The organism is Chromobacterium sp. HL1 (assembly GCF_057418835.1).
Window position 1 is genome coordinate 503203 of record NZ_CP162399.1, and the last position, 57671, is coordinate 560873.

At 66.8% G+C, this 57671-nt stretch carries 24 protein-coding genes and 4 tRNA genes (1 of these 28 running past the window's edge); 10 read left to right on the forward strand and 18 right to left on the reverse strand.

The genetic code is table 11. The annotated features are described in order from the left end of the window. Positions 1-330 precede the first annotated feature (330 nt). The 5 genes from AB1Z25_RS02415 to AB1Z25_RS02435 all read left to right on the forward strand — a co-directional run bounded on the left by AB1Z25_RS02415 (position 331) and on the right by AB1Z25_RS02435 (position 7212). On the forward strand, positions 331-1509 hold the full coding sequence (locus tag AB1Z25_RS02415) for a cell division protein ZipA C-terminal FtsZ-binding domain-containing protein (RefSeq protein ID WP_227106779.1): 1179 nt from the start codon (positions 331-333) through the stop codon (positions 1507-1509). A 127-nt stretch (positions 1510-1636) separates the two neighbouring features. Beyond that, a complete protein-coding gene (gene ligA / locus AB1Z25_RS02420; RefSeq protein WP_486636502.1) occupies positions 1637-4048 on the forward strand; it encodes an NAD-dependent DNA ligase LigA in 2412 nt (803 codons plus the stop codon). 184 nt (positions 4049-4232) lie between these two features. After that, positions 4233-5660 carry a tetratricopeptide repeat protein gene (locus AB1Z25_RS02425; protein ID WP_486636503.1) on the forward strand — a complete coding sequence of 476 codons (1428 nt, stop codon included), beginning with the start codon at positions 4233-4235 and terminating at the stop codon, positions 5658-5660. 72 nt (positions 5661-5732) lie between these two features. Then, positions 5733-6605, forward strand: coding sequence for a UTP--glucose-1-phosphate uridylyltransferase GalU (galU, locus tag AB1Z25_RS02430; protein WP_107801619.1), 873 nt, complete (start codon positions 5733-5735; stop codon positions 6603-6605). A 64-nt stretch (positions 6606-6669) separates the two neighbouring features. Continuing rightward, positions 6670-7212 (forward strand): hypoxanthine-guanine phosphoribosyltransferase, encoded by a 543-nt coding sequence (locus tag AB1Z25_RS02435; RefSeq protein WP_019103182.1) that lies wholly within the window; start codon positions 6670-6672, stop codon positions 7210-7212. Positions 7213-7437: 225 nt separating this feature from the next. Here the strand turns inward: AB1Z25_RS02435 and AB1Z25_RS02440 are convergent, their stop codons facing one another. The 6 genes from AB1Z25_RS02440 to hemP form a co-directional block, all read right to left on the reverse strand. After that, positions 7438-8253, reverse strand: coding sequence for an ABC transporter ATP-binding protein (locus AB1Z25_RS02440; protein ID WP_227106785.1), 816 nt, complete (start codon positions 8251-8253; stop codon positions 7438-7440). Then, positions 8246-9232 (reverse strand): FecCD family ABC transporter permease, encoded by a 987-nt coding sequence (locus AB1Z25_RS02445; protein ID WP_233246639.1) that lies wholly within the window; start codon positions 9230-9232, stop codon positions 8246-8248. Before AB1Z25_RS02445 ends, AB1Z25_RS02440 begins: the two co-directional genes overlap by 8 nt. Further along, positions 9229-10020 carry a heme/hemin ABC transporter substrate-binding protein gene (locus AB1Z25_RS02450; RefSeq protein ID WP_107798070.1) on the reverse strand — a complete coding sequence of 264 codons (792 nt, stop codon included), beginning with the start codon at positions 10018-10020 and terminating at the stop codon, positions 9229-9231. Before AB1Z25_RS02450 ends, AB1Z25_RS02445 begins: the two co-directional genes overlap by 4 nt. Then, positions 10010-11053 (reverse strand): hemin-degrading factor, encoded by a 1044-nt coding sequence (locus AB1Z25_RS02455; RefSeq protein WP_107798071.1) that lies wholly within the window; start codon positions 11051-11053, stop codon positions 10010-10012. The genes AB1Z25_RS02450 and AB1Z25_RS02455 overlap by 11 nt, the downstream gene beginning before the upstream one ends. 60 nt (positions 11054-11113) lie before the next feature. After that, on the reverse strand, positions 11114-13303 hold the full coding sequence (locus AB1Z25_RS02460) for a TonB-dependent hemoglobin/transferrin/lactoferrin family receptor (RefSeq protein WP_486636504.1): 2190 nt from the start codon (positions 13301-13303) through the stop codon (positions 11114-11116). An 81-nt stretch (positions 13304-13384) separates the two neighbouring features. Continuing rightward, positions 13385-13558: a hemin uptake protein HemP gene (gene hemP / locus AB1Z25_RS02465; protein WP_107801622.1), complete on the reverse strand. Its 174-nt coding sequence runs from the start codon at positions 13556-13558 to the stop codon at positions 13385-13387. Positions 13559-13721: 163 nt separating this feature from the next. Here hemP and AB1Z25_RS02470 point away from each other — a divergent pair, with 163 nt between their 5' ends. Further along, complete coding sequence (locus AB1Z25_RS02470) at positions 13722-14408, forward strand: 4'-phosphopantetheinyl transferase family protein (RefSeq protein ID WP_227106792.1); 687 nt, start codon at positions 13722-13724, stop codon at positions 14406-14408. 402 nt (positions 14409-14810) lie between these two features. Here AB1Z25_RS02470 and AB1Z25_RS02475 read toward each other — a convergent pair. From AB1Z25_RS02475 to AB1Z25_RS02490, 4 genes are all read right to left on the reverse strand, one after another. Continuing rightward, positions 14811-14885, reverse strand: a tRNA-Glu gene (locus tag AB1Z25_RS02475). An 8-nt stretch (positions 14886-14893) separates the two neighbouring features. Next, positions 14894-14970 (reverse strand) — tRNA-Arg (locus tag AB1Z25_RS02480). Between the two features lie 3 nt (positions 14971-14973). Then, positions 14974-15048 (reverse strand) — tRNA-Glu (locus tag AB1Z25_RS02485). 11 nt (positions 15049-15059) lie between these two features. Beyond that, positions 15060-15136 (reverse strand) — tRNA-Arg (locus AB1Z25_RS02490). A 355-nt stretch (positions 15137-15491) separates the two neighbouring features. Between AB1Z25_RS02490 and AB1Z25_RS02495 the strand changes: the two genes are divergently transcribed. From AB1Z25_RS02495 to AB1Z25_RS02505, 3 genes are all read left to right on the forward strand, one after another. Further along, the gene (locus AB1Z25_RS02495) at positions 15492-29450 is read left to right on the forward strand and encodes a DUF4214 domain-containing protein (RefSeq protein WP_486636505.1); all 13959 of its coding nucleotides are present in this window, start codon (positions 15492-15494) and stop codon (positions 29448-29450) included. A 585-nt stretch (positions 29451-30035) separates the two neighbouring features. Continuing rightward, a complete protein-coding gene (locus AB1Z25_RS02500) occupies positions 30036-30488 on the forward strand; it encodes a hypothetical protein (protein WP_486636506.1) in 453 nt (150 codons plus the stop codon). Positions 30489-31948: 1460 nt separating this feature from the next. Next, complete coding sequence (locus AB1Z25_RS02505) at positions 31949-32143, forward strand: DUF7660 family protein (protein ID WP_486637340.1); 195 nt, start codon at positions 31949-31951, stop codon at positions 32141-32143. Between the two features lie 145 nt (positions 32144-32288). Here AB1Z25_RS02505 and AB1Z25_RS02510 read toward each other — a convergent pair whose 3' ends face one another. The 4 genes from AB1Z25_RS02510 to hmlG all read right to left on the reverse strand — a co-directional run bounded on the left by AB1Z25_RS02510 (position 32289) and on the right by hmlG (position 43934). Beyond that, positions 32289-32612 (reverse strand): hypothetical protein, encoded by a 324-nt coding sequence (locus AB1Z25_RS02510; RefSeq protein WP_486636507.1) that lies wholly within the window; start codon positions 32610-32612, stop codon positions 32289-32291. Between the two features lie 766 nt (positions 32613-33378). Beyond that, on the reverse strand, positions 33379-34158 hold the full coding sequence (locus tag AB1Z25_RS02515) for a thioesterase II family protein (protein ID WP_107798075.1): 780 nt from the start codon (positions 34156-34158) through the stop codon (positions 33379-33381). Positions 34159-34162: 4 nt separating this feature from the next. Continuing rightward, complete coding sequence (gene hmlH, locus AB1Z25_RS02520; protein ID WP_486636508.1) at positions 34163-35491, reverse strand: jagaricin export MFS transporter HmlH; 1329 nt, start codon at positions 35489-35491, stop codon at positions 34163-34165. Further along, complete coding sequence (gene hmlG, locus AB1Z25_RS02525; protein ID WP_486636509.1) at positions 35484-43934, reverse strand: jagaricin-like haemolysin non-ribosomal peptide synthetase HmlG; 8451 nt, start codon at positions 43932-43934, stop codon at positions 35484-35486. The genes hmlH and hmlG overlap by 8 nt, the downstream gene beginning before the upstream one ends. Before the next feature lie 243 nt (positions 43935-44177). On the opposite strand from hmlG, the gene AB1Z25_RS02530 reads away from it, so the two are divergent. Beyond that, positions 44178-44411, forward strand: coding sequence for an MbtH family protein (locus AB1Z25_RS02530; protein ID WP_107798078.1), 234 nt, complete (start codon positions 44178-44180; stop codon positions 44409-44411). A gap of 47 nt (positions 44412-44458) precedes the next feature. On the opposite strand, the gene AB1Z25_RS02535 is transcribed toward AB1Z25_RS02530, so the two are convergent. The 4 genes in view from AB1Z25_RS02535 to hmlB are tightly spaced (each overlapping or abutting the next) and all read right to left on the reverse strand, a layout consistent with a single transcriptional unit that may run on beyond the window. Continuing rightward, positions 44459-45232 (reverse strand): glycosyltransferase family 32 protein, encoded by a 774-nt coding sequence (locus AB1Z25_RS02535; RefSeq protein ID WP_486636510.1) that lies wholly within the window; start codon positions 45230-45232, stop codon positions 44459-44461. Beyond that, positions 45229-45999 carry an SDR family oxidoreductase HmlD gene (hmlD, locus tag AB1Z25_RS02540; RefSeq protein WP_486636511.1) on the reverse strand — a complete coding sequence of 257 codons (771 nt, stop codon included), beginning with the start codon at positions 45997-45999 and terminating at the stop codon, positions 45229-45231. Before hmlD ends, AB1Z25_RS02535 begins: the two co-directional genes overlap by 4 nt. Continuing rightward, positions 45996-56942, reverse strand: coding sequence for a jagaricin-like haemolysin non-ribosomal peptide synthetase HmlC (hmlC, locus tag AB1Z25_RS02545; RefSeq protein ID WP_486636512.1), 10947 nt, complete (start codon positions 56940-56942; stop codon positions 45996-45998). Before hmlC ends, hmlD begins: the two co-directional genes overlap by 4 nt. Beyond that, positions 56939-57671: the final stretch of a jagaricin-like haemolysin non-ribosomal peptide synthetase HmlB gene (gene hmlB / locus AB1Z25_RS02550; RefSeq protein WP_486636513.1), read on the reverse strand. The gene runs 8276 nt beyond the window's last position; the window shows 733 of its 9009 coding nt (coding positions 8277-9009); its start codon lies off the right edge, out of view; the stop codon is at positions 56939-56941. Before hmlB ends, hmlC begins: the two co-directional genes overlap by 4 nt.

The following is a 57671-nucleotide window of genomic DNA, read 5'->3' on the forward strand; positions in this document are numbered from 1 at the left end:
CCAATTCAGGTTGCGAACCCGGTTTGAAGCACCAAATTGCCCGCATCAGCTATCGCCTCGGCTTGATTTAGGCTGGCGGCAAGGCATTTACGGCTAAATTGCCGCCAAATGGTGCGCAAGCTGAGGCTTTCGTTATAATAACCGTGGTCTATCGCCGTTCTCGACTGGCCGAAACGCCAGATTCGAACGGTTTTGTTGCCGAATACTTAAAGGGAGGCTGTCGGCCTGGCTATTGCCGAAAGACGCCGCATCGCGCATTGAAAGATGCGCCGGCGCGCGGCGAGGGAGCTGCCGACGGCTTCGATTATTCGCCTTAATGCGGACTGGCTGATGAGCGAATTACAGATTGGTGTGTTGATACTGGGCGGCGCGGTGATCGCCCTGGTTTACGGATTCAATGCTTTCCAGGAATGGCGTTTTCGCAAGAAGACTCGCCAGGCCTTCACGCGCGGCCACGACGACGTGTTGCTGGATGTGCCCAAGAACAATGTGCGCGACGGCGTGAAGCAGGACAGGATGGAACCGGTGCTGGTGGACGCCGCGCCGGAGCCGGACGATTACGCCGCCGCTTATTTCGAGCCGCACATCCCCGCGGAGCCGGCGCGAGCCGAGACCGAACGCCCGCGCGAAGCGGTTTTCGACGCGGTGCCGGTGGTGGAGGAAGAGGAGGACATCCCGCAGATGGACTCCGCCGATCACCAGGCGCTGGTGGTGGCGATGCTGGATCCGTCGCTGGACTTCATCGCCGAAGTGGTGTTCCACGCGCCGCACGAGCTGGCGGCGATTCCGCGCTTCAACGTGGGCAAGCGCACACAGTTGATCGGCCGCACCGAAAAAGGCCTGTGGAAGCCGGCCGAGGCCTTGCCCGGCACCCGTTACAAGCAGATCAACGTCAGCATGCAGATGGTGGACCGCAGCGGCGCGGTGACCGAACAGGAACTGGCCGGCTTCTGCCAGCAGGTGTCGCGCTTCGCCGAGGAGCACGACGCCGCGGTCAGTTTCCCGCAGCGCCAGCAGAAGCTGGTGGCGGCGCGCGAACTGGACCGCTTCTGCGCCGATGTGGACGTGCTGATCGGCATCAACATCGTGCCGCAGGGGCCGATAGAAGGCACGCGTCTGCGCAGCTTCGCCGAGGCCGCCGGCCTGCAGCTGGAGCCGGACGGCGCCTTCCACTATCTGGCGGACTCCGGCAATACCCTGTATTCGCTGATGGCGGCGGACCAGATGCCGTTCACCTTCCACACCTTGCTGGACAAGTCCTTCCCGGCGCTGACGCTGTTGTTCGACGTGCCGCGCGTGGCCGGCGGCGTCGAGGTGTTCGACCGCGCCGTTTACTTCGCGCGCCAGCTGGCGCAGGAGTTCGACGCCCAATTGGTGGACGACAACCGCCGTCCGCTGTCCGACGCCGGCCTGACCCGCATCCGCGACCAGCTGCTGCACATCTACGGCAGCATGGACGACCGCGGCATCGCTCCCGGCAGCGTGGCCGCTTTGAGACTGTTTGCCTGAAACCGGCGGGAAGCCCTGGTGTCGCCTTGCTGTCCAGCCGCTACACTGGGGTGATAAGCCCGCTCGATAATCCTCCGTTTCCAAGGCCGGCGCCACGCCGGCTTTTTCTGTTTGAGTCCGACTGAACATGACCGCCCAAACTCCGCAACAGCGCGTAGCCGAACTGCATCAACTGCTGAACCGCTACGGCCACGAATACTATGTGCTGGACACCCCCACCGTGCCGGACGCCGAATACGACCGCCTGTTCCGCGAGCTGCAACAACTGGAACAGGAGCATCCGGAACTGGCGAGCTCGGATTCGCCCACCCGCCGCGTCGGCGGCGTGCCGTTGGACGAATTCCAGCAAGTGACCCACAGCGTGCCCATGCTGTCGCTGTCCAACGCGTTTTCCGATATGCAGCTGAGCGAGCGGGAGCAGCGCCATGAAGAGCTGCTGCAGTTCGACGAGCGGGTGCGCAAAGGGCTGGATGTTGCCGAGGTGGAGTACGCGACCGAGCCCAAGTTCGACGGCCTGGCGATCTCCCTGCTTTATCGCGACGGCGTGCTGGTTCAGGCGGCCACCCGCGGCGACGGCGTGACCGGCGAGAACGTCACCGAGAACATCCGCACGGTGCGCGCGATTCCGCTGCGGCTGCCGGCCGGCGCGGCCACGCCCGGCCTGCTGGAAGTGCGCGGCGAAGTGCTGATGCTGAAGCAGGATTTCGACAAGCTCAACCGCGAGCAGGCGGCGCGCGGCGACAAGACCTTCGCCAATCCGCGCAACGCCGCCGCCGGCAGCTTGCGTCAATTGGATTCGCGCATTACCGCTCAGCGCCGGCTGTCCTTCTTCGCCTACGCCATCGCCCAGGTGGAGGGCGCGGACTGGCCGGCCAGCCACAGCGGGGAAATGGCCTGGTTGCGGGCGCTGGGTTTCCCTGTGGTGGCCGAGGACCTGCGGCCGGTGGTGCGCGGCGTGGATGGCTTGATCGCCTATTACGAACAAGTACAGCAGCGCCGCCCCGGCCTGCCTTTCGATATCGACGGCGTGGTGTACAAAGTCAATCAGCGCGCCTTGCAGGACGAGCTGGGCTTTGTGTCGCGCGCGCCGCGCTGGGCCATTGCCCACAAATTCCCGGCCGAGGAGGCCTTGACCCAGGTCGAGGCGATCGAGGAGCAGGTGGGCCGCACCGGCGCCATCACCCCGGTGGCGCGGCTGAAGCCGGTGTTCGTCGGCGGCGTCACCGTCACCAACGCCACCTTGCACAATGAGGACGAGGCGAGGCGCAAAGACGTGCGCGTGGGCGACACCGTGATCGTGCGCCGCGCCGGCGACGTGATTCCGGAAGTGGTGTCGGTGGTGATGGAGCGCCGGCCGATGCAGCCGGCCGCGGATGGCGGCTTGTTCGACGAACCGCAATACCCGGCCTACCGGCTGCCCGGCGCCTGTCCGGTATGCGGCAGCCACGTGGTGCGCGAAGAGGGCGAGGCGGTGGCGCGCTGCTCCGGCGGCCTGTCCTGCCGCGCGCAGCGCAGCCAGGCGATCCAGCATTTCGCCGGCCGCCGGATGATGGACATCGACGGTCTGGGCGAACGCTATATCGACAAGCTGGTGGAGTACGACTATGTGCGCGGCGTGGCCGATCTGTACCGGCTGACGCTGGAAGACTTGCTGGAAATGAAGCGCCGCGCCGACGAGGACGAGGACGCGACCCCGGAAACCGTCAAGGCCGGCAAGGTGGCGAGCAAATGGGCGGAAAACCTGATCGAGGCGATTGCCGCCAGCCGGCGGCCGCCGCTGGCGCGGCTGCTGTTCGCGCTGGGCATCCGCCATGTCGGCGAATCCACCGCCAAGACCCTGGCCGATTGGCTGGGGACGATGGCCTTGATCCGTCGTTCCCCGGCGGCCTTGTTCGCCGCGCTGCCGGACATCGGCGGCGTGGTGGCGGAATCGCTGGCGGACTTCTTCGCCGAAGCCAATAACGAAGCCGCGCTGGACGCCTTGTTGAGCCATGTGGCGCCAGCCGACGAGCACGCGCCGTCGCCGCGCCTGGCCGAGCGTCTTCAGCCGGCCGTGTTGCTGGCGCGGCTGGACATTCCGCGTCTGACCGAGGTGCGCAGCCAACAGTTGGCGGCGCAGATAGACGGCCTGGCCGCGCTGGCCGGGCGCGAACGGCGCGCGCTGCTGGATCTGGAATTGCCGGCCGAGGTGATCAACGCGCTGGCCGACTGGCTGGACCTGCCGGGCAAGCGAGACAGCCTGCGCGCGCTCGCCGCCCTGGTCGACGAGATGCTGGCGGCGCTGCCGGCGCAAGCGGCGGCGGCCGGCGTGCTGGAAGGCAAGACCCTGGTGTTGACCGGCACCTTGCCGACGCTGAGCCGCGACCAGGCCAAGGAATTGATAGAAGCCGCCGGCGGCAAGGTGTCCGGCAGCGTGTCCAAGAAAACCCATTACGTGGTGGCGGGGGCGGAGGCCGGCAGCAAGCTGGCCAAGGCGGAAGAGCTGGGCGTGGCGATTCTGGACGAGGCCGGCTTGCAAGCCTTGCTGGCCGGAGAGTGACTTAAGAGCCTGTAGCCTCGGCGGCAAATGTTTTTTGCCACGGAAGCACACGGAAAAACACGGACCAAACCAGAGGCTGCTGTTATTTTCGTGGATTTCGTGGCTAAAGGGTTTGCCTTCCATGCCCTTCCGTGCGCTTCCGTGGCTAAATCGGTTGGCAGGAATTTAAGAAGGAACGGAACAGATGACGGCGGACCAAGCTTTCGAACAAGGCAATAGATTGGCGGCGGAGGGCCGCTGGCGCGAGGCGGAGCAGGCGTTTGATCAATGTCTGAGGCGGAACGCCAAGGATTGGCAGGCGCTGGCCAACCGCGCCAACGCCCGTCTGCGCCAGGGCGACAGCGCGCGCGCGCTGGACGACTACCTGGCCGCCGCCGCGCTCAATCCGCAGTCGGTCAACATCAAGTGCAATCTGGCGGTGCTGCTCAAGGAACTGGGCGAACTGGAACTGGCGGAAGCGCTGCTGCGCGAGGCCCTGGGGGCGGAACCCGAGCATGTCGACGCCTGGAGCAATCTGGGCGTGGTCTTGCAACATCGTCTGCAATACCAGGAGGCCATCGCCTGCCATTTGCGCGCCATCGAGCTGGCCGGCGCGAGCCCGGCGCGCTGCAACAACCTGGGCTACGCCTGCACCTGCGCCTTGCTGCTGGACGACGCCATCGCCGTGTTGCAAGGCGGTTTGGAGCTGGACCCGAACGACGCCAATCTGCGCTTCAGCTTATCCATCGCGCTATTGCTGGCCGGCCGCTACGCCGAGGCCTGGCCGTATTACGAGGCGCGTTGGGACGCCATCCTGCAGCCGCGTCACCGCGAACGGCGCTGGCAGGGCCAGGCGCTGGACGCGTCCGCCTTGCTGCTGTGGGCGGAACAGGGCCTGGGCGACAGCCTGCAGATGGCGCGCTTCCTGCCGCGGCTGCGGGCCGAACATCCGCGGGCGCGCCTGCTGCTGGCCTGCCCCAAAACCTTTCATCGCCTGTTCGCCCAATTCGACGGCGTGGAATTGCTGGAGCCGGAGGCCGCGCCGGCTTTCGATTGGCAACTGCCGCTGATGTCCTTGCCCGGCGCGCTGGGCGTGACGCTGGACAATCTGTCCGGCCAGCCTTATCTGAGCGCGGTGCCGGCGGCCGCGGTCCCGGCGCACGGCGGCGGCCGGCCGCGCGTCGGCGTGGTGTGGGAGAGCGGGCAATGGGGCGTGGGCAAGGCCGATCACTGGCGCCGCCATAAATCCGTGCCGCCGGAGGACTTCGCCGCTTTGTGCCGGCTGCCCGGCATTGATTTCGTGTCCTTGCAGCCGGGAACGACGCCTTCGGCTTTGCAAGGTTTGTTGAGCACGCCGGCCTTGAACGATTTCGCCGACACCGCCGCCTGGGTGGCGGAGCTGGATCTGGTGATCACCGTCGATACCGCTGTAGCTCATCTGGCCGGCGCGATGGGCAAGCCGGTCTGGGTGTTGATGCGCGCGGAAAGCGCGCCCTTCTTCCTGGCCGCCGGCGAGCGCGCGCCGTGGTACGACTCGATGCGGGTCTGGCGCCAGGCCGAGGCCGGCGTCTGGGGGCCGGTGCTGGAAGGCGCGGCGCAGGCGCTGGCTCAGCGTTTTGCCGCCGCTTTGTGAGGCGGGACTTTCACCAGCGGGCCGCGGCGCGGTAGAATGCGCGGCTGTCAACGCTTGTTAACGAGAATGGGCATGAAAAAAATCACGAAAGCGGTCTTCCCCGTCGCCGGGCTGGGCACTCGCTTCCTGCCGGCCACCAAGGCCAGCCCCAAGGAAATGCTGCCGGTGGTGGACAAGCCGCTGATCCAGTATGCGGTGGAAGAGGCGATCGCCGCCGGCATGACCGAGCTGATTTTCATCACCGGCCGCAACAAGCGTTCGATCGAAGACCATTTCGACAAGGCTTACGAGCTGGAAACCGAACTGGAAAACAAGAACAAGCAGAAGCTGCTGGAAACCGTGCAGGGCATCATCCCGCCGTCGGTGTCCTGCATCTTCATCCGTCAGACCGAGGCGCTGGGCCTGGGCCACGCCGTGCTGTGCGCGCGGCCGGTGGTGGGCGACGCGCCGTTCGCGGTGATCCTGGCCGACGACCTGATCGAAGGCGCGCCGGGCGCGATGGAACAAATGGTCAAGCTGTTCGACGAAACCCACACCTCGGTGCTGGGGGTGGAAACCGTGGCGCCGGAGGAGACCGGCTCTTACGGCATCGTCAAGGTGGCGCCGGACGCGCGCGGCCATCAGCAGGTGGAACACATCGTGGAGAAGCCGCGCCCGGAAGCGGCGCCGTCCAATCTGGCGGTGGTGGGCCGTTACATCCTGACCCCGCGCATCTTCGACAAGCTGGTCAACACCACGGCCGGCGCCGGCGGCGAAATCCAGCTGACCGACGGCATCGCGGCGCTGATGAAGGACGAGCCGGTGTTGGCGCTGCCGTTCAAGGGCGTGCGTTACGACTGCGGCTCCAAGCTGGGCTATCTTAAAGCCACGGTCAATTACGGCTTGCAGCATCACGAGGTGGGCGCCGAGTTCGCCGCCTATCTGCGCTCGCTGGCCAAGAACTAATCGTTTTTTCAATCACGCCGCTTGCTTCAAAGCGGCGTTTGCGTGTGTGAATCAAGGAGTCATCATGCCCAATATTGCCGAGGCCCGTGGCCTGATCAACAGCTCCGACGTGCTGTTTACCGCCGAGGAAGTCAGCGCGGCCGTTGACCGCATGGCGGTGGAAATCACCGAGGAACTGGGCGAAACCTATCCGCTGGTCTTGTCCGTGATGGGCGGTGCCGTGGTGTTTACCGGTCAGCTGCTGCCGCGCCTGGCTTTCCCGCTGGACTTCGACTACGTTCACGTGTCCCGCTACGGCGACAAGACCCAGGGCGGCGAACTGGTATGGAAACAGGCCCCCAAGGAAGACGTGCGCGACCGCGTGGTGCTGGTGCTGGACGACATCTTGGACGAAGGCCACACCATGGCGGCGATCCGCGACAAAGTGATGGCCATGGGCGCCAAGGCCTTCTACAGCGGCGTGTTCGCCAACAAGCTGATCAGCAAGGAAAAACCGATGCTGGCTGACTTCGTCGGCCTGGACGTGCCGGACCGCTACGTGTTCGGCTACGGCATGGACGTGCGCGGCGCCTGGCGCAATCTGCCGGCTATCTACGCGCTGAAATAAGCGCGGCCAGATCGCGAAAAACCCCCGGCTCGCGTCAGCAAGCCGGGGGTTTTTATTTTTGGACCTAGTCTAAGAACGTGTTTCCGATCTCGCGAGCTAAGGCGAGACAAGGCGAAAACGGGCGAAAAAGCGGAATGTACAAGTGGTACATGAGCATTTCGAAGCCAGTTTCAACGCCCTTTACCTATCCATCCCGCCGACGCGCAGCAGACTATGAACAGGCTCTCAGGCGCCGGCCGCCAGCGCCGCGGGCTTCTGCGCCTGCGCCAAGGCGGCGTTGACCTGCCAGTCGTTGCCGTTGCGCTGCAAACGCACCGGCCAGCGGTAGACCGCCAGCAGCCGTTCCGGCGTCAGCACCTGCTCCGGCGCGCCGGCCACCACCAGCCGGCCCTGTTCCAGCAAGGCCACGTGGTCGGCGTAGCTGGCCGCCAGCGCCAGATCGTGTAAGACCTGCACCACGGTGCGGCCCTGGCGCGACAATTCCAGCAGCAGTTGCTGCAAGCGGTGCTGGTGACGCAAGTCCAGGTGATTGGTGGGCTCGTCCAGCAGCAGCACCGGCGCCTGCTGCGCCAAGGCGCGGGCGATGGCCGCGCGCTGGCGCTCGCCGCCGGACAGCTGGTCCAGCCGCTTGTCGGCGTAATCGTCCAGCTCCACCGTGCCCAAGGCGTCCGCCACCGCGCTCTTGTCCTCCACCCGCGGCTGCGAGAAGGCGCCGAGGTAGGGCACGCGGCCCAGCATCACGAATTCGCGCACCGTCAGCGGAATCCCGGACGGGATGTGTTGCGGCACCCAGGCGATGCGGCGCGCGCGCACCGCCGGCTCCATGCGGCCGACGCATTGCCCGGCCAGGCGCACCGCGCCGGCGCCGGGCGTGTTCAAACCGGCCAGCAGCCGCATCAGCGTGGTCTTGCCGGCGCCGTTGGGGCCCAGCAGCGCGCTGACCCGGCCGGTGGGCAAGTCCAGGTTGATGTCGTCCAGAATCCGCTTGCCGCCGATGTCGTAGGCCAGCTGGCGCACGCACAGGGTAGTGGTATCAGCCATTGATCAGACTCCTTTGTTGCCGCCGGAACAGCCATACGAAGAATGGCGGTCCGGCGAAGGCCGCCATTAAGCCCACCGGCAGATCGATGGGCCAGGCGATGGTGCGCGCCAGCGTGTCCACCGCCAGCAGGAATAAGGCGCCGGCCCAGGCCGACAGCAGGATCAGCCGGCGACGGCAGCCGCCCAGCAGCAGCGCCAGCGCGTTGGGAATCATCATGCCGACAAAGCCGATCACCCCGGACAGCGCCACCGCGCCGCCGGTGGCCAGCGCCGCGCCGACGGCGGTGAGCCGGCGGGTGCGGCGCACATCGATGCCCAGCGAGCGGGCGGCGTCCTCGCCCAGCAGCAGGCAGTCCAGATCGCGGCCCACGGCGATCAGGATCAGCAAGCCCAGGCCGGCCACGCCCAGGCAGGCCAGCAGCCGTTCCGACGAGGCCGACGACAGATTGCCGGCCAGCCAGCTGGTGGCGGCGCGCAGGGTCAGGTCGTCGGACATGAAAATCATCAGGCTGGTGATGGCGCCGCAGAAGGCGCCCACCACCAGGCCCATCAGCAGCAGGCCGGCCAGGCCGCCGCGTACCAGCCGCGACAGCAATAGAATCAGCCAGGTGGCCAGCAGGCCGCCGCCGAAGGCGGCCAGCGGCAAGGACAGGCCGGCGGCGCCGATGGCCAGCATGCTGACCACGGCCAGCGCCGCGCCGCTGGACGTGCCGATCAGGCCGGGGTCGGCCAGCGGATTGCGAAACAACGCTTGCAAGGCCGCGCCGCTGGCGGCCAGCGCCGCGCCCACGCCCAACGCCGCGGCGATGCGCGGCAGCCGCAGCTGGGTCAGCAGCGGATCGCTGAAGTCCGGCCAGGCGAGGCCGCTGCCGCCGCTGGACAAGGCCAGCAGCGGCAGCAGCAGGCTGGCGGCGATCAGGCCCAGCAGTAGCCAGCGGCCGCGATTGGGCGCGGCGGCTTCCATGCTCAGCGCGCTCACATCTTCACCATCTGCTCGACCACCGCCGGGCTGTTCAGTCCCACCATCATCGCGTCCTTGGCTGGCAACAGGTAGATGCGGCCCTGCTTGCCGGCCGGCGTGGAGGCGATTTCCGGCCGTTTGGAGAAGGCCTCCTTGCCGCCGTGCACCGCGCCGGTGTGGCTGCCCAGAATGATCACGTCCGGTTGCAGGCTTTGCCAGGCGTCGCGCGCCATCGGCTTGAAGCCGGACAGCTGGCTGGCGACGTTGACGCCGCCGGCGGCGCGGATCAGGGTATCGGCGGCGGTGTCGCGGCCGGCCACCAGCTGACCGTCGTAGCTGACCAGATAGCGCACGCCGCGCGCCGGGCGCGGCGTCATCTCGCGCTGCCAGCGGCTGGCCAGTTGCTGGGCGTTGGCGTCGCGGCCCAAGAGCTGTCCCACTTTGCGGATCGCGTCGGCGAAGTCCGCGCCGTCCTCGCGGCGCGTCACTTCCTCGGCGCGCACCTGCAATTGGCGCAGCTGGGTCCACACCGTCGGCGGTTGCGCCTCGGCGCTGCCCAGCACCAGGGTGGGCTTGAGCCGGGCGATGGTTTCAGCGTTCAGCGCGCGGGAAAAGCCCACCACCTGGGCCTGAGCCAGCGCCGGCGACTTGCTGGAGCGGTCGCGGCCGACGACTTCCTTGCCGGCGTCCAGCGCGACCACGATGTCGGCGATGTCAGGGGTCATCACCACGATGCGTTGCGCCGCCCAGGCGGGCAGCGCGGCGGCCAGGCCCAGCAGGGCGGCGAAGGCGAATTTAGGCGACATCGGCGCGCTCCAGTGCCGGCAGCTCGCCCAGCAGCTTGATCCATTCCACGCGTTCCGCCTGGCCCGGCTTGCGCTCGCCGAAGAAAGTGGCCAGCGACAAGCCCTTGTCGTCGAACAGTTCCAGCGAGGTCACCACGCCGTGATCGCCCGGCTTGCGGGTGACCCAGGCTTCTGCGATCAGGTCGGTGCGCAGATGCAGGTTGAAGTGCGGGTCCAGCACATTGAGCCAGTTGCCGACGATCTGCACATTGCGCACCGGACCGGTGTGAATCTGGATCATGCCGCGGTTGCCGGCGAACACCATGATGGGGGCTTCGATATGGGCGGCGCGGCGCAGCAGCTGCTCCACCGCTTCCGGCAGCACGCGCCAGGCCTGGCCTTCCGGCGCCAGGCGGAAGCCCTGCTGGCGGGACACGCCCCAGCGGCGCAGGAAGGGATGGAAGGCGTGCACGTCCTGCAGGCTCTGCCATTCCTGCTGGAAGCCGGCCTTGTCGATGGCCTCGTCGTCCAGCTCCTTCGCTTCGGCTTCCTGCGGGTCTATGCTCAGCGCGGCCTTGGGCGCGGAGAAGGTCTCCACCAGGCGCTGGTAGGCGGCCGCATCGCTATTGGCGGTCAGATAGATCTTGTGCACCGCCTCGCCGAAACGGTCGAAGAACTGCAAGCTGCGCTGCTCGCCGCGCGCGCCGGCCGTGGTGACGGCGAAGGCGTGCTGCCAATGGAACAGGAAGATGCGCAGGTCGATGACCGGGTTGATGGCCAGGCCGATCTTGCCGTCGATCTGCACATTGCGGTAATCGCCGGTGGTTTCGTGCACGCAGGCGTGATTGCGCGTCAGCGCCATCACCGGGCCCAACTGGGCGATCTGGCCCAGGATGTCGTTCCAATGCGGTTGCAGGGCCTGGCTGGCCGGGTCCGCGGCCACCAGTTCGGCCTCGCTGACACCCAGGGCGTCGGCGGCGTCGCGCACGCGCAGTTTCGGCTGGCTGGCTTTCAGGATTTGATAACGATCCCACAGCTGGCTGAAGTCGGTCATGTTTGGATTCTCCTTGGAACGATCAAAAACGGGCGCCCGCCAAGGGGCGGGCGCTCGCGGTTAGAAGGTGTATTCGACGCTGGCGCTGAGGTTGCGGCCAGGCTGGGTGAACAGGTCCAGCGTGCGGTCGCTGCTGGTCTTGCCGCGCACATCGGCGGCTTTCCAGTATTTCTGGTCGAAGACGTTGAACACGCCGGCGCGCAGCGTGGTGTTCTTGGCCGGCTTCCAGTAAGCGGTCAGGTCCAGCACGGCGTAGCCCGGAGCCTTGAACGGCGGCGAGGTCTGGCTGCTGCCCTGTTGCGCGACATTGGGCAGGCGGTCGTTGGCGCTGGCCAATTTCAGCAAGGCTTCTCCGCCGAAGCTGGCCTGGTCGTAGCGCAGGCCCAGCGTGGCGTTGAGCGGGGTGATGCTGGCCAAGGGTTCGTTCTTCTGCTTGTTCTGGCCATGGGTGTAGGCGATGGACGCCATCGCGCGCCAGCTCGGCGCGAAGCGCCAGGCGGCGCGGCCTTCCACGCCCTTGATCTCGACTTCGCCGATGTTCTGGTACTGATAGGCGGACAGGCCGTTGATCATGCCGATGTCGGCCAGATCGATGAAGTCCTTGTAGCGGTTGGCATAGGCGGTGACGCCGAAATCAAAGCTGTCCCACTGGCCTTTCAGGCCCAGCTCCACGCCGCGGCTGCTTTCGGACTTGAGATTGGGGTTGGGCAGCACTTGATAGCGCTGAATCGGGTTGGTGAACGCCATATTGGCGTCGTCGAACGGCGGCGCGCGGAAGCCGGAGGAGAACTGCAGGAAGCCGGTGTAGTGATCGGCGAACGGCAGGCTCAGGCCCAGCTTGGGCGAGAAGGCGCTGTCCTTGAAGGTGGGCACCTGATAGTTGTTGGGGTTGCCGTTGGCGAAAGCCTGATCCGGCTGCGGCGTCATCTTGTAGTGATCCCAGCGCAGCGACGGCGAGGCTACCAGGCCGTTGCCGAACTTGATCTCGTCCTGGACAAACAGGCCGATGCGCTCGGAGCGGCTGTCGGGGAAGGTCTTGTTGGGGTAGGTTTCGCCGCCGACGATATTGCTGGTGCTGCCGTTCGGGTTGTACTGGGTCTTGGTGCGCGGACGGCTGGTGTCGGTGCGGCTCAAGTCCGCGCCCCACAAGAGCTGGTGTTCGGCGGAGAGCGCCTGGAAGTTGTGTTCGGCTTCCAGGGTCAGGCCGTAACTATCCTGCTTGAAGCCGTAGTCGGACAAGATGCGCAGGCCGTTGCTGCGCCATTCGGTATTGGTGTCGGCGTTGTCCAGCTTCTGATAATAGGCTTTCACCGCCAGCCGGTCGAAGGCGCCCAGCTGCTTGCCTTCCCAGGCCAGCGACGCGCGGTCGCGCTGGGTGCGGTCTTTGGCCTGGTTGTCGGTAAGGGCGTAAGTGGTCCGGGGCACCGGCCCCAGCGAGTTCAGCAACGCGCTGTCGGTATCGCGTCGATAGTGCTCCAGCGTCAGTTCCAGCCGCTGGTTGGCGGCCGGCTTGAAGCCCAGCTTGGCCAGCACATTGTCGCTGTCCCAGCTTTGCGGATTCGGTTTGGTGCGCAGCGTGCTGCTGCTGTCGTTATTGCCCTGGTTGTCGGTTTCATGGCCGTTGCGATGGGTGTAGAGCAGCATCAGATCGGCGCGCTCGCCCTTGACGCCCACGCCGGCGCTGCTGCCCCAGCCATTGTTGGCGGTGCCGCCAAAGCCCTTGACGCTGCCGCCCACGCCTTGTTCTTCCGGCACGAAGTCGTCCACGGTCTTGGTGCGGTAGCCCACCACGCCGCCGATGGCGTCGGAGCCGTACAGGCTGGAAGTGGGGCCCTTGACGATGTCGATGGCGCGCAGGGTTTCCAGTTCCACGTAATCGCGGCCGGAAACGGCTCCGTTATTGCTGCCGCCGCCGGCATAGGATTCCGGCAGGCGGATGCCGTCGATCAGCATCAGGATGCGGTTGCCGTCGATGCCGCGGATGGTGTAGCCGGCGTTGCCGCGGCGCGCCGGATCGGTGGCCACTTCCACGCCGGGCTCGTATTTGACCGCGTCGGCGATGTCGCGCACCAGTTGATCGTCCAGTTTGTGACGCGAGATCACGCTGGCGTTGGGCGCGGTTTCCGCCAGCGGTTTGCTGCTGCGGTGGGCGGTGACCTGAACGGTCTCCAGTTCCGCCGGCGTCGCCGCCAGCGCGGGCCAGGCGGCGGCCAGGCTCAGAACCAAGGGGGTGGCGCGAAATAAGGCCATGGAAACTCCAAACTTCCTAAGGTTGGGTGCTTCCGCTGGCTGGCTAGTCTTGGCTGGCTTGCGGTGTGTGTGGTCAGAGACCTATTTGATTAGGATGAGCTTGCCGTTGCGTGTGAGTTGCAAGCGATACATTTCGCCCTGATGCTCGATCAGGATTTCTCTGCCTTTGGCGAACAGCTCGCAGCTGCGCAGCACCGGCGACAGGTTGGCTGCGCTGGCCCCGTTGCCAAGTTTGGCCGCGTTTTGGGCATGCATGAATTTATCCATAGCCAAATGGTAACGATTCTCATTATCGAGTTCAACCAAGGAATGTGATTATTACGCATGAAAAGTGCCAAATTGTGGCGGGATGGTCACAAATAGCCTGGTTGCCGTGCTACAGGCTAGGGATAATGGCGGTTTTTGCGCGGAGAGGCGGATGGAACTGAACGCTTTGATCAAGCCCTTGCCTTGCCCGGCGGGCGCGCCGCAGGCCTTGCGGCTGTACCGCGTGCGGCTGGATGTGGATTGGCCGGTGGACGAGGCGCTGCTGGCGGGCTTGAGTCAGGACGAGCGCAAGCGCTGCCTGCGCTATCTGCGCACCATCAACCAGTTGCAGTTCGCCTTGACTCGCTTGGCCTTGCGGCGGCTGCTGGCGCAAGAAACCGGCCTGACGCCGGACGCGCTGACGTTTGAGCTGGGCGCCCATGGGAAACCCGTCTTGAGCCTGGCCGGCGCGCCGGTCTTCAATGTGTCTCACTCCGGCGCTTACGCGTTGATCGCCATCGCGCGCGGCGGGCAGGTGGGGGTGGACATCGAAACGGTGCAAGCCATGCGCGACGTGCCGGCGCTGGCGGAGCAGACCTTGCTGCCGGGGGAGCTGGAACTATGCGGACACGGGCGGGACGTGGCGGCTTTCTTCCAGTTGTGGACCATCAAGGAGGCGGTGCTGAAAGCCTGGGGCGTGGGCATTGCTCAGCACCTGTCCGCGTTCGAGGCCTTGGAACTGACGGATAAGGAACTGCCGTTGCGGATTGCCGCGCCCGAACGCTGGCCGGCGACAAGAGCCTGGGCGCTGGAGGCGCCGGACGGGTATAAGGCGACCTTGGCTTGGGCAGAGCGCTAAGAACCTGTTTACGATCTGCTGCGCGTCGGCGGGATGGATAGAAAGGGGCGTTGAAAACAAACTCAAAATGCTCATGCACCGTATGTGCACTCCGCTTTTTCGCTTGTTTTCGCCTTGTCACGCCCTTGCTCGCGAGACTTTGAGCAGGCTCTGAAGCTGTTCACGATCTGTTGCGCCTTGTGGAGCTTTACTCGGTGAGTGCGCCTTGGCCCGCGAGGCTTGGGTTCCCAGGCGCAAGCGGAGGAGGGGTTATGGGTTTGCGTGAGAATGGTCTTGCGCGAATTAATGCAAACCAGGTGGCTATTGTAGATGGCTTGCGCGGCAAGCCGTTTGTCTTTGTGGTGTGGTTTGCGCGGACGACAAAAAACCCGTCATGTCGCCATGACGGGCTTTTGCTAATGCTGGCGTCCCCACGGGGAATCGAACCCCGGCTACCGCCGTGAAAGGGCGGTGTTCTAACCGCTAAACTATAGGGACTTAAATTGTGGCGCACCCGGAGCGATTCGAACGCCCGACCCTCTGGTTCGTAGCCAGATACTCTATCCAACTGAGCTACGGGTGCTAGTGGCGTCCCCACGGGGAATCGAACCCCGGCTACCGCCGTGAAAGGGCGGTGTTCTAACCGCTAAACTATAGGGACACTTTAAGTTGTGGCGCACCCGGAGCGATTCGAACGCCCGACCCTCTGGTTCGTAGCCAGATACTCTATCCAACTGAGCTACGGGTGCGCTGTCTCGCTAGACGTTGTGTCTTGCGAGAAGCGGAATACTATAGATTCGCTTTTTGAGTGTCAATCGTTTTTGAAAGTTTTTTTACAGGGCCGTGCTCGGTCCGGCTGCCGCTGTCGTGCTGCGCCAACAGGGGTACCGGTCAGACATAGTTGGCCGTTGTCTTGATACAAAGTCTGAAAGCCGGTTGATGCCGCTCCGCGCATGGGGTCTGAACTTGGCTGTGAGGGCCAGCAGTTAACGGTGGCATGCAGCTGGAAAGGCGGAATTTTGTAAACTTATTAATTTATATCTAAACTTTTTCTGGAATCCTCAGATAAGACTCCTTGAGTAGGCCAATTTCGGGAGATCGAACATGGTTGCAATGGTGCTGGGGGCGGGGTTGGGGCTGCAGAATGGTTCGTTGGCGGCTTTGGGCGGGCAGGGGCAATTGGGGGAGGCCGCCTTTGGCCGCAGCGGCGAGAAGGTCTATGTCAACGCCAGCAACGGCAATCTGCTGCTGCAACAACGCGACGAATTCCTGAAGAGCGCCGGTCTCGATCTGAGCTTGCTGCGCACTTACAACAGCCAAGGTCAGGTCGGAGAGGACCCCGGCGTCTGGAGATTGGGCGCCGCGCGTCAGGTGACCGGCCGCCAAGGCGGATTCAACCAAGCGGGCAGCACCGTGCGCCGTATTGGCGAAGACGGTTCCGCCGTGACCTACCGTTACGATGTCGCCCGCCAGGCGTATGTGGGGCAGGACGGGCCGGGAGCCGACGATCTGCTGCGCTACGATGCCGCGCGTCAGCAATGGACCTGGACCGATGGCGCGAGCCAGACCACTGAAACCTACGACGCGGCGGCGGGCGGACGGCTGCTGCTGCAGCGCGACCGCGACGGCAAAACCCTGCAAGTGGTTTACAACGCCGCCGGATGGGTGGTGCGGCTGGACAGCTCGGGCGGCGAGCAACTGGCCATAGATTACGATGCCCGAGGCAATATCACGCAGTTGCGGACCTTGTGGACCGAGAACGGCGCCAGCCAGACCCGTACCCGGGTGCGCTATGGCTACGATGCGCAACAGCGGCTTAGCAGCGTCAGCGTCGACCTGAGCCCGGAAGACGGCCGTATTAATGACGGCAAGGTTTACATCACCCGTTATGCCTATGACGGGAATTCCAGCCGACTGGCCAGCCTGAGTCAGAGCGACGGCAGCCGCCTGGAGTTTGGCTACAGCCAGGTCAAGGACGAGTGGCGGGTGGCGGAGGTGCGCGATATCGACCGCGATGGCGTGGTGCGCCGCACCCGCTTCGACTACGACGTGGGCAAGCAACAGACCACCATCACGGATGCGGCCGGCTTGCAGAGCACTTGGCGTTATGACGCGCAAGGCCGTTTGCTGGAAGCCGGCAGAGGCGGGCAGCTTCAATTGCGCGCAAGCTATGATGCCCAAGGGCGCTTGCTGCGCCTGACCGACGCGCGCGGACAAGCCACCCACTACCAATACGATGGACAAGGCAACCGCGTTTTGGAGCGAGACGCCTTGGGCCAGACGGTGCTCCGGGAATACGATGCCGCCAACCGGCTGCTCAGCGAAACCCGCCATACCGGGCTGGACCCGGACGGCGCGGGCTCGCAAGTCCCGGACGGCGCGCAGACGACGCGTTACGCTTATGACGAAAAGGGCCGGCTGCGTTTCCGGATCGACCCCGCCGGCGGCGTCACCGAATGGCGCTATGACGCGCTGGGCCGGCCTGTCAGCCAGCTGAGCTATCTGAACAGCGCAGGTCAGCAGAAGGCCGACACCGCCAAACTGACGGCCTGGGCGGCCGGCCAGCCGCCGGCGCAGATCCAACGCAGCGACAGCGTTTACGATTTGCGAGGCCTGGTCAGTGAAACCGTGCGTTATGCCCAGCTAGACGCCAAGGGCCAGGGGCTGCGCGACGGCAGCGAGCAAAGAGTCCGTTATCTATACGACCAGAACGGCAATGTGCTGCAACAATGGGATGGCCGCGGCGCCAGCGTGCAATACCGTTACGACGGCCTTAACCGCCTGACGCGGCAGACCGATGCGCTGGGCAACAGCACCGTTACCGTTTACCTCGACGCGCAAAGGCAAACCCAGGTCACCCTGGCCAACGGCCTGAGCACGCTAAGGCAGTACGACAGCGCCGGCCGGCTGATCGCCCAAACCGAACAAGACGCCGGGGGCCCGCTGGGCCGCACCCACTATCTCTACGACGCCATGGGCCGGCTGCTGCGCAGCACCGATCCCACCGGTCAACGGCAATACCAGCTTTACGACGCGCAAGGGCGCAAGCAGGCGGACATCGATCCCACCGGCGCGCTCATTGAATACCGCTATAACCCCGCAGGCCAACTCATCCGCCGAACCGGCTACGCCAATCGCATCGACTTGAGCCGCTTGAACGCCGATCCGTCACAATGGACGCTGGACGCCTTGCGCCCCACAGGTCACGCGGACGACCGCATTGAACACCTGCTCTACGATGCCGCCGGGCGTCTGGCGCGCAGCATCGATGCCAGCGGGGCGGTCGCCGACACCCATTACGACGGCAGCGGCCGGATCATCGGCACAACTCGCTACGCCGCGTGGCTGGGCGCCAAGAAACAACAAGCCTTGCAAGCCCGTGACGGCGAACTGAGCCTCAATGAGGCCAATGCCCGCGTTGCCGCCAGCGGGCAAGATAGGACCGAACGCCGGTTCTACGATGCTGCGGGGCGGCTGCAGGCGGAACTGGATGGCGAAGGCTATCTGATTGAGCATCGTTACGACAGCGTCGGTCAACGGCTTGCTTCCATTCGTTACACCAACGCGACCGCCGGCGCAGAACGCGCGGCCGGCGGTTTGAGCGCGCTGCGACCGCAGACCCACGCCCAAGACCAGACCACTTCCTATTATTACGATGGCCGTGGTCAGCAAGTGGCTGAAGTCGACGCCGAAGGCTATCTGAGCGAAACCCGCTACGACGCCGCCGGCCGCGTCCAACAACAAATCCGTTACGCCAACCGCGCTAAAACCGGGGCCACCCTGGCCGCGCGCCGTCCCGCCGTCCATGGCAACGACCAAGGCTTGCTCTATGAGTACGATGCCGCCGGCCGGCTCACTCGCCAGGTCCGGCAACCCGATGGTCTGATCACCAGCTACGCCTACGACAGCCAAGACCGGCTGATCCGGACCACCCGCCAGGCGGGGAAGGATGGTCGCAGCCAACTGCAACGTTACGACAAACAGGGCCGGTTGACCGCAGAACTGGCCGGCGAAGGCGCCCAAGCGCTGGCGGCGCTGGGCGGAGCGCCCAGCCAAGCCAGGGTGGACGCCGTGTGGGAACGTTGGGGCAGCCGCCACTACTACAACGCCGCCGGCCAACGCATCGCCACCCTTCGCCCCAACGGGGCAGACGGCCAGAGCGAACGCACCCTTTACTTCTATAACGCAGCCGGCCTCCAGACTCACATCGTCAATGCGCTGGGCGAAGTCAGCGACACCCGCTACGACGCCTTCGGCCAAATCGTAGGACAACTGAGTTATGAGCGCCGGCTTAGCGCGGCGCAGCTGGCCGGCCTGAACGACGGGCCGCAATCCCAACTCACTCCGCTGCTGGCCTCACTCGCCCAAGCCGGCTTCAGCCGCCAAAGCTATGGCTACGACCGGCGCGGCGAGTTGGCCAGCCAGACCGATGCCTTGGGACGCGTGACGGATCGCTGGAGCTACAACGCCTTTGGCGAACGCCAGGACCACATCCGCCTGGACGGCGGCCGCCAGCAATTGCTGTACGACCGCCGCGGCCTCAATATCCAGCAGCAAGACGATGCCGACGGCTTGAAGCTGCTGCGGCACACCCGCTACGACGCCTTTGGCCGCGCATTGGAACAGACCGATCCGCAAGGGCAGGTTCAGCGCAGCGAATACGATAAACTGGGCCGGCAAATCGTCAGCCAGGACGCTCTGGGCGGCCGGCGGCGCAGCGTCTACGACGCCTTCGGCCGCGCGCTGACCCAGACTGATGCGCTGGGCGCCGTCACCACCACCGTCTATGACGACAAGACCGGCCGCTTGACCGTCACCGACGCCAACGGCATCGCCACCGTCACAGAGCGCAACGGCCACGGCGAGATCGTCATCGTGACCGATGGGCGCGGTCACGCCACCACCTACCAATACGACCGCGACGGCCGTCTCATTCGTCAAAACAACCCGCTGGGTTACGGCGAACAATGGCGTTACAACAGCGCCGGGCGCCTGTTTGAAAGCCTTGACGCCAACGGCGTCCGCACCGTCTACGTTTACGACGCGGTGGGCCGTGTTTTGCAGCGTACGATTGACCCGACCGGCCTGAACCTAAGCACCCGCACGGAATACGATAGCCGCGGACGGGTGCTGAGACAGATCGACGCCAACGGCAGCGTGAGCGAGACCCGTTACGACGGCAATGGCCGCGTGATTGAAACCGTGCGCGACGCCACCGGCCTCAAACTCCTCACCGCCTACCGCTATGACGGCCAGGGCCGGCGGATCCGCGTGACCGAAGCCGCCGGCAGCCCTCAGGCCAAGACCACCGAATACCAATACGACAATGCCGGCCGGCGAGTAAGAGAGACCGTGGACCCCGACGGCCTCAAACTCAGCACCCGCTACCAATACGACGGCAACGGCAATGTGACGTCCAAGACCGATGCCGGCGGCAAGGTGACGCGCTATGCGTACGATGCCAATCAGCGGCAGACGTATAGCGTCGATCCGTTGGGCTATGTCAGTGAAACCCGTTACGACGCCGAGGGACGCATACTGCGCACCACCCGTTACGCCCAGGCGCTCAAACCAGGCGTTCTCGCCTCAGTAGAGAACCTGGCCGATCTTGGCCCGCAACTGAAGGCCAGCGCGGCGGACCAAACCGAACGGCGGGTTTACGACAAAGCCGGCCGGCTGCTGCAGCGGATAGACCCTCAAGGCTATCTGACCCAATACAGTTACGACAAAGGCGGCAATCTGGCCTGGGTCTCGCGCTTCGCCAATGCGGTGCAAGGGACGTTCATCGACGGCCAGCTCGTCGCCCGCTTGGGCAGCCTCCCGGATAGCGGCGCGCCGGCCGGCGCCTATCTCTTGACGGGCGGCGCGGACCGGGGAGAGTTTCAGCTGTACGACGCGCTTGGGCGGCTTCAGCTGAGCCGGGACGCGCGCGGCTACGCCACCGAATACCAGTACGACGCGGCCGGCCAGCTGCAGCAGCGGACCCAATATGCCAACCCGGTGCAAAAAAAGACCGTCATCAATCAGATGCCGGCGCGGATAGACCGTGCTGACCAAGCCCCGGCGGATGGCAGCGGCTACATCCTGCGCTCGGCTAACGACCGTAAAGAGTTCTTTGCCTACGACACCGCCGGCCGCGCCGTATTCAGCGTGGATGCGGAAGGCTACGCCACCCGCCGCAGCTACGATGGGCTGGGCAATATCGTGGAGACGCGTCGGCACGCCAACCGGAGCATAGCCAACCTGGCCTGGATGCAGGTCAATCAGGCCTTGTACGCCTATTTGTACGGTCGGGCGGCGGACTCGCCCAGCGCCCTGCACGACAAAGCCGCGGCGGACCCAGCGGCGCGGGCCAGCGAACTGATGGCGAGCGCCGGATTCGAAAAGCGAGTGGGCAAACTAGACAACGCCCAACTCGCCGCCTGGATCTACCAGACGGTGTACAGCCGAGCCGGCACCGCGCAAGAACTGGAGGAGGCCAAAGCGCGGCTGGACAAGGGCGAAAGCCGTGGCGGCGTTTTTTGGAGCCTGCTGCAGCAGGCCGATGTACAGCAGGTGGCGCCGTCCGCCGCCATTGCCCAGGCCTTGAACGACTGGCGCGTGCTGGCGGAGGGCACCGGCTACCACAATGGCGACCAGGTCAGCCGCCAGCAATACGATGCGGCAGGGCGGCTGAGCCATAGCGTGGACGCCAGCGGCTATGTGACCGCCTACCGCTACGATGCGGCGGGCCAAGTGACGGAAACGCGGCGTTACGCCCAGCGGCTATGGCCGGAAGCGGATGCCAAGACCAGCGCCGCGGCCAACGCAGAATGGGCGGACTACAATAAGCGCCTGTACGCTTATGTCCTGGGACGGGCTCCGGCAAACCTGGATGAGCTCAATGCCAGAGCGGCGAGTCAAAGCGAGCGGGCGCAAGCTCTGCTCAGCAGCCCAGAGTTCGAAAAACGATACGGCAAACTGGATGAGGCCGGCTTCATAGATTGGGCGTTTCGCCGGATTGTCACACGTAGCCCGTCCGAGGCTGAAAAAACCACCTGGCAGGAAAACCTGGGGTCAAAGGGCAGAAGCCGGGGCGAGTTGGCCAGATATCTGATGGGCTGGCGCTTGGCGCTCAAACGTCCGGCCGCGCTGGACGTACGTCAGGCGCTGAACGACTGGAGCGTGCTGGCTCAAATCAAAACCAGCGCACAAGATCAAGTTAGCCGGAGCGTCTACGACGCCGCCGGCCGCCTGATCCAGGAAACCCGCGGCGACGGCGGCAAGCTGGCCGCTACCACCCGCTATCAACTGGACGCCCAAGGCAATCGCATTGCCGAAACCGACGCGGGCGGCCGCACCACCCGCCGCGACTACGACCTGCTCGGCCGGCTGATCCGCGAAACCGACGCGCTGGGCGGCGTCACCGTCACCGAATACGACGCCTTCGGCAAGGCCATCAAGATCACCGACCCGCGCGGCTACAGCGGCTACAACTATTACGACGCGCTCGGCCGCCAGACCCTGCACATCGATCCCGAAGGCGGCGCCACCACGACCGAGTACGATGCGTTTGGCGACGTGCTGCGCATCAGCCGCCATGCCACGCGAGTCAATGTGTCCACGCTCAAGACCGCAAGCCGGCCGATGATCCCGGCCGAGCCCGCTCGAGACGCCGTCACCACTATTCTCCGCGACAAGCTGGGCCGTCAGGTGGCGATCACCGACGCCGAGGGCGGCGTCGAGAAGATGGCGTACGACGGCCTGGGCAACAAGACCGTCTACACCAACCCACTGGGCGGCGTCTATCGCTACGTCCACGACGCGCAGGGCCGGGTGCTCAAAGAGACCAGCCCGCTGGGCATCGTCAAACGCTTCGAATACGACGGCTTCGGCAACCGCAGGCTGCAAGTGGAAGCCGAAGGCAAGCCGGAACAGCGCACCACCCGCTATCAATACGACGCGAACAACCGGCTGATCCGCCAGACCAGCGACGCGCTGCCGGTCTACACCTTGGACGGCGGCGAAGCCACGGTCAGCCCTAGCCAAAGCTGGCGCTACGACGCCGCCGGCCGGCAGATCGAATTCACCGACGCCAACGGCAAGATCACCCGCAGCCGCTACGACGCGCTGGGGCGTAAAACGGCGGAGCGCAACGGCGACGGCGTGTTGAGCCAATGGACTTACGATGCAGTCGGCAATGTGCAGGCGCAGCGCGTCTACGCTCGGCTGGTGGGGCTGCCGGCCGACGGCGGCGTGCCGGCGCCGGCCTCCGCCGACGTCCGCGAAACCCGCTACGTCTACGACGGCAACAACCGCCTGATCGAAACCCGCCTGCCGGGACAAAGCATCGGCCAACGCGACGCGGCCAGCGGCCAGTACACCGTGGCGACCCAAGACCTGATCAGCCGCCAGCGCTACGATGCCAACGGCAACCTGATCGAAAGCATTGACGCCCGCGGCGGCAGCCAACGTCACTACTACGACCGCGCCGGCCGCAAACTGCTGAGCGTCGACGCCGCCGGCTACGTCACCGCCTGGGACTACGACGCCGCCGGCCGGGCCATCCGCGAAACCCGCTACGCCAGCGCCCTGAGCGGTGCTTACGACAGCGCCACCCCGTTGGACACGCTGCGTCAGCAACTCAAGCCCCACGCCGACGACCGCGTGCGCGAAACCGACTACGACCGGATGGGCCGGATTAGCGCGGAACGCACCCTCAAGCTCAAAGTGGCCAGCGCCGACGGCAAAACCCAACTTACGGTAACCGCCACGACCCGTTATCAGTACAACGCGCTGGGCAAGGTGACCCAAAAGACCGACGCCGCCGGCCAGGTCACCAACTGGAAATACGATAGGCAAGGCCGCGAGACCCGACGCCAGGACGCGGTATTTACCGATTACTTGGGTCGAGCCGTGCGGCCGACCAGCGACAGCGAATACAACGGCCTGGACCAGCTCAGCCGCCAGATCCGTCGCGGCCTGGACGAGGCCCGCGAAGCCGACGACCAGATCGTGCGCTACCAATACGGCGCCGGCGGCCGGCTACTGAGCCAGACCGACGCGATGGGCAATGGCATCCGTTACGACTACGACGCCGCCGGCCAGCTGACCCGCAGCCAGCGGGCGCGGCGCCAGGCTGACGGCAGCGAAGTCAACGACGTGACCGGCTACCGCTACGACGCGGCCGGCCGCCAGACCGAAAGACGCGACCAGGCGACCGGCATGCGTTTTGAAACCCGCTACAACGCCTACGGCGAAATTGACGGCAAACGTACCAGCGCCAACGGCAAGGGCGCGTGGCAGGAGTTCGCCGACTACGACGGCGCCGGCCGGGTGTTTCGGCGCAACGAAGGCGGGGTGACGCGCGCCTACCTGTACGACGCCAACGGCAACGCCACGCTGCAGATCGAATCGGACAGCGTGGACCTGCGGCAATTGAGCCGTGATCAGATCCTGGCGGCGATCAACCGGCCGGACAGCGGCCTGCGGTTGACGATCAGCGAATACGACGGCCGCAACCAGCGGGTGGTGACCTACCAGCCGAAGATGGTGAGCGCGCGGGACCAGGCCTTGGTGCAGGCGGAGCGCTGGAACAGCGCGGTGCCGCAGGAGGGCAGCGGCGGGGTGGTGACGGCGGGGTCTTCGAAGGCGCCGGGGGCGGTGGTGGGGAAGAATCCGCTGGTGGGGGGGGCTGTTGAAGTAAGCCGAAGTGGGGAGGCTCGGTTATCTACCCAGTTTGATGTTTCACCAGAAGTATATGAATCCCTTCGTAATAGCTATGATGATTGGGAAGTTTTTAAGTATTTGGAGGGGGTTTCATTAAACATTCAATTGCCAAGTGCAATGATGGAGTTGGGGGATGGGTATTATCTTATTAAATTTAATATTATTTCAAAAGCATATGGGTATGCGAAAAATTTTTCATTTGAACAAAAGGTTTTTTCTGGAGATGCAAAACTAAAAGTCAAGTTCTCTATGGTGAATAGCTATATAAAGTGGATGCCGTATTATGGCTTCGAAGGATACTTTGAACGGGACCAAAAGCATGAGATGAGGATTGATGTTTTCAAGCAAGTAGGAGGAAGTGAGCAGTTAGTTACTAAATTTAATGGGCATACACCTTATAATGATCCTACGGATGTAGTTTGGACAGGTGGAGCGATACCATTCAGTACGAGAAAAGTTCACTTCCAAGGCCAACCCACCTCCGCCACCCAGATGCTGCTTTACACCCGCCCGGCGGGCAGCAATGCGGGCTGGCAGTATGTCTATGTGCCGCAACTCAAGGTCAACGGCAATGTAGTACCCGGCCAATTCGCCCTCGACTGGTCCGGCATGGCGCGCCAAGCGTACGAATTCCGCTACGTCGCCATGGACGCCGCCGGCAAGGTGCTCAACACCCGCCAGGGCACGATGAACCTCAACGACAGCGCGCCCACCATCTCTCAGAGCGAGGCCGCCGTCGACAGCGCCTTCATGTACAGCACCGGCTGGGTCAATCTGACCAATCTCGGCGAGGCCGCGGTGTCCTCGCGGCTACGTTTCCGCACCCCGGGCGGCGAGTGGGGCGCCAGCCAGGTGCTGGCCGCCACCGGCTTCAAGGGCTGGTTCCAGTTCCTGCCGTCCAACTACGGCCTGGCCGCCGGCCAGACCTGGGAGTATGAGCTCGAGCGCCTCGACGCCAACGGCCAATCGCTGGGCGCGGTGGTCGGCGCCTTCCGTCCGGGCGAAGCGGCTTCCGTCACCCAGCCCGTCGCCTGGCGCGACCAGCCGCAGATCGTTCACATCGGCGGCAATCAGCCGGCGGCGGCTACCCGCGGCCTGATCCGCTATCGTACTGCCGGCGGCGCCTGGGCCGAAGCGCCGCTGAGCCGCGCCGCCAACGGCGAATGGGACTGGGACAGCAGCGCGCTGGCCAAGGGCCTGAGCGCGCCGACGGTGTATGAATTCGAATACCAGTTGTTCGACGCCAACGGCCTGATGCTCAATCGCGCCGGCGGTCAACTGACGCTGGGCGGCGGCGCCGTCAGCGTCAATACCAAGGGCCTGACGCTGCCGCTGATGGTCAGCTTCAATCCGCCGCAGACCCAGGCCGCCCAGCTCTTGCTGTCCTACCGGAGCAAGGGCAGCCAGGGCGCCTGGACCCAGGCGGCGCTGAGCCGCAACGCCCAGGGCCAGTTCGCTTTGAACGCCGACGCGCTGGCCGCCGGCGACTACGAGTACCGCTACCAGCTGGCCGACGCCCAGGGCGCCTTGCTGACCGGCGCCGACGGCGCGGCGCTGGACGTCAGCGGCTATCTGCGCCGCCACAGCGGCGTCGACAGCGCCCGCCTCAACTGGGTGATCACCGGCACCAGCCAGAGCGAGCACAACATCATCCGCCGCCAGCAGTACAACGCCTTCGGCGAAGTGAGCAGCGAAACCGACGGCCGCGGCAACAGCACCACCTTCGAGTACAGCGCCTTCGGCCAACTGCTGGCCAAGCAAGACCCGCAAACCGTGATCGTCGCGGCCGGCGACAAGGCCCCGCCGCCGGTGCGCACCCTGTACCGTTACGACGCGCTGGGTAATCTGGTGGCCACCGTCGACGCCAACGGCCAGCTTAACCGCCAAAGCTGGCTGGCCGGGGGCGAGAGGGGCCAGGGCAAGAGCGGCGGCGAGGCGCACGCCGACGGCGGCGTCAAGCAACTGGGCTACGACGTGTTCGGCAATCTGCGTGTCAGCGTCGACGAAATCGGCCGCCGCAGCGATTACCGCTACAACGCCAACAACCAGCTGATCCGTCAGGACCGCGCCGCGCGCGCCGACGGCCGCCGCGGCTACGACGAATACGACTACGACAGCGCCGGCCAGCGCATCGCCCACCGCAGCACCAGCGACGGCAAGGACAGCCTGGCCGACACCACCCAGTACGACAGCCTGGGCCGGGTGCTGGCCACCGTCAGCGCTGCCGGGCGCCGGGTGAGCTACCGCTACCAGTGGGATGCCGCCATCGCCGGGGCCGGCGGCATCGTCGTCGGCGGCTGGCGCAGCGTCAAGACCGACGCCAACGGCCGCAGCCAGACCGACGACGTCAGCCTGTTCGGCCATAAGGTGGCCCATGTCGACCTGGGCAACCACCGCTTCAGCTACCGCTACAACCACGCCGGCCAGGTGGCCGAACAAAGCGGAAGCACCGGCCAGCGCATCACTTACCAGTACTACGGTAATGGCTATCTGAAGAGCCTGTCCGACCACGCGCTGGACAGCTACACCCTGTATGAATACGACAACGACGGCAATAAGACCTTTGAAGGCTATACCAGCCTCAACAACCAGAGCCGCGAGTTTTACCAGTACGCCAGGATAGAGTACGACGCGCGCAACCGGGTGACTCTGATCGATGATCCCAAATTCCTGATCACCTACCGCTACGACGCCGTCGGCAACCGCATCAACGTCAACAGCGTCTACCACGACGGCGTCGACGGCCAGAAGCGGACCCAGGACTACTGGTACCGCTACGACAGCATGAACCGCTTCCTCACCACCAAGGGCAGCAAGATCGACGGCCAGATCAGCCGCGGCCCCCAGGGCGGCGACGGCGTCGACATCCTGTACAACGCCGCCGGCGAACGGGTGCAGGCCATCAACGCCTCTGATGGAACCACCGAGACCTATACCTACAGCGCCGACGGCTATCTGGAGAGCACCCGCATCAACGGCAAGCTGGCCTCCCAGCGCGACAACGACCTGCTGGGACGCGCCACCGCATACCGCCAATACCGCTGGAACGGCGACGGCGGCGTCAGCAGCCAGACCCAGTCCCGCTACGACGCCGACCACAAACTGCTGCAGCAAACCCGGGACGGCGCCACCACCACCTACACCCTGATGGCGGACGGCACCGTGGCCAGCAGCGCGCAGAGCAGCAGCGGCACCACCACCACCAGCTATTACGGCTATGAATGGTGGGACGAAGCCAAGCAAAGCACCATTACCGCCCAGCCCTACAACAAGGACGCGCCGGGCTGGGAAAAGGGCTACTCCCATCTCAGCTACAACGTCAACGGCCACCTGGCCGAAGCGCGCGACGAAGTGGGCCAGCGCAGCCTCCGCTACGTCAACAACGCCCAGGGCCTGGTGCTCAAGCGCGAGGAAATCGCCAAGGGCAGCACCTACAAACGGCAGGACTACTACTACCTGGACGGCAAGCAGATCGGCTCGGTGGGCAACGATGGCGCCAGCCGCGTCGACTACGCCCAGGCCTTGGCGCAAAGCCAGATCGGCAACCGCAAAGACCAGTACCGCGAAGGTCAGCCGGTGAACAGCGCCGACTTCGACCAGAACTACGAACCGATCGGTCCGAGCTACCCGGGCCAGACGCCGGGCTTCGTCACGGTGAAGGCGGGGGACACCCTGCAAAGCCTGGCGGCGTCGCTGTGGGGCGACCAGGCGATGTGGTATCTGCTGGCGGACGCCAACAGCCTGAGCGGCAGCGAGCCCTTGGCGGCGGGGCAAGTGCTGAAAGTGCCGAACAAAGTGACGAATGTGCACAACAACAGCGGCACTTACCGGGTGTATAGCCCAGGCGAGGCAATTGGCGATGTGACGCCGACGCTGCCGGATCCGCCGCCGCCGCCGCAACAGGGCGGGGGCGGAGGGGGCTGCGGCGGTTTTGGCGCTATCTTCGTTGTTATTGTCGCCGTGGTGGCGGTGGTGACGCTGGGTCCGATCTTCAGCCAGGCGTTGATCCCCCTGCTAGGCGCTGCGCCGGCGGCGGCGGGTGTGGCCGCGACAGCGAGCGCCGCGGCCACTTTTGCCGGCTATGCGGCAGCGGGAGCGGTGGGCTCCATGGCCAGCCAGGGCGTGGCGATGGCGATGGGGATGCAGGATCAGTTCTCGTGGAGCCAGGTGGGCTTGAGCGCCATTGGCGCGGGAGTGAGCGCCGGCGTGGGCGCTGGGATGTTGGGCGATCCCTTGGCCAATGCCCCCATCGGTGTCCGCGCCGCGGCGGGCAATGCGCTGACCCAAGGAGTGGCGGTGGCCACCGGCTTGCAGAAGCGCTTCAGCTGGACCGCGTTAGCCGCCAGCGGCGCGGCGACAGGGGTCAGCGGCTGGATGGGCGACAGTCTGGGCTGGAAGAGCTCGGCGCCGGTGGCCGGCGTTGGCTACGGCACGCTGCGCGGCCTGGTGTCGGGCGGTATCCAGTCGCAGCTGACCGGCCAACGTCCGAACTGGAGCGCGATCGCGGCGGAGTCCTTCGGCGGCGCGCTGGGGGACAGCGTGGTGGCCGGCATGATGAAGCGGGATCAAGAGCGGCGGCAGCCCCAACAGGCGCTGGCGCAGATTTGGGGACGGGGAAGCAATGCCTCGGCACTGAGCTTGGCCACCGTCAAGGAGCAAGAGCGTTTTAGCTGGCTGGAGGGTGGGGAAGTGGCGCAGCGGGCGACGGCGGCGAAGGCGCGAGCTGATTCAGGAGCAATGAATATTGGTAACAGTACTTACAGTGGTATCGGTTCACTATCTAATAATGATGTAATAAAAATTAGGGCATTGTCGGCTGGATTGGCAGGAGTTAAAGATAATACGCAGCACCGGAATGAGCTGAACCAAGCAATTCAAGATGTGATCAACGAAGCTAATAGTAGGGGAGGGAGTAATACGTCATCCGTAGTGCAAAGAGCCATTCCTATTAAAGATAGCATGCCATACTACCAGCCAAAGGCAACATTTAATCCGGATTATGTGGCAATTAATGGATCGATTCCTTTGTTAGGCTCGATAGGCATGTCTGTTAATCTTTATAATCTCAATGGATATGTTTCTTACTCGAGCTCTCGCTTCTATTCTGCCCCTTCTTACTTGCCTGGTGGGTCTATTACCTTTGGTAATGTCGTTGGTGGTGGGAGTGCTCAAAAGGTAGATAATTTACTTGGAGGCTATGGATATACCGCTTCAGGTTTTTACCCTTTAACCCCTGTTTTTGGCATTGGAGGTGCCGTTAACATTGTTCCTAACGGGATGAAGGCTGTTGAGTATGGAGTTGGAACACCTGGAGTGTCTGTATCTCCATTCGGGTATGGATATAGAATTTTTTGATAAGAGGTAATTCATGTCAGCTCCCCTGATGGATGTGGAACAATATAAGAAACTATCTAAGAGGCAGAAAATAATATACTGGTTTTTTATTTCCTCTGTTTTTTTAATGATTATTATTGGGGTGGTGTACGGGTTATGTAAAAATTACATGTGATTAAATTTTCATTGACTGTTGCTAGGTAATCTCAACGGTATGGTGCCCCGCCTTTTCCGGCTTTTATCCAATAACGCCTCCCATAGGTGTTGGGGGTGGCGTCAGTATGTCGTTTGATGGAGCTAGGGCCGTTGAATATGGGTTTGGAGCGCCAGGGGTTTCTGTTTCGCCACTTAGTTATGGATATAGGGTTTTTTAAAATTAGAGTTGAATGTCATGGGGTCTCAAACTATAAGGAATGATCAATATAAAAATCCACTAAAAGGCAGAAGATATTTTATTGGATTTTTGTGTTGCTTGTGATCGTTGTAATAGTTGTTGGGGTTTTTATGGGAATATATATAAAAATTTTATGTGGTGAGTAAAGTGGGCAAGTCAAAGGGCTTGCTCACAACGTCTTGGCAAAATCTCCTGACAGACAGATTAGGGAGATGGAAGTGGAGTGGGCGCAGCGGGCGACGGCGGGAAAGTCTACGTCAGACTTGGCGGGTCAGAAGACGACACGAAGCAAAGGGAAGAAGGATGGCTTGACCAAAGCCGAGGCTGAATATGCCGCCAACTGGAAGCTGCCCACAGCAGAAAGCCAGGCATTGAAAAATGTGTATCCAGAGATACTGCTGAGCTTTCCAGCCATGGGATGGCTGGTCGTGGCAAAGGGGGCGAGTCTATGGAGCAAGTTTGCGACGGCTGTGCTGGGTGGAGGGGGAAACTATCAAGTACAAACAGCGTTTAATCCAGACCGACCGGTGAATTGGCTTGATGTCGGTTTGGGGGCAGCTACTTGGTTGGTGGATGAATGGAGCGAGCTTGGGTGGTACTGTTGTTTTCAACACTTATGCCGCGAGTGTAAGTTCAGATTTCCAAGGGCAGGACCCATTGCCTAGAATGGCTGGAGCTGCGATAGGTAGTGCGGTTGGTTATGGTATCGGCAATGTAGTCGCTGGTCAGCTTAATCCAAAGTTTAATCCATGGTATAGGCCCCAGTGGGTTACGGTTGGACCGTATGGAATACAAGGGTGGAACTATCTTAATCCCATGCCTAATATTTTTGGTTCTGCAGTTAGGAGGGGTTTGGCAAGAGAGTGTAAATGCTGGTGTTGTTTGTCGGATGCAAAATGATGGATAAACTATGTTATTGTTTGTGAAATTATTTTTAAAAAGACTGGTGTTTCAATTTGTTTTTTGGTAGGCTGGTCTTTTGATTTGTTGTGCTATTTTGATTTTTTTAAACCCTATTGTGGTTTGGATGGTTTTAGGTGATTTTGTTTGGCCTCCTAATGTTGATGTTGCATTAAAAATATTAAAGGCAGGTGTGATGTCTGGGTTTTTTATAGCATCATTTTTATTTGTGCGTGATATCTTTCTTTATTTAAGAGATCATTATTTTTAGCCGAAATTGGAGTGGGTGGGTTTACGAATTTACTAGTGCGGAAACAGGTTTCCTACGTAGACAAATCAGAGCTTTGCCGTCCTACGGGTTGATTTGTTATTAATTTTATGGGTGTTTGTTTGGAGCGCTACTGCTTGTTGGACGAATTGGATTAATTTTGTGGAGAGTTGCGTTCAATACCTATTCTGCTAATGTTTGGCTGGATTTCAGGGGCAGGATCCTTTGCCTGGTATGGCTGGTGCAGCAGTAGGTAGTGTTGTTGGTTTTGATATTGGTAGCATTATAGCTAGACAACTAAATCTGAAGCTGAATCCATGGTATCGGTCAGACTGGATAACCGTTGGACCATATGAGGTAAAGGGATGGAATCAGCCGAGCGGGCTTCCCTCTTTTGTTGGTAATAATCTGGGTGGAATTACTCAGGAAGCAACTGGGGGCAATGTTGTTAATGCGTTACAATGCAATGGAGGGAAGAAGTGATTGTGTTTTTAAAGTTTTTTTTGACTAGGTTGCTCGTGCAAACTCTTTTGTTTGTATTGATTTTTGTTTTTGGTTATGTTTTTGCTATTTTTGCTTCGCCAATTATTTCTTGGCCTTTTGTTGGGTATTTTAATTGGAATTTAGATCAGGAGCTTTTTTTTAGGGCGCTCAAGTGGGCAGTTATTTCAGGGGGGGCTTCAGGGGTGGGAATGTCATTTTTTGATGTGTATCTTTATTTAAAAGGGTGTCGATAGGGAGAGAGAATTGCATAAATGTAATGATATTATTTTTTATGTTGATTAGTTGATGCTGTTTTGAATAAAAGTTCATATTTATTCGGTCGGTGTGAAAGTCTTGAACTTGATGAGGAAGTATGTTTGGGTTCGTGGGGTAAGTGAAAATGACCAGTGATGAGCTTTGTGTCTTTGCAAAATTTGTGAAATCAAGGTGAATTTTGTTTAGTTTGTTTAATGTCTGAATCAAGATCATAAAAATAATAGCGGTGAGTGGGGTAATGTTGCCCTTGGCCAGTTTCTTGCTGGGTTTTCTGGGCTTGCAAGGGATATGAGTGGATTCTATAAGAATATGGATGAAGTTGTGGATGTTGAAGAAATTACTTGGAAGATAGCTGTAGAAATACTGCTGGCTGCTACCGTTTATGCCGCATAATAGTTATATTCCTTGCGTGGGAATAGTATGTTCATGTAGTTTGCGATAAAAATTATAATGCGAATAGTTTTGACTTCATCTGAGTGAAAAAACATAGTAACCCAGCGACCAAAGCCCCTCTTGGGGCTTTGGTCGTTTGGAGGGGTTAGGCCAGTTCCTGCATTTGCATCGTAGTCTGTTGCAAGCGGTGGGCGAAGGGTTCCAGCAGGCAATACACCTGTTCGCATTCCAGCGTGTCTAGCTTGGATTGCTCCAGCATCGCCGCCAGCGCCGACAAGGCGGTGCTGACTTGATTGAATTCCAGGCTGAGCAGATGAAGGCTGTGATCGAAGTGTTCGCAGTACGCGTCGAGTTGCCGCAATAGCGGGTCAATCGGGTGGAGCGTGGCATCCTGCTGACGCAAGCTTTTCAGTTGGAGCAGCAAGCTTGATAGAGATGGGATGTGGTGGGGGCGAGGGGCGTTAGACATGGTGCCTCCATGATGTACGGTATGTTTTCCGCAGCCCACTTCCTACGGTGGGCGGCAGCCCGAACGAGGGTAGGAATACCGGCACCATGGAACCGGCCAGCCCGTGGGCTGCCTCGCCCGGTCCGCCTATGAGGGCATGACAAGGCACACGGACACAGCTGCTCTCGCAGTGATGTCCGCCATGATGCAACTCGGGTTCCTACGCCCGGTGCTGAAGCACAGCACGGCCGGATTATCACGTGCCTGTGGCGGGGAGGCAAGGGGCGGGCGTCCGCTATGGCGGCGCAGCGAGGCCGGGCGCGTTTGAGTTCGGTGTTTCCTCCGGCGGCAGAGGCTTAGAGTCTGTTTATGATCTTTTGTAGGTGTGGTTAAACGCTGCTAGATATGTAGGAGACCACGTATCCGACGCGCCCCAGTCCCTTCAAGCCTGCCGACGGGTGGCAGGCCCGAGGTCTTAAGCGGCTGCTTGTTCGAGCAGCGCGACGTTAGCGCGCCATCACTGAGCAAATCAGAGATTCGCACGTAGAGAGTTCAGCCGCGCCTCGGGACTGACGGGAACCGGCGGGAAGCCGTAGGCCAGGCTTGCAGGGCGGCCTTTGGGGTAAAGGGGAATTTGGCCGCGCAAATTCCCCTTTCCGTTTTATTCCCTCGCGACGCTACGCTTGCCTCGCTCGGTCAGGGCGGAACCGGCCCTAAATCATCATCCGCGAAGCGGATTCAATGCCTTGAACAATACTCCCGATCAGAAAAGATCGTGAACAGGTTCTTAGGCAAGGTCCGGCATGGCGGCGGCAGGGCTGGACAGCGCATCGGCGAGTTCGCTGTTGAGGCGCGCGAGCACGGCGTCCCGGGCGCTGGCGATGAAGAAGTGGTCGCCGTCGAACCAGTGGACGCGCGCGGGCGCGGCGGTTTCCCGCTGCCAGCCTTCGGTCTGTTCCGGCAGACGTTGCCGGTCGCCGCGCCCGGCCAGCACGGTGATGGGCAGGGCCAGCGGCGGGGCCGGCTGGTAGCGATAGGTTTCCACCAGTTCGAAGTCGGTGCGCAGGGTGGGCAGCAGCAGATCCATCATTTCCCGGTGGGCCAGGATTTCCGCGGGCGTGCCGTTGTAGTCGCGCAGCGCGTCGATGAAGCCGTCGTCGTCCATCCGGTGCAGCATGCGCGGCGGCTGGCGGTGTTGCGGCGCGTCGCAGCCGGACACGATCAGCCGCAGCGGCTGCGGCCGGCCTTGGGCGCGCAGCCGCCGCGCCAGTTCGAAGGCGATCAGGCCGCCCATGCTGTGGCCGAAGAAGGCGAAGGGCAGTTCGTCGTCCAAGGGTAATTCCCGCGCCAGCGCGTCCACCAGCGGCGGCAGCGCCTTGAAACCGGCTTCGCGGAAGCGGGCGGCGCGGCCGGGCAGTTGCGCGGCGCAGACTTCCACTTCCGGAGGCAGCCGGCCTTGCCAGCCGGCATAGGCGCCGGCGTGGCCGCCGGCGTAGGGAAAGCAGTACAGGCGCAGCCGCGGCGCTTGGCTGGCGGACTGGCGCTGGAGCCAGGGGGTGGGGTGCATCGATTCAGTCTCCTGTTTGCAGGGAAGGGGTGGCTCGGGCGTCCGCGGCGCCGGGGCCGGCGGGCGCGCCGATGGCGCGCAGCCGGGGGCTGCACAAGGCCAGCACGGCGACGCCGATCAGCAGCAGGCCGGCGCCGGCGAACAAGGCGCGCACCGGCGCCGAGGTCAGGCTCAGGCCGGCCAGCGTGGTGGACAAGGGCGTGACCGCCGCCATCATGAACATCAAAAAACTCATCACCCGGCCGCGCATCTCCGCCGGAATGCGGGCCTGGATCCAGGCCATCAGCCGGACTTGCACCAGGCCGCCCAAGAGTCCGATCAGGAACATCATCGCGCAACTGGCGGCAAACGCGGCGGACAGGCCTAGGCCGATGATCAGCGCACCCATCAGGGCGTCCGCGCAGAATACCATCCATCCCAGCCGGCCCAGCGTCTTGGGCGGCAGCAGGCTGAGCAGGGCCATGCCCAGCAGGCTGCCCGCGCCTTGGGCGGACAGCAGGGTGCCGAAATGGCCGGCGTCCAGGCCCAAGACGTTCTTGACCAGCAGCGGCAGACCGATCTGGATGGGGCCGGCGGTCAGGAAGGCGATCACCGCCCAGTAGAAGAACAGCGCGCGCAGGGTGGCGTCGCCCCAGGTCCAGGCGGCGCCGCGGCGGATGGCGCGCAGGATGCCGGCGGCGGATTGCGTCGGTGCCGGCGCGGCGGCGGCGAGCGGCCGCAGCCGGCTGAGCATCAGGCCGGCGCTCAGGAAGCAGGCGGCGCCCAAGAGGAAGGCGAGGCCCAGGCCGCCGCCGGCGCGGACGCCGGGCAGGGCGATCAGCGCGCCGGCCAGCATGGGGCCGGTCAGCAAGGTGAGCTGGTTGACCGCCATGAACACGGAGTTGGCCTGTTGCAGCCTGTCTTCCGGCACGGTGTTGGGCAGCAGGGCGGCGGCCGACGGCCCGGTGAAGGCGGCGACGACGCCCATGGCGGCGGCGAAGGGATAGAGCCAGGCCAAGGGCAGCCCGCCGCGGTAGGCGGCGTAGCCTAGCAGGGCCAGCAGCGCCGCGCAGCATAGCAGCGAGCACTGGAACACCCGCCGCGGCGAGTGCCGGTCCGCCACCGCGCCGCCGACGATGATGAACACCGCGCGCGGCAGTTCCATCGCGGTGACGACCAGGCCGAGGGCGAGGCCGTCGCCGCCCAGCTGCAGCACCAGCCAGGGCAGGGCGATCAGCGCGGTCTGCTGGCCCAGGATGGAGCAGAACCAGGCGGCGGAGAGCCAGAGAAAGCGCCGGTCGCGCCAGAGCGAGGACGGCGGGGCGGCGAGGGCGGCGGACATGGGCTTAGACATGGCGTTCTCGCATCGCGCGCTCCAAGCTGTCCGCCAGCCCGGCCACATGCGGCTCGCGCAGCATGTCGGCGTGTTCGCCGGCGGCGCGGAACACCTGGACCGGGCCGGCGGCGTAGTCGGACCAGCCCAGGTCGGCCGGTCCGGCCATGCTGGCGGCCAGCCCGTCGGTGACCCACACCGCCACCGGGCAGGGCGCGGTTTGCGGCTGATGGCCGCGCAGGCTGAGCAGGTTGGCGCGGTAGACGTCGAACATGGCCTCCACCCGGCGCGGGTCCATGCCCTGGGGGAACAGGCCGGAGTCTTGCACCCGCCGGCTGAGCAGCGCGAAGCGCCCGGCGCGGTCCAGCGGCCGCAGCATGTCTTCCGAGACGGCCAGCGTTTTGCCGGTGGCGATTTCCACGGTGCGGGCCATGTAATGCAGCAGCCCGGCCTCGTCCTGGGGCAGCTCGTTCAGGAAGCCGGCGTCCGGGCGCGGCGGCGCGTCCAGCGCCGCCAGCAGGCTGACTTCGACGCCGGTCTCGACCAGCCGCCGCGCCAGTTCCGCCGCCACCGCGGCGCCGAAGGAGTGGCCGGCCAGGATCAGCGGTCCGGGCAGGCCGGCTTGCCGCACGGCGGCGGCGTAGCGCTCGGCCATGGCCGCCACGCTGTCGTCGGCGGCGACGGCCGGGTCCAGCCCCGCCGCTTGCAGGCCGTAGACGCGCCGGCGCGGCGATAGCCGCTCCACCAGCTTTTGATAGCCGATGATCTGGCCGGAACCGTCGTGGACCAGCAGCAGGGTGCCGTCGTCGCCGTCGGTCCGGATCGGCACCAGCACCGACGGCGCGGCGGCCTGGCCGGCCTCCTGAACCAGCCGGGCGAACTCGGCGACGGTGCCGGAGGTGAACAGCGAGGCCAGCGGCAGCTCCACGCCCAGTTCCTCGCGGATGCGGGACAACAGTTGCAGCGTCAGCAGCGAGTGGCCGCCCATGTCGAAGAAGCTGTCGTCCACGCCGATGCGCGGCAGGCCCAGAACGGCGGCGAACAGCGCGGCCAGCTGCGTTTCCAGCGGAGTGCTTGGCGCGCGGTAGGCGCGCGCTGCCAGCTCCGGCGCCGGCAGCGCGCGGCGGTCCAGCTTGCCGTTGGGCGTCAGCGGCAGCGCCGGGAGGCTGACCCAGGCGCTGGGGATCATGTATTCCGGCAGTTGTTCGGCCAGCGCGCGGCGCAGCGCGGCGGTGTCCGCCTCGCTGTCCGCCGGCACCAGATAACCCACCAGCCGCGCGGCGGCGGGCGGCGCGTGGTGCAGCGCCACCGCGGCGGCGGCGATGCCGGGCTGGGCGCTGAGCGCGGCTTCGATCTCGCCGGTTTCGATGCGATAACCGCGCAGCTTCAGCTGTTGGTCGCCGCGGCCCAGGTATTCGATGCGGCCGTCCGCCAGCCAGCGCGCGCGGTCGCCGGTGCGGTAGATCCGCTCGCCGCGGCGGAAGGGGTTGGGGAGGAAGCGCTCCGCGGTGAGCCGCGGGCGGCGCAGATAGCCGCGGGCGACGCCGGGGCCGGCGAGGTAGAGTTCGCCGGCGAGGCCCGGCGGCGTCGGCTGCAAGGCTTCGTCCAGGATGTAGGCGCGGTAGCCGGGGATGGCGCGGCCGATGTCGACGGGCTGGCCGTCGCGCGCGGCGATTTCCGTCGCGGTGCCCCAGACGGTGGCCTCGGTGGGGCCGTATTCGTTGTAGAAGCGCCGGCCTTGGCCTATCAGGTCGCCGGCCGACACCGTTTCGCCGCCGAACAGGACCGCGCGCAGCGATCCGCCCCAGCCGGCGGGCTGGGCCTGGGCCACAGTCCGGTACAGCGAGGGCAGGCTGAGCCAGACTTCGGCCCGCTCGCGCTCCACCAGGCCGGCCAGGTAGCCGGGCTCCAGCTGGCCGCCGGCGCGGCTGAGGATCAGCCGGCCGCCGCAGGCCAGCGACCAGAACAGCAGGGCCACCGAGCTATCGAAGGAGAAGGAGGGCAGCAGCAGGAAGGCGGTGCCCGGCCGCGACAGTTCCGCCGGATAGAAGGCGAGGCGGGCGGCGGTGGAGGCGTGGAGATTGCCGTGCTGGATCGCCACGCCCTTGGGGACGCCGGTGGAGCCGGAGGTGTAGATCAGGTAGGCGGGGTGCTCGGGCCGCAGCGGGCGGACGCGCTCGGCGTCGGCGGGGTTGCCGTCCGGCAGCGCGGCCAGTTGCGCTTGCAGGGCCGGCTCGTCCAGATTCAGCCGCGTCGCGCCGTCCGGCAGCGTGGCGTCGCTCAGGGTCAGCACGCAGCGCGGGGCGGCGTCTTGCAGCATGAAGGCGATACGGGCGGCCGGGTAGTCCAGGTCCAGCGGCAGATAGGCGGCGCCGGCTTTCAGCGCGGCGAGCATGGCCACCACGGCGTCGGCGGAGCGCGGCAGCGCGATGGCGACGATGTCTTCCGGGCCGACGCCGAGCCGGATCAGGCCGCGCGCCAGCTGGTTGGCGCGGCGGTTGAGTTCGCCGTAGCTCAGGCTGAGGCGCTCGTCGCTCAAGGCCGTCGCTTCCGGCGCGGCGGCGGCGCTGGCCTCGATCAGGGGCAGCAGGGTGGCCGGCGCGGACGCCGCGTCGCCGTCGTCCGCCAGCAGCCGCCGGCTTTCGCCCGCGTCCAGCAGCGCCAGGCGCGGCAAGGGCTGTTCCGCCTGATCGGCCATGGCCAGCAGCAAGCGTTGCAGCCGGGAGGCCAGGCTGCGCGCGCCGGCGTTGGTGAACAGGTCGACGTCGTATTCCAGCATCGCCTGCAGGCCGCCGTCGGCTTCGTGCACGGTCAGGGTCAGGTCGAAGCGCGGCGAGCTGTCGTCGTTGGACAGGGTTTCCAGCTCCAGCCCCGGCAGGCGCAGCGTGTCCAGCGGCGCGTTCTGCAGCACCAGCATGGTCTGGAACAGCGGGTTGCGCGCCAGCGAGCGCTCCAGCCGCAGCGCGTCGACGATGGTTTCAAACGGCATGTCCTGCAGTTCGTAGGCTTCCAGCACCACGTCGCGGACCCGCGAGAGCAGTTGCAGCGCGTTGGGCGCGCCGCTCAGATCGACGCGCAGCGCTAGGGTGTTGACGAAGCAGCCGATCAGGCCCTCCAGGTCCAGGTGATTGCGGTTGGCGATGGGGCTGCCTATCACCAGATCGCGCTGGCCGCTGTAGCGGGACAGCAGTTCGGCGTAGCCGGCCAGCAGCACCATGAACAGGGTGCCGCCGGCGCGCTCGGCCAGCCGGCGCAAGTTCTGGGTCTGCGCCGGCGAGAAATCGAAGCGGACGAAGCGCCCGCGGCGCGGACCGTCGGCGCCGCGCGGCCGGTCGCCCAGCAGTTCCAGCGCCGCCGGGGCGTCGGCCAGGCGCGTTTTCCAGCGCGCCAGCATCTGGTCGTAGCGTTCGCCGGACAGGGCGTCGCGCTGCCATTGGGCGAAGTCGCCGTACTGGATGGGCAGGGCGGGCAGGCTGGGCGGGCGTTGTTCCCGCGCGGCGGCGTAGAGCTCGCCGAATTCACGCACCAGCACGCCCAGCGACCAGCCGTCGGACAGCGCGTGGTGCAGCGCGATCAGCAGCGCGGCGTCGTCCGGGCCGATGCGCAGCAGGGCGAAGCGCAGCGGCGGCGCGGCCTCCAGGTCGAACTTGGGCCGGGCGAAGGCGTCGGCGGCGCGATTCAGCGCCGCGTCCAGGCTGTCGCCGGCGTCCACGCGCAGCGTCAGTTCCTGCAGTTCCGGCCCGTCGCCGCCGTCGACGATTTGCCGCAGCTCGCCGTCGCTCAGCGCGAAACGGGTGCGCAGCGCCTCGTGGCGGCGGACCACGCCGGCCAGCGCGGCGCGCAGCGCGGCCAGGTCCAGGCGGCCGCGCAGGCGCAGGCCCTGGGCGATGTTGTAGACGCCGTGTTCGCCCTGGTCCAGCCGTTCCAGGAACCAGAAGCGCTGTTGGGCGAAGGAGGCCGGCAGCGGCCGCGAGCGGTCGGCCGGCGGGATGCGGCGCTCCGGCGCGGAGGCCGGCGCGGCGGGGTCTTCCAGTGCGACGCGTGCCGCCAGCGCGGCGGCGAATTCGGCCACCGTCGGGTGTTCGAACAGGGTGCGCAGCGGCAGTTCGACGCCGAATTCGGCGCGCAGCCTGGACATGACCCGGGTGGCCAGCAGGGAGTGGCCGCCGGCTTCGAAGAAGTTCTGTTCGCGGCCCAGGCCGCCGACGCCCAAGACCTCGCCCCAGAGGCGGGCCACTTCGTTTTCGGCGCGGTTGCGCGGCGGCGCTCCGGCGTCGGCGCCGCCTTGTTGGGCCTGGCCGGGCTCGGGCAAGGCGCGCCAGTCCAGCTTGCCGCTATGGGTCAGCGGCAGTTTGTCCAGGGTGACGAAGGCGGCCGGCAGCATGTAGTCGGGCAGGTGCGCGGCCAGATGGCGGCGCAGCTCGGGTCCCAGCGCGTCGCGCGGCTGGCTTTGCGCCGGGGTGTTGAAGCAGGCGGTGGGCTCGCCGTCGTCGTTCCCGTCCAGCCGTTCCAGCGCCAGCGGCGGCAGGGCGTCGGCCGCGGCGGCCAAGGCCAGGTCGAAACGGCCGTCGGCGGCGTCCTCGCTCCAGCTGAGGCGGGCGGCCAGGCCGGCGGCCGCGGCTTCGGCCAGCAGTTCGGCCGGCTCGGCGGCGTCAGACGGCGCTTGCGCCCGCCAGGGCTGGCCGTCGGCGGCTTCGTCGTCGGCCGCGCTGTTGGCCGGATCATGATCCAGCCAGGCGAGGAAGCGGTTGACCTCGGCGGCGCGGCGGTTGGCCAGGCCGGGCCGCAAGCGCGAGGCGTCTGCGGCCGGCGCGGCGGCGGCGCGCGGCGCGCCCTTGCTCAGCACCACGTCGTAGCGGTAGGTGGTCAGCTCGCAATCGCCGCCGTCTTCCTTCAGGCGGATTTCGATTGCGGCGATGTCGCCGCGGCGGCGCGCCAGGCGGCGGAACAGCGCCGGGTCCACCAGCAGTTCCTTTTCCTCGGCGATCAGCGCGTCCAGTTGACGGCGCAGTTCCGCCCGCGTCGGGCGGGCGACGGCGGGCAGGCGGCGCAGCAGGCGGCTGGCCTGGAAGTGGCGCAGCAGGCCCAGGTGGCGCAGGTCGCCCAGCAGCAGTTTGCCGCCGGGGCGCAGCCGCGCCAGCGCCTGGTCCACCACGTCCAGGAAGTAGGCGGCGTCGGGGAAGTATTGCGCCACGGAATTGACGATCACGGTGTCGAAGTCGTCCGGCAGGCCGGCCAGCTCGCGGGCTTCGCGCCGCTCCAGCGTCACCTGTTCCAGGCCGCGCGCGGCCACGGTGCGGCCCAGGCGCTCCAGCGCGCGGGCGGAGAAGTCCAGGCCGTGGTAATGCTCGCAGTCCGGGGCGACGGCGAGCAGCAGCATGCCGCTGCCGACGCCGATTTCCAGCACCCGGCGCGGGTTCAGCGCGCGGATGCGGCTCAGGATCTCGTCGCGCCAGCGCCGCATGTGTTCGGCGGGAATCAGCGCGTTGTCGTAGGAGTCGGTCCAGCCGACCAGGTCGAGGTCGGCGTCCTCGGCCGGCGCGTCCTCGTAGATCATGTCGAAGGCGGGCAGCCAGCCCTTGTCCTTGTCCTTGGCGGCGGCGTCCACGCCGCTGCGCTTGGCGACGTAGGCGACCAGCCGCGCCTGATCGCCGTCGCCGCGCACCACCACGGCGGCTTCCGCCACCGCCGGGTGCTGGCTGAGCAGGGCCTGGATTTCGGCGGTTTCGATGCGGAAGCCGCGCAGCTTGACCTGTTGATCGGCGCGGCCGCGGTATTCCAGCTCGCCGCGCGGAGTGACGCGCGCCAGATCGCCGCTGCGGTAGAAGTGCAGGCCGCTGTCCAGGTGCGGGTCCGGCATGAAGCGCTGGGCGCTCAGCTCCGGCTGATTGACGTAGCCCAGCGCCACGCCGGCGCCGCCCACGTGGATTTCGCCCACCATGCCCGGCGGCACCGGCTGCAGGGCGTCGTCCAGCAGACGGATGCACAGATCGGGCAGCGCCGCGCCGATCACGCTGCCCAGCTTGCGCTTGATTTCGGGCAGGCCGATGCGGCGGAAGGTCACGTGCACGGTGGTTTCGGTGATGCCGTACATATTGATCAGCTGCGGGTAGTCGTCGCCGTGGCGGTCCAGCCAGGGTTCCAGGCTGCTCAGGTCCAGCGCTTCGCCGCCGAAGACGACGTAGCGCAGCGCAAGATCGCCTTCGCGCGGGTTCGCTTCCTCGGCGGCCATCAATTGGCGGAAGGCCGACGGGGTCTGGCTCAGCACGGTGACTTTTTCCTCGCACAACAGCTGGTAGAAGGCGTCCGAGGAGCGGGCCAGCAGCGGCGGCACGATCAGCAGGACGCCGCCGTGGGCCAGCGCGCCCCAGATTTCCCATACCGAGAAGTCGAAGGCGTAGGAGTGGAACAGCGTCCACACTTCGCGCGGGCCGAACTGGAACAGCTCGGCGCTGCTGGAGAACAGCCGGGCGCAGTTGCGGTGGCTGACCGCCACGCCCTTGGGCCGGCCGGTGGAGCCGGAGGTGTAGATGATGTAGGCCAGGCCGTCCGGGTCGTCGCCGGCCGGCAGCGCCGCCGCCGGCGCGGGTTCCGCCGCGTCCAGCGTCAGCAGCGGGCCGGCGAAGGGCGGCAGCGAGGGCGCCAATGCCTCGGTGCTGAGCACGGCGCGCGCGCCGCTGTCTTCCAGGATGTAGCGGATGCGGTCGGCCGGATAGGCCGGGTCCATCGGCACATAGCCGGCGCCGGCCTTGAGCGCGGCCAGCACGCCGATCAGCATTTCGAAGGAGGGCGTCAGCCATAGGCCCACCGGTTCGCCCGGCCGCACGCCGGCGGCCGCCAGACGCCGCGCGGCGGTGTCCGACAGCCGTTCCAGTTCGCCGTAACTGAGCTCTCGGCCGTCGCAGCGCAGCGCCGCGGCGTCGGCGTGCCGTGCGGCGAAACGGCTGAAGGCGCGGTGCACCGGCTCGCAATCGACGGCTGCCGCCTGCCGCGGCAGGGTCAGCAGGGCGGCGGCCTGCTGCGGCGTGGTCAGCGGTAGCGCGGCCAGCGGCGCGTCCGGCTGACGGCTGGCGGCGTCCAGCAGCAGGCTCAGTTGTTCGGCGAGTCGCTCCACCGAGAGCCGCTCGAACAGCGCGGTGTTGTAAGAGAACGCGCCGGACAGGCCGTCCTCGGTCTCGCGCATGAACAGCTCCAGATCGAAACGGGCGGCCTCCTGGCTCAGCACCGGCGTCAGCCGCAGCCCGTCCAGCGTCGGCATCGCCGCCGGGATGTTGAGCAGGGTGAAGGCGACCTGGAACAGCGGGTTGCGGCTGGGGTCGCGGCTGGCCTGGCCCAGCGCGCCGACCAGTTGGTCGTAGGGCACGGCGGCGTGCTCCACCGCGTCGCGCATGGTGTCCGATTGCCGGCGCGCGAACTGGCGGAAGCTGTCCGCGGGGCCGATGCGGCCGCGGATCACCAGCATATTGGCGAAGAAGCCGATCAGCCCCTCGGTTTCCACCCGTTCGCGGCCGGCCAGCGAGGTGCCGATGGCCAGATCGTCCTGACGCGCGTGGCGGGCCAGCAGCGCCTGGAAGGCGGACAGCAGCAGGCAGAACAGGGTGGTGCGTTCGGCCGCCGCCAGCCGGCGCAGGCGCTCGGCGGTATCGGCGCCGATGTCGAAGCCCACGGTGGCGCCGTCGAAGCCCTGCACCGGCGGCCGCGGCTTGTCGGTGGGCAGCTCCAGCGTGGGCAGGCCGGCCAGCTGGGTTTTCCAGTAGGCGAGGTCGGCGTCCCAGCGGTCTTGCCGGCCGTTGGCGTGCTGCCAGCGCGCGTAGTCCAGGTACTGGATGGGCAGCTCGGGCAGTTCCGGCGCGCGGCCGCGGCTGAGCGCGGCGTAGGCGCGGGCCGCCTCGTCCATCAGCACCGTCAGCGACCAGGCGTCGCCGACGATGTGATGCAGGGTCAGCACCACCGCGTGTTCGTCCGCCGCCAGCTTCAGCAGCGCGATGCGCAGCGGCTGGCCGACGGACAGGTCGAAGGCGTGGGCGCTTTCGCGGCGCGCTAGCGCCTCCAGCCGGGAGGCGGCTTCTTCGGCCGGCAGGCCGGACCAGTCCAGGCGCTCGATGGCCGCGCGGCCGGCCGGCTGCGGGATCTGCGCCGCCGCGCCGTCCACTTCGCGGATGGCGGTGCGCAGCGAGGCGTGGCGCGCCACCACGCAATCAAAGGCCCGGCACAGCGCGTCCGCCTGCAAGGCGCCGCTCAGGCGGAAGGCGGAGCAGATATTGTAGGCGGCGGCGCCGGCGCTCAATTGGTGCAGGAACCAGAGCCGCTGTTGTTGGAAGGACAGCGGGCCGGAGGCGGCGTCGCCGCGGGCGATCCGCCCGCCGTCGACGGGCGCGGGGGCCGGGAGCAAGACGTCCAGTTCTTGTTCCAGCAAATGGTCGAGAAGGTCCAGGTCGTTATCGTTCCAATCGCTAACGCTCATTTCAATGGCTTTCCAGGTGATGTGTTGTCGGCGCCCATCGGGCTGCGCGTCCATCGCGCCCGATTTGATTTCGATTATTTTTCGAGGTCTGTAAAAATATTCAATTTATGCGGTATATTCTTCGGCGGGTTTTGTGAGTCGGTATTCTCCGATTTAAACAATTCCAATTAGCAATGTTTTGGTTGGATAAATAGATTTATTTAGAAACTGTTTTAATTTTCTAGCGACGGCACGGAGGTTGATATGACGCAGGACGCGATGAACGAAACCAAATACATCGTGGTGGTGAATCACGAGGAGCAATATTCGATATGGCCGGAATATCGCGACATTCCAGCCGGCTGGCGCTCGCTTGGCGTCAGCGGCGCGGAACAGGAGTGTCTGGACTATATTGAAAAGAATTGGACGGATATGCGTCCTTTGAGCCTGAGGCAGTTCATGCAGGAAAATCAAACGGCTTCCCCTTCCGCGAATTAATGGTGTCTATGTCTTGTTTTTGAAGTCGCCGCATTGCGGCGACTTTTTCATTGCAAAGGCAGCCGTCGCGTCAGCCAGGGCAGCAGCAGCCGGTTCAGCCGGGACAATAGCCGGTGGCGCAGGTCCAGCCAGTTGAGGTCCATGTGGTGGCGGGCGTAGCCGCCGTCGGGATCGTCGGCCGGCGGCCAGGAGCTGCCGTCCGGCGTGGGCGAGCCGGGTTCGAAGTAATAGCCGGGGCAGCACAGCGTGGCCGCGTCGTCCAGGCAGCCGCTTTGCTGCACGCACCAGGTGAAGAAGCGCGGCCCCACGGTGACGGCGGTGCGCATCGCCGGCGATTCGCGCAGCCGGGCCGGCATGGCCGGGTCCAGCGGCGCGCACTGGCCGGCGGCCAGCCGGTCCAGCACGGTGTCCCACAAGGGGTGGCCGGGCGCGCTGCCTATCAGCGCGTTGTTGAAGCCGTGGGTGCGCGACAGGATCAGCCGCCTCTCCGGCAGCAGCGGGTCTATGGGCCGCAGGTTTTCGATGTCCATGTCGATGTAGAAGCCGCCGTGCAGCGCCAGGAACAGATAGCGCGCGGCGTCTATGCGCTGGATGTCGCGCTCTAAGCCGGCGTAGCGAGCCGCGAACCAGGGATAGTGTTCGTCGACCAGCGCCTGCATCTTGGGCGCGTCCCAGAACACGAACTCCCAGTCCGGATGGCGTCGCATCCAGCTGTCGCGGTAGCGGCGGTATTTGTCCGGCAGCGCGGCGGCGCCTTGATACCAGATCTGATGGATGCGGCGCGGAATGCCCGCCTCCGGAGCGGAAAGTGTCGGCTTCACGAGAAGGTCGCTCCGCCGTCGATGGCGATGATGCGGCCGTTGAAGTAATCGCATTCGATGATGAATTTCAGCCCCTGCCAGATTTCCGCCGGCTCGGCCATGCGCCGCAGCGGCACCTGGGCGATCAAGTCCTCGCGGGTGGCCGGCGCCAGGCCCGCCGCCATCGGGGTGTCGGTCAGGCCGGGCGCGAGACCGGCCACGCGAATGCCGAAGGGGGCCAGTTCCAGCGCCCAGGTCCGGGTCAGCGCGTCCAGGCCGGCCTTGGACGCCGCGTAGTTGGACTGGCCGGGATTGCCGGCGCTGGTGACCGAGGAGACGTTGACGATCAGGCCCGGCGTGTTGAGGCCGGACTCCACGCGGGCGGCGGCGAATTCTCGGCTCAGCAGATAGGGCGCGGTCAGGTTGGCGTCCAGCACCGCCCGCCATTGCGCGGTGGGCAGCTTGCGGACGAAGCCTTCCACGTCCAGCCTCACCAGCCAGCCGTCGCGCAGGATGCCGGCGTTGTTGACCAGCAGATTGGCCGGCTCCGCGTCCTCAGACGCCGTTTTCAGAAAGGCGCGGACCGCGGCTTCCTGGCTCACGTCCAGCACCGAGCCGCGCACCGCGCCGGGCAGGCCGGCGGCGTCTTCCTCCAGCCGGCGCAGGCCGGCGGCGTCCAGGTCGGCGGCGTGGACCCGCGCGCCGGCGCGGGCCAGTTCCAGCGCGAAGGCGCGGCCGATGCCGCTGGCGGCGCCGCTGACGATGGCGTTGATGTGTTCCAGTTTCATTCTGCGGTTTCCATGGTGGTGGTTTGGGCGGCGGCCTGGCGCAGCGCGTCGCGCTCGGCGTCGGACATGCCGCGCAGCTTCAGGTAGACGGCGGCGATCTTGGCGGCCAGGCCGGGCGCGGACTCGCGTTCGGCCAGCAGTGCGGCCAAGGCGCGCGGGGTCTGGGCGTGGAAGGTGGCGCGCAGCGGCAGGGTCTGCCGGAAGATCTTGTTGACGCGCACCTGGATGCGGGTGGCCAGCAGCGAATGGCCGCCCAGTTCGAAAAAGTCGTCGTCGGCGGCGACGCCGGCGCGTTCGAACACTTCTTCCCACAGCGCGCACACCGCTTGCTCCAGCGCGCCCTGGGGCGCGCTGCCGGCGCGGGTCGGCGCGTTCGCCGCCGGTTCGGGCAGGGCCTTGCGGTCCAGCTTGAGGTTGGCCGTCAGCGGCAGCCGCTCCAGGGTGACAAAGCGGCTGGGCAGCATATAGCCGGGCAGCGCGGCGGACAGCCGGGCGCGGACCCGCTGCATGGCGGTTGGATCGGCCTCGTCGCCGGCGCGCCAGGCGCCGCTGTCGTCCGGCACCAAATAGGCGATCAGCCGGGCGTGGCCTTGCGGGTCGCGGCGGACGGCCGCCGCGGCCTGGCGCACGCCGGGCAGCTCGCGCAGCCTGGTTTCCACTTCCTCCAGCTCCAGCCGGAAGCCGTTGAGCTTGGCCTGGCCGTCCAGCCGGCCCAGCACGCGGACCTCGCCGTTCGGCAGCAGGCAGGCCAGATCGCCGCTGCGGTAGACGCGGGCGCCGGGCCGGCCGGCCAGCGGATCGGGGAGGAAGCGGGCGGCGGTTTGCGCCGGCGCGCCCAGATAGCCCAGCGCCAGGCCGTCGCCGCCTATGCGCAGTTCGCCGGCCAGATGCGGCGGCAGCGGCTGGTCGTGATGGTCGGCCGTCCACAGCGTGGTGCGGCGGATGGCGTGTCCGGCCGGCGGCGGAAGCTGGCCGCCGTCCACCCGGTGCAGCGCGGACCAGATGGTGGTTTCGGTGGGCCCGTAGACGTTCCACAGTGCGGCGCCGGCGTCCAGCAGCGCGCGGGCCAGATCGGCGGGCAGCGCCTCGCCGCCGCACCAGGCGCGCAGGCCGGGCGCGGGCTTCCAGCCGGCTTCCAGCAGCATGCGCCAGCTGGCCGGCGTGGCCTGGATCACGCTGGCGTCACGGCGCGCGGCCTCGGCGGCCAGCGCCGGGCCGTCCCCGGCGGCCGAGGCCGGCGCGATGGCGACCGTGCCGCCGCAGACCAGGGGCAGCAGCAGTTCCAGCGCCGCGATGTCGAAGGACCAGGTGGTGACCGACAGCAAGACGTCGTCGGCGCCGAAGCCGGGTTCGGCGCGGAAATGGCGCAGGATGTTGGCCAGCGAGCGATGGGCGATCTGCACGCCCTTGGGCCGGCCGGTGCTGCCGGAGGTGAACAGGGTGTAGGCCGGCGCTTCCGGGTGGAGCACGTCGCCGGGCAGCGGGCCCTCGTCGATGTCCGCGGCTGCGTGCGGCAGGGGCGCGGGCAGCGTCAACAGCTTGGCGGAGGCGGGCCAGCCGGAGGCGTCGCCGTCGACGAGGATCAGGCCGGGGCGGGCGTCTTCCAGGATGGCGTCGCGGCGCAGCGGCGGCAGCGCCGGGTCCAGCGGCAGGTATTGCGCGCCGGCCCACAGCGTGGCCAGCAGCGCGGTCAACGCGCGCGCGTCCGGCGGCAGCGCCAGCGCCACGGTGTCGCCCGGGGACACCCCGTCGGCGATCAGCCGGCGCGCCAGCGCGCGCGCGCCGCTCACCAGTTGGCCGTAGCTCAGGCTGCCGTCCTCGGCGGCGACCGCGATCTTGTCCGGGGTGAGGCGCGCGGCGGCGCTCAGCATGGCGAGCACGGTGTCGCCGTCCGGCGGCGGGAAGGCGGCCGGCGGCGTCGGCTCGGCCAGGCGCAGATCGCCGACGCGGTCCGCGCCGTCGGCGATCTGGCGCAGCAGCCGCGGCAGCGCGTGCAGCAGCGCGTCCACGCGTTCCGCCTCGATGCGGCCGGCGTCGAAGACGCCGTCCAGCTCGATGGCGTCGGCGCCGGGTTTGACGTAGAGGGTCAGCGGGTAGTTGGATTGCTCGCGCGCGGAGGCCGCGCCCACGCGCAGCGCCTGGGCGGCGTCGCCGACCTCGGCGCGGATCGGGTAGTTCTCATAGACCAGCACCGCGTCGAACAGCGGCTGGCGCGCGGACAGGCCGCTCCAGCGCTGAATGTCCACCAGGGCGCTGGCTTCGTGCGGCACCAGCCGGCTTTGGGCGTCTTGCAGCCGGCCGAGGAAATCGCCGATAGGCTGCGCGGCCGAGCAGTCGGCGCGCAGCGGCAGGGTGGCGATGAACAGGCCGACGGCGGCGTCGCGGCCGGGCAGCGATTCGGGCCGGCCGGACATGGTGACGCCGAACACCAGATCGTCGCAGCGGCCGATGCGGGACAGGGCCACCGCCAGCGCGCCCTGGAACAGGGTGTTGAGCGTGACTTTGCGTTCGCGCGCGGTCTTGCGCAGCGCGGCGCCCAGTTCCGGGCTCAGCCGCAGCGACTGGGAACGCGGCCGGGCCGGGCCGCCGGCCGGCAGCAGGGCCAGATCGGCCGCGGCGGCGTAGCCGCTGAAGTAGTCGCGCCAGAAGGCTTGCTGGGCCTGGCGGTCGCTGTGCGCGCGCAGCCATTTGATGAAGCGTCCGAAGGAGGGCGCCGGCGGCAGCGCCGCGCTCTGGCCCTGGCTCAGTCCGCGGTACAGGGCCAGCGCCTCGTCGAAGACGACGGCCATGGACCAGCCGTCCAGCAGCGCGTGGTGATGGGTCCAGACCAGCCGCCACGGCGCGCCGTTACGCGTCAGCAGCGCGAGGCGCATCAAGGGCGGGGCGTCCAGCGCGAAGCCGGCGGCGCGGTCGGCGGCCAGATAGCGTTCCAGCGCGGCCTCGTCCGGCGTTTCGCGGACCGAGAACGGCAGCGCGGGCGCGCGGTGGACCCGCTGCAGCGGCGCGGCCAGCCCTTCCCAGGCGAAGCTGACGCGCAGCGCGTCGTGTCGTGCCAGCACCTGTTCCCAGGCTTGGCGCAGCAAGGCCGGGTCCACCGCGCCGTCCAGTTCGGCGACCACTTGCTCGATATAGACGCCGGCCGGGCCGGCGGCGGCTTCCATCCGCGAGTGGAACAGCATGCCTTCCTGCACCGGGGTCAGCGACCACAGGTCGACGATGTCGCCATGCGCGCCCAGCGCCGCGGGCAGGCCGGCCTCGTCCAGCGCGGCCAGCGGGAAATCGTACGGGGTCAGGGCCGACGCCGCGGCGTCGGCGTCCAGGCTCAGCAGCGCCAGCAGCCGCTGCCGCGTCTGGCGGGCGAGGGCTTCCACCGTCGCGCGCGGCAGGGCGGCGCGGCCGTAGTTCCAGCGCAGCGACAGCTTGCCGTCGCTGACCAGGGCCACGATGTCGATCAGCCGCGGGCGCAGGCCGTCCGGGTCTTCCATCGCGCCCACTGATTCCGGCGCCGGCGCCAGCGCGCCGTCGGCCGGCAGGCTGGCGTCGAACTGGCCCAGGTAGTTGAAGGCGATCTGCGGCTCCGGAGCGGCGGCCAGCGCGCGGGCGTCGGCGTCGTCCGCCTGCCGCAGCGCGCCGTAGCCGGCGCCGCCGGCCGGCACCGCGCGCAGCGTCTGTTTGACCCGGCGCAGCAGGCGCTGCGGCGTGGCTTCGGCCAGGCCGCTCACGGTCAGCGGGTACAGGGCGGTGAACCAGCCCACGGTGCGGGAGAGGTCCAGCGTCTCGTCGTCGCGGCCGTGGCCTTCCATGGTGACGGACAGCGCGTCGGCGTCCAGCCAGTCGCGCAGCGCGCCCAGCGCCGCCGCCAGCAGTATTTCCTCGGCGCTGGCGCGCAGCGCTCCGCCGCGGAGCAGGGCGGCGGTTTCGCCGCCGTCCAGCGACAGTTCCACGGTGTCGGCCGCGCCGTAGCGGTTGTCGCGTTCCGCCTCCGCCGTCAGCGGGACGCGGACCGCGTCGGCGGCCAGCCGCGCCTGGTCTAGCCAGTAAGCGCGTTCTTCGGCGGAGGGCGCGCGCGGGCGCAGCGCCCAATGGCCGAAGCCGACGCGCGCCGGCGGCGGGGCCACGCCGGCCAGCAGGCCGGCGAGATCCTGCAACAGCACGCGCCAGGACACGCCGTCCACGATCAAATGATGGATGAGCAACAGCAGCCGGCCGGCCTCGCCGTCGCCGCAGTCGAAGTGCACGGCCCGCAGCAGCGGCCCGCGTTCCAGATCCAACTCCCGCTGCGCCGCCTCGGCGCGGGCCTCGATGGCGGCGGCGCGCTCCGCGGCCGGCAGCGCGCTCAGATCGACGCGTTCCAGCCAGTCTTCTTCGCGCAAGGCCTCGCGCGGCGCGTAGTGTTGACGCCAGCCTTCGGCGCCGGCGGCGAAGCGCAGGCGGAAGGCGTCGTGGCTTTGTTCCAGCCGCAGCAGGGCGTCGCGCAGCGCCGGCGCGGAGACGCCGGCGGCCACGCTCAGCAGCAGCGCCTGGTTCCAGTGGCCGGGACGCGGCAGGGCGCTTAGGCGTTCGAAGAACCAGTGTTGGGCCGGGGTCAGCGGCAGCTGCGCGCCGGACGGAATCTCCGGCAGTTCGGCTTCCGGCCGCGCCGGGCGGACCTGGGTGGCCAGTTCGGCGACGGTGGGATGGCTGAAGATGTCGCGCGCGGCCAGCGCCAGGCCGGCCTGGCGGGCCTGGGCCACGATCTGCAGGCCGAGGATGGAGTCCCCGCCCAATTGGAAGAAGTTGTCGTCGGCGCCGATGTCCTCGCGGCCCAGCACTTGTTGCCAGATCGCGGCCAAGGCTTGCTCTTGCGGGGTGTCGGGCGCGCGGCCGCGGGCCGGGGACGCCGCGTCCGTCTGCGGCGCCGGCAAGGCGGCGCGGTCGGTCTTGCCGTTGGGGCCGACCGGCCATTGCCGCAGCGCGATCCATTGCGCCGGCAGCATGTATTCCGGCAAGCGCAGGCGCAGCGCCGCCAGCATGGCCGCGCGCCAGTCGCCGGCCTCGGCCTCCGGCGTCAGCCGGACGTAGGCGGCCAGCCGGTCCGCGCCGGAGCGGTCGCGGTAGAGCGCGGCGGCGGCTTGGCGCACGCCGGGGCAGGCGGCGAGGCCGGCTTCGATCTCCTCCAGTTCCACCCGCTGGCCGCGCAGCTTGACCTGGCCGTCGGCGCGGCCCAGGTATTCCAGCGCGCCGTCCGGCAGCAGGCGCACGATGTCGCCGCTGCGGTACAGGCGGCCGCCGGGCAGCGGCGACAGCGGGTCCGGGATAAAACGCCGCGCGGTCTGCGCCGGCTGGCCCAGATAGCCGCGCGCCAGGCCGCAGCCGGCGATGTAGAGTTCGCCGCGCACGCCGGGCGGCACCGGATTGAGGCGGGCGTCCAGCACATGGAAGACGACGCCGTCTATGGGCTGGCCGATGCCGACGGCGAGCGCCGGCGGGTCCGAGCGCAGGTATTCCGCGCTGGAGGCGTCGATGGCGGTTTCGGTGGGGCCGTAGAGATTGACCAGGGGGATGTCCAGCGCGGCGTGGAAGCGGGCCAGGGTGGCGGCCGGCAGCGCTTCGCCGCCGACGAAGACCCGGCGCAGCGCGCGGCAGCCGGCGAAGTCCGGCATCGCCAGCAGCACGGCCAGCAGGCTGGGCACCAGCTGCAGCACGGTGACGCCTTGTTCGCGCACGGCGCGGATCAGGTAGTCCGGGTCGCGGTGGCCGTCCTCGGCCGCCAGCAGCAGCTTCGCGCCCTGGGTCAGCGGCGCCCAGAATTCCCATACCGAGGCGTCGAAACCCACCGGGGTTTTCTGCAGCACCGCGTCGTCCGCGTCCAGCGGGTAGCGGCGCTTCATCCAGGCCATGTGGTTGTCCAGCGCGGCGCGGCCGACGGCGACGCCCTTGGGGCGGCCGCTGGAGCCGGAGGTGAACAGCAGATAGGCCAGCGCGTCGCCATGGACCGGCGCGACGGGGGCGGCCGCGTCTTCATCGTTTAGATCTTCGGCCAGGTTTGCTTGCAAGACGGCGCAGCCGGGCGGCGCGTCAGCGGCGGGGTCCAGGCTGAGCAGCAGCGCCGGCGCGGCCTCTTGCAGGATGTCGCGGCGGCGCGCTTCCGGCTGGCCGCGGTCCAGCGGCAGATAGGCGGCGCCGGCTTTCAGCGTCGCCAGCATCGCCACCACCAGCTCGGGCGAGCGCGGCAAGTCCAGCGCCACCACCGCGTCCGGGCCGGCGCCGTGCGCCAGCAGCCGGCGCGCCAGCCGATTGGCGCGGGCGTCCAGTTCGGCGTAGCTCAGCGTCGCGCCCTCGCCGGCCACGGCCACCGCGTCCGGGCGTTGCCGCGCGACGGCGGCGATGGCCTGCGGCACCGAGAAGTCGGCGAGGCCGGCGGACGGGCCGCGTAGCGGCTTGGGCGCGCTCTCCGTCAGCGGCGCGTCCAGGCACAGGGCGTCCGGGTTCTGCGTCAGCGCCTCGGCGGCGGCCAGGTAGAGCCGGCCGATGGCGGCCACTTGCGCGTCGGGGAAGGCCGCGCGGTCGTAGGAAAAGCCCAGGGTGACGGCGCCCTCGGCGCGGCTGGCGCTGAAGGTGACCGCCAGCGGGATGTCCACCGCTTCCAGGCGGCTGCTGTCCAGCACTTCCAGCGCGCCGGCCTCGCCCAGTTCGCGGTAGACGTGGAAGTCCACGTAGTTGAAGGAGGCTTCGAAGCGGGCGGCTTCGCCCAGCTTGAGGATGTCCGCCAGCGGGAAGAAGCGGTGAGGCAGGCTGTTGCCCTCCGCCGCCATGGTTTCCGCCAGCAGCGCGCGCCAGCTGCCGCCGACGCGGACGCGCAGCGGCAGGGTGTTGAGGAAGAGGCCCAGCGCTTCGGCGCCGTCGGCGTCGGCCGGGCGGCCGTTGCTGACCAGGCCGGTGACGATTTCGTCCTGGCCGCACAAGCAGGCCAGCGTGCGGGCGTGCACCGCCAGCAACAGGGTCTTCAGCGGCAGGCCGCTGTCGGCGGCCAGGCGGATCAGCGCGGCGGCGACGGCGGCCGGGAAACCGATTTCCTGCGCGCCCACCCTGGACTTGCCCGTCGGCGCGGCATGCTGCGGCCAGCGCGGAATGGCGGCGGACGGCAGGCCGCTCAATTGGGCGCGCCAGTAAGCCTGCTGCGCCGGATCGGCCAGCGCCGCCCGCTCGGCGGCGACGAAGTCGCGGAAGGCCGCGCGCGGAGCCGGCGCGGGGCCGGTCTGGCCGCGCATCCGTTTGAACAGGGCCGCGCACAGGGTGGCCACGCTCCAGCCGTCCAGGATGGCGTGGTGGAAGGCCAGCGTCAGCTGCCATTCGTCGTCGGCCAGCCGCAGGCAGCCGACGCGCAGCAGCGGCGGCCGTTCCGGCGCGAAGCGCTGTTCGCTCAATTGCCGCAGCTGGCTGGCCACGGCCTCGTCCCGCTGCTGCGGCGACAGGCCGCGCAGGTCGTCGATGTCCAGGCTGGGCGTCAGATCGCGCCAGACCAGTTGCAAGGGCTGGGAGTAGCCGGCCAGCGCGAAGCCGGTGCGCAGCAGCGGGTGTTCGCGGCTCAGCTCCGCCAGCGCCTGGCGCAGGCGTTCCGGGGCGATGTCGGCGCGCAGCCGGTGGGAGAACACATCGTGGTACAGATTGCGGCCGTCGTCGTATTCATTGTGGAACAGCATGCCGGCCTGCAGTCTGGCCAGCGGCAGCGCGTCTTCCACCTCGGGCGGCAGCCGCGCGCGGTCGGCGGCGTCTATCAGCGCGAAGGGCGGCAGGACCGCGTCCGGCGCGCTGGTGTTTTCGCCTTCGCCTTCGCCCATCGCCTCGACGATGGCGGCGATGGTGCCGTGGCGGAAAATGTCCTGGATGCTCAGCGGGCAGCCGCGCTCCTTGGCCAGGCCGGCGATGCGCACGCTGCGGATGGAGTCGCCGCCCAGCGAGAAATAATTGTCGTGGATGCCGACGCGCGGCAGGCCCAGCACCTGGCTCCAGATCTCGGCCAGCAGCTGTTGCCTGGAGGTGGCGGCGGGGACGTAGGGCGTGTCCAGCGCCGAGCGCGCGCCTTGCGGCGACGGCAGCGCGCGCGCGTCCACCTTGCCGTTGAGGGTGAGCGGAAACTCGGCCAGCGCGATGAAGGCCGCCGGAATCATGTGGGCCGGCAAGCGCGAGGTCAGATGGCGGCGCAAGGCGTCGGCGCCGGCCGCGGCCGGGTCGTCGGCGCGCAGATAGGCGATGAGTTGGTCGTCGGCGGCGACGAGGTGAACGTCGCTCACCGCCGGATGGCTCAGCAGCGCGGCGCGCACTTCGCCCAGCTCGATGCGGAAGCCGCGTATCTTCACTTGATGGTCGATGCGGCCGCAGTAGAGCAGTTCGCCGTCGGCGCTGCGCCGCGCCAGATCGCCGGAACGGTAGCGCCGTTCCGCGCCGACGCCGGGAAAACGCTCGGCGTTCAATTGCGGGCGGTTCAGATAGCCTAGGCTGACGCCGGCGCCGCCGACCAGGATTTCGCCGGGCGCGCCCAAGGGCACGGGGTGGCCGCAGGGGTCCGCCAGCTCCAGGCTCAGGTCGTCCAGCGGCTCGCCTATCGGGCTGAGTTCGCCGCCGGCCTCAAGATCGGCGGCGCGGATGCGGCGGAAGGTGACGTGGACGGTGGTTTCGGTGATGCCGTACATATTGGCCAGCCGCGGGCCGTCGTCGCCGTGCCGCTCCAGCCATGGGTGCAGCTCGGCCAGCCGCAGCGCCTCGCCGCCGAAGATCACCCAGCGCAGCGCGGACGGACGCGGCAGCGGCGCGGCGCTTTCCGCGGCGATCGCCAGCTTGAACGCCGATGGGGTCTGGTTTAGTACGGTGACGCCCTCGCGGCCCAGCAGTTCGACGAAGGCGGCCGGATCGCGGCTGAGTTCGCGCGGCACCACCACGCAGCGGCCGCCGTAGAGCAGCGCGCCCCAGATTTCCCACACCGAGAAATCGAAGGCGAAGGAGTGGAAATAAGTCCAGACGTCGTTCTCGTCGAAGGCGAAATGGCGGGCGCTGGCGGAGAACAAACGCAGCACGTTGCGGTGGGAAACCAGCACGCCCTTGGGCTGGCCGGTGGAGCCGGAGGTGTAGATCACGTAAGCGCCGTGCCCGGCTTCCAGGCCGGCGGGTGGCCGCGCCGCCGGTCTGGCGCCGCAGCCTATTTCCGCCAGCGACAGGCAGCGGTGTTCCGCCGGCAGCCGCGGCCTGAGTTCGGCGTCGGTCAGCGTGAGCAAAGCCTGGCTGTCGTCCAGCTGATAGGCCAGCCGCTCTGCCGGATAATCCGGGTCCAGCGGCAGATAGACGCCGCCGGCCAGCGTCACGCCCAGCATGGCGGCGATTTGTCCGGCGGAGCGCGGCAGGCAGATGCCCACCCTGACGCCGGGCGCGACGCCGTCCTGGCGCAAGCGTTCCGCGATGGCGGCGGCCTGGGCGCGCAGCTGCCGGTAGCTCAGCGTCGCGGGGCCGTCGCTGACGGCGACGCGGTCCGGAAAACGCTCGGCGGCGGCCAGGAAGGCGGCGGCCAGGGTGTCCGGCCCGCCGCGGCCGGCCGGCGGGAGCGGCGCGGGCGGCTGAACCGCGCTGGGCCGCACCAGGCCCAGCTCGCGCAGCGCGGCGTCCGGCCGCGCGGCGATCTGGCGCAGCAGCTCCAGATAGGCCGCGGCCAGCGCCGCGGCCGGCGCCTCGTCCACCCGCGCGCGGTCGAAGCCCAGCTTCAAGCTCAAGCCGTCCGCGCCCGGCACCAGGGTCAGGGTCAGCGGGTAGTGGGTGCGCTCGCGCTGGGAAACGTCGGAAATCCGGAAGCCCAAGCCGTCCGAGGGCAGGGCGTCGCCTATCGGGAAGTTGTCTATCGCCACCAGGGTTTCGAACAGCGGCTGGCCGCGCGGCACGCCGCTGTGGCGCTGGACGTCGGCCAGATCGCTGTGCGACAGCGATTGCAGCTCCAGCTGGCGGCGCTGCACCTCGGCCAGCCATTGCGGCAGCGCGGCGTCGGCCGGCGTCGCCAGGCGCAGCGGCAGGGAGTTGATCAACAGGCCCGCCATGCCGTCCACGCCGGGCAGGTCGATGGCGCGGCCGGACAAGGTGAGGCCGAAGACCACGTCGTCCTGGCGCGCGTAGCGGCTGAGCAGGATGGCCCAGGCGCCCAGCAGCAGGGTGCCCGGCGTTACCCGGCAGCGTTCGGCGGCGGCGGCGAGGTCGCCGTCGACGCGGTAGTCCAGCCGTCGTTCGATCTGGCCGACGTCGGCGCCGGCCAAGGCGCCCGGCAGCGCCGGCCGGTCCAGGCCCAGCGGCGTCGGCGCGGCGAGATCGCCCAGCAGGGCGCGCCAGCGGCTGGCGGCGGCGTCCTGGTCCTGGCGGCCCAGCCAGCTCAGATAGGCGGAGAAGGGCGGCGGCGGCGGAGGCAGCGCCGCGCCGGACAGCAGCGCGAAGTAATCGCGCATCAGGATGGGCAGCGACCAGCCGTCCAGCAGAATGTGATGGTGGCTCCAGATCAGCTGCCATTCCGCCGGCCCGTAGCGCAGCAGCGTCAGCCGCATCAGCGGCGGCCGGTTCAGCTGGAAGCCGCGGCGGCGGTCTTCGTCCAGCAGCGCCTCCAGCCGCCGCTCGCGCTCGGCCGCATCGTCTTGGCTCCAGTCGTGGACGGCCAGCGGCGCGCGGGCGCGGCGGAACACCACCTGGCGCGGCTCGGCCTGGCCCTTGGTGACGAAGGCGGTGCGCAGGATGGGATGGCGTTCGGCCAGCCGCTCCAGCGCGTCGGCCATGGCGGCGGGGTCCACCGCGCCGTCCAGCCGGCAGATCAATTGCTCGAAATAGACCGGCGAGCCGGGCGCGAACAAGGTGTGGAACAGCACGCCGCGTTGCAGCGGGCTCAGGGGCAGGATGTCCTGGATCTGGTCTTTGAGGTTCGGTGTGCTTGTCATGGTCATTCTATGTCGGTGAGGTCGTCCAGCAAGGCGGCCAATTCGTTCTCTTCCAGCGCGACGCCGGCGAAGTCCGAGGTGTGGTAGGCGACGGCGGGCAGGCCGCCGGCGCGGCAGAGCGCGGCCAGTTCTTCCAGCGCCAGTCGGCACTGTTCGGCCAGGGCCGGGGTGTCGTGGGCGTCGGCGTAGTCGAAGTCCAGCCGCAGGCGGCCTTTCTCGATGCGGGCGTTGACGGCGACGGCGTGCGGCAGCCGCTGGCGCGGGTCTTGCGCCGGTCCGGCCTCCCGCGCCGACAGCCGCGCGCGCAGCCGCGGCAGCACGCCGTCGGCGGCGTCGTCCAGCCGGCCCAGATAGTTGAAGCTGAGCGGCCGCGGCGGCGCCTGGTCCAGCGCGGCGGCCTGGGCCGGATCGCCCAGATAGCGCAGCGCGCCGAAGCCGATGCCGCCGCCGGGCACGCCGCGCAGCGCGGCCTTGGCCGCCGCCGCCGCCGGCTCCCAGCCGTCGCCGGCCGGTTCTATGCGCAGCGGGTGCAGGCAGGTGAACCAGCCCACGCTGCGCGACAGATCGGGCGCGGGGCCCGCCGCCGCGCCGCGGCCGTGGTTTTCCAGGTCCAGGGCGAGCGCGGGCAGGCCGCTCAGCCGGCGCCAGGCCAGGGTCAGCGCCGCCAGCAGCAGTTCCTGCGGCTGGGCGCGGTAGCGTTCCGCGCCGCCTTCCAGCAGCGCGGCGCTGGCGTCG

Bases quoted from the DNA above. Each gene is read 5' to 3' on its own strand.
- hmlH (WP_486636508.1), bottom strand. From the start codon at position 35,491: ATGTCTAAGCCCATGTCCGCCGCCCTCGCCGCCCCGCCGTCCTCGCTC.
- AB1Z25_RS02470 (WP_227106792.1), top strand. From the start codon at position 13,722: ATGGAACTGAACGCTTTGATCAAGCCCTTGCCTTGCCCGGCGGGCGCG.
- AB1Z25_RS02515 (WP_107798075.1), bottom strand. From the start codon at position 34,158: ATGCACCCCACCCCCTGGCTCCAGCGCCAGTCCGCCAGCCAAGCGCCG.
- hemP (WP_107801622.1), bottom strand. From the start codon at position 13,558: ATGCATGCCCAAAACGCGGCCAAACTTGGCAACGGGGCCAGCGCAGCC.
- AB1Z25_RS02460 (WP_486636504.1), bottom strand. From the start codon at position 13,303: ATGGCCTTATTTCGCGCCACCCCCTTGGTTCTGAGCCTGGCCGCCGCC.
- AB1Z25_RS02450 (WP_107798070.1), bottom strand. From the start codon at position 10,020: ATGTCGCCTAAATTCGCCTTCGCCGCCCTGCTGGGCCTGGCCGCCGCG.
- AB1Z25_RS02455 (WP_107798071.1), bottom strand. From the start codon at position 11,053: ATGACCGACTTCAGCCAGCTGTGGGATCGTTATCAAATCCTGAAAGCC.
- AB1Z25_RS02510 (WP_486636507.1), bottom strand. From the start codon at position 32,612: ATGTCTAACGCCCCTCGCCCCCACCACATCCCATCTCTATCAAGCTTG.
- galU (WP_107801619.1), top strand. From the start codon at position 5,733: ATGAAAAAAATCACGAAAGCGGTCTTCCCCGTCGCCGGGCTGGGCACT.
- AB1Z25_RS02495 (WP_486636505.1), top strand. From the start codon at position 15,492: ATGGTTGCAATGGTGCTGGGGGCGGGGTTGGGGCTGCAGAATGGTTCG.
- AB1Z25_RS02530 (WP_107798078.1), top strand. From the start codon at position 44,178: ATGACGCAGGACGCGATGAACGAAACCAAATACATCGTGGTGGTGAAT.
- AB1Z25_RS02435 (WP_019103182.1), top strand. From the start codon at position 6,670: ATGCCCAATATTGCCGAGGCCCGTGGCCTGATCAACAGCTCCGACGTG.
- AB1Z25_RS02440 (WP_227106785.1), bottom strand. From the start codon at position 8,253: ATGGCTGATACCACTACCCTGTGCGTGCGCCAGCTGGCCTACGACATC.
- AB1Z25_RS02425 (WP_486636503.1), top strand. From the start codon at position 4,233: ATGACGGCGGACCAAGCTTTCGAACAAGGCAATAGATTGGCGGCGGAG.
- AB1Z25_RS02500 (WP_486636506.1), top strand. From the start codon at position 30,036: ATGGAAGTGGAGTGGGCGCAGCGGGCGACGGCGGGAAAGTCTACGTCA.
- hmlG (WP_486636509.1), bottom strand. From the start codon at position 43,934: ATGAGCGTTAGCGATTGGAACGATAACGACCTGGACCTTCTCGACCAT.
- ligA (WP_486636502.1), top strand. From the start codon at position 1,637: ATGACCGCCCAAACTCCGCAACAGCGCGTAGCCGAACTGCATCAACTG.
- hmlC (WP_486636512.1), bottom strand. From the start codon at position 56,942: ATGACCATGACAAGCACACCGAACCTCAAAGACCAGATCCAGGACATC.
- AB1Z25_RS02415 (WP_227106779.1), top strand. From the start codon at position 331: ATGAGCGAATTACAGATTGGTGTGTTGATACTGGGCGGCGCGGTGATC.
- hmlD (WP_486636511.1), bottom strand. From the start codon at position 45,999: ATGAAACTGGAACACATCAACGCCATCGTCAGCGGCGCCGCCAGCGGC.